The sequence below is a fragment of the Tyzzerella sp. An114 genome, from assembly GCF_002161055.1.
Taxonomy (GTDB): Bacteria; Bacillota; Clostridia; order Lachnospirales; family Anaerotignaceae; genus Fimicola; species Fimicola cottocaccae.
Map to the genome: position 1 here is coordinate 1 of NZ_NFLT01000009.1, position 57,671 is coordinate 57,671.

General features: G+C 31.2%; 53 protein-coding genes, 1 pseudogene, 1 riboswitch and 1 other annotated feature (1 of these 56 running past the window's edge). Of the genes and pseudogenes, 32 read left to right on the plus strand and 22 right to left on the minus strand.

Annotated features, from left to right (window positions below; all coding sequences use genetic code 11):
* The 3 genes from B5E58_RS09150 to B5E58_RS09160 all read left to right on the plus strand — a co-directional run.
* The coding region (locus tag B5E58_RS09150; RefSeq protein ID WP_143597251.1) for an S-layer homology domain-containing protein at positions 1-1,224 on the plus strand (1,224 nt) is incomplete at its 5' end.
* A gap of 90 nt (positions 1,225-1,314) precedes the next feature.
* Complete coding sequence (locus B5E58_RS09155; RefSeq protein ID WP_088109430.1) at positions 1,315-1,665, plus strand: arsenate reductase family protein; 351 nt, start codon at positions 1,315-1,317, stop codon at positions 1,663-1,665.
* Between the two features lie 35 nt (positions 1,666-1,700).
* Positions 1,701-1,781: riboswitch (ZMP/ZTP riboswitch) on the plus strand.
* Between the two features lie 69 nt (positions 1,782-1,850).
* The gene (locus tag B5E58_RS09160) at positions 1,851-2,612 is read left to right on the plus strand and encodes a formate/nitrite transporter family protein (RefSeq protein ID WP_088109370.1); all 762 of its coding nucleotides are present in this window, start codon (positions 1,851-1,853) and stop codon (positions 2,610-2,612) included.
* 86 nt (positions 2,613-2,698) lie between these two features.
* On the opposite strand, the pseudogene B5E58_RS09165 reads toward B5E58_RS09160, so the two are convergent.
* From B5E58_RS09165 to B5E58_RS09175, 3 genes and pseudogenes are all read right to left on the minus strand, one after another.
* Positions 2,699-4,589, minus strand: a pseudogene (locus B5E58_RS09165) (PTS fructose transporter subunit IIABC).
* Between the two features lie 17 nt (positions 4,590-4,606).
* Positions 4,607-5,509: a 1-phosphofructokinase gene (pfkB, locus tag B5E58_RS09170; protein ID WP_088109371.1), complete on the minus strand. Its 903-nt coding sequence runs from the start codon at positions 5,507-5,509 to the stop codon at positions 4,607-4,609.
* 1 nt (position 5,510) lies between these two features.
* Entirely contained in the window at positions 5,511-6,257 is a 747-nt protein-coding gene (locus B5E58_RS09175) for a DeoR/GlpR family DNA-binding transcription regulator (RefSeq protein WP_088109372.1), read from the minus strand.
* Positions 6,258-6,567: 310 nt separating this feature from the next.
* Between B5E58_RS09175 and B5E58_RS09180 the strand changes: the two genes are divergently transcribed.
* From B5E58_RS09180 to B5E58_RS09195, 4 genes are all read left to right on the plus strand, one after another.
* Complete coding sequence (locus B5E58_RS09180) at positions 6,568-9,111, plus strand: heavy metal translocating P-type ATPase (RefSeq protein WP_088109373.1); 2,544 nt, start codon at positions 6,568-6,570, stop codon at positions 9,109-9,111.
* 15 nt (positions 9,112-9,126) lie between these two features.
* A complete protein-coding gene (locus tag B5E58_RS09185) occupies positions 9,127-9,390 on the plus strand; it encodes a metal-sensing transcriptional repressor (RefSeq protein WP_088109374.1) in 264 nt (87 codons plus the stop codon).
* A gap of 95 nt (positions 9,391-9,485) precedes the next feature.
* Positions 9,486-10,262, plus strand: a complete 777-nt coding sequence (locus tag B5E58_RS09190; RefSeq protein ID WP_088109375.1) for a sirohydrochlorin cobaltochelatase — start codon at positions 9,486-9,488, stop codon at positions 10,260-10,262.
* Positions 10,263-10,481: 219 nt separating this feature from the next.
* Positions 10,482-11,684 (plus strand): ATP-binding protein, encoded by a 1,203-nt coding sequence (locus B5E58_RS09195; protein WP_088109376.1) that lies wholly within the window; start codon positions 10,482-10,484, stop codon positions 11,682-11,684.
* 581 nt (positions 11,685-12,265) lie between these two features.
* On the opposite strand, the gene B5E58_RS09200 is transcribed toward B5E58_RS09195, so the two are convergent.
* Positions 12,266-13,258, minus strand: coding sequence for a stalk domain-containing protein (locus B5E58_RS09200; protein ID WP_088109377.1), 993 nt, complete (start codon positions 13,256-13,258; stop codon positions 12,266-12,268).
* A 227-nt stretch (positions 13,259-13,485) separates the two neighbouring features.
* Here B5E58_RS09200 and B5E58_RS09205 point away from each other — a divergent pair, with 227 nt between their 5' ends.
* The 6 genes from B5E58_RS09205 (at position 13,486) to B5E58_RS09230 (ending at position 20,593) form a co-directional block, all read left to right on the plus strand.
* Entirely contained in the window at positions 13,486-15,894 is a 2,409-nt protein-coding gene (locus B5E58_RS09205) for a cache domain-containing protein (protein ID WP_088109378.1), read from the plus strand.
* A 24-nt stretch (positions 15,895-15,918) separates the two neighbouring features.
* On the plus strand, positions 15,919-16,812 hold the full coding sequence (locus tag B5E58_RS09210; protein WP_088109379.1) for a LysR family transcriptional regulator: 894 nt from the start codon (positions 15,919-15,921) through the stop codon (positions 16,810-16,812).
* Between the two features lie 112 nt (positions 16,813-16,924).
* Positions 16,925-18,304, plus strand: a complete 1,380-nt coding sequence (locus B5E58_RS09215; RefSeq protein ID WP_088109380.1) for a sodium-dependent transporter — start codon at positions 16,925-16,927, stop codon at positions 18,302-18,304.
* Between the two features lie 181 nt (positions 18,305-18,485).
* Complete coding sequence (gene sdaAB, locus B5E58_RS09220) at positions 18,486-19,148, plus strand: L-serine ammonia-lyase, iron-sulfur-dependent subunit beta (RefSeq protein ID WP_088109381.1); 663 nt, start codon at positions 18,486-18,488, stop codon at positions 19,146-19,148.
* A gap of 24 nt (positions 19,149-19,172) precedes the next feature.
* Positions 19,173-20,048 (plus strand): L-serine ammonia-lyase, iron-sulfur-dependent, subunit alpha, encoded by an 876-nt coding sequence (gene sdaAA, locus B5E58_RS09225; protein WP_088109382.1) that lies wholly within the window; start codon positions 19,173-19,175, stop codon positions 20,046-20,048.
* Positions 20,049-20,053: 5 nt separating this feature from the next.
* Positions 20,054-20,593, plus strand: a complete 540-nt coding sequence (locus B5E58_RS09230; protein WP_088109383.1) for an RNA 2'-phosphotransferase — start codon at positions 20,054-20,056, stop codon at positions 20,591-20,593.
* Between the two features lie 17 nt (positions 20,594-20,610).
* Here the strand turns inward: B5E58_RS09230 and B5E58_RS09235 are convergent, their stop codons facing one another.
* Both B5E58_RS09235 and B5E58_RS09240 read right to left on the minus strand, forming a co-directional pair.
* Positions 20,611-20,820, minus strand: a complete 210-nt coding sequence (locus tag B5E58_RS09235; protein ID WP_088109384.1) for a DUF896 domain-containing protein — start codon at positions 20,818-20,820, stop codon at positions 20,611-20,613.
* A gap of 124 nt (positions 20,821-20,944) precedes the next feature.
* Positions 20,945-21,547 carry a cytidylate kinase-like family protein gene (locus B5E58_RS09240; RefSeq protein WP_088109385.1) on the minus strand — a complete coding sequence of 201 codons (603 nt, stop codon included), beginning with the start codon at positions 21,545-21,547 and terminating at the stop codon, positions 20,945-20,947.
* Between the two features lie 337 nt (positions 21,548-21,884).
* On the opposite strand from B5E58_RS09240, the gene B5E58_RS09245 reads away from it, so the two are divergent.
* Positions 21,885-23,237, plus strand: coding sequence for a DUF1576 domain-containing protein (locus tag B5E58_RS09245; RefSeq protein ID WP_088109386.1), 1,353 nt, complete (start codon positions 21,885-21,887; stop codon positions 23,235-23,237).
* A 72-nt stretch (positions 23,238-23,309) separates the two neighbouring features.
* The gene (locus tag B5E58_RS09250; protein WP_158097721.1) at positions 23,310-25,220 is read left to right on the plus strand and encodes a sigma-54 interaction domain-containing protein; all 1,911 of its coding nucleotides are present in this window, start codon (positions 23,310-23,312) and stop codon (positions 25,218-25,220) included.
* A gap of 41 nt (positions 25,221-25,261) precedes the next feature.
* On the opposite strand, the gene leuB is transcribed toward B5E58_RS09250, so the two are convergent.
* The 7 genes from leuB to B5E58_RS09285 form a co-directional block, all read right to left on the minus strand.
* Entirely contained in the window at positions 25,262-26,341 is a 1,080-nt protein-coding gene (gene leuB / locus B5E58_RS09255; RefSeq protein ID WP_088109388.1) for a 3-isopropylmalate dehydrogenase, read from the minus strand.
* Between the two features lie 19 nt (positions 26,342-26,360).
* A complete protein-coding gene (gene leuD / locus B5E58_RS09260) occupies positions 26,361-26,855 on the minus strand; it encodes a 3-isopropylmalate dehydratase small subunit (protein WP_088109389.1) in 495 nt (164 codons plus the stop codon).
* Positions 26,855-28,126: a 3-isopropylmalate dehydratase large subunit gene (leuC, locus tag B5E58_RS09265; RefSeq protein WP_088109390.1), complete on the minus strand. Its 1,272-nt coding sequence runs from the start codon at positions 28,124-28,126 to the stop codon at positions 26,855-26,857. The genes leuD and leuC overlap by 1 nt, the downstream gene beginning before the upstream one ends.
* Positions 28,127-28,129: 3 nt before the next feature.
* Complete coding sequence (gene leuA / locus B5E58_RS09270) at positions 28,130-29,815, minus strand: 2-isopropylmalate synthase (RefSeq protein WP_088109391.1); 1,686 nt, start codon at positions 29,813-29,815, stop codon at positions 28,130-28,132.
* A gap of 120 nt (positions 29,816-29,935) precedes the next feature.
* Positions 29,936-30,187 (minus strand) — a binding site (T-box leader).
* A 132-nt stretch (positions 30,188-30,319) separates the two neighbouring features.
* A complete protein-coding gene (locus B5E58_RS09275; protein ID WP_088109392.1) occupies positions 30,320-31,096 on the minus strand; it encodes a hypothetical protein in 777 nt (258 codons plus the stop codon).
* The gene (locus B5E58_RS09280) at positions 31,096-31,791 is read right to left on the minus strand and encodes an ABC transporter ATP-binding protein (protein WP_088109393.1); all 696 of its coding nucleotides are present in this window, start codon (positions 31,789-31,791) and stop codon (positions 31,096-31,098) included. The genes B5E58_RS09275 and B5E58_RS09280 overlap by 1 nt, the downstream gene beginning before the upstream one ends.
* A 1-nt stretch (position 31,792) precedes the next feature.
* A complete protein-coding gene (locus tag B5E58_RS09285; RefSeq protein ID WP_088109394.1) occupies positions 31,793-32,161 on the minus strand; it encodes a GntR family transcriptional regulator in 369 nt (122 codons plus the stop codon).
* A gap of 212 nt (positions 32,162-32,373) precedes the next feature.
* Between B5E58_RS09285 and B5E58_RS09290 the strand changes: the two genes are divergently transcribed.
* From B5E58_RS09290 to B5E58_RS09300, 3 genes are all read left to right on the plus strand, one after another.
* Positions 32,374-33,717 carry an MATE family efflux transporter gene (locus tag B5E58_RS09290; RefSeq protein WP_088109395.1) on the plus strand — a complete coding sequence of 448 codons (1,344 nt, stop codon included), beginning with the start codon at positions 32,374-32,376 and terminating at the stop codon, positions 33,715-33,717.
* A gap of 248 nt (positions 33,718-33,965) precedes the next feature.
* The gene (locus tag B5E58_RS09295) at positions 33,966-35,174 is read left to right on the plus strand and encodes a bacterial transcriptional activator domain-containing protein (RefSeq protein ID WP_088109396.1); all 1,209 of its coding nucleotides are present in this window, start codon (positions 33,966-33,968) and stop codon (positions 35,172-35,174) included.
* A gap of 20 nt (positions 35,175-35,194) precedes the next feature.
* Positions 35,195-35,647 (plus strand): hypothetical protein, encoded by a 453-nt coding sequence (locus B5E58_RS09300; protein ID WP_088109397.1) that lies wholly within the window; start codon positions 35,195-35,197, stop codon positions 35,645-35,647.
* A gap of 32 nt (positions 35,648-35,679) precedes the next feature.
* Here B5E58_RS09300 and B5E58_RS09305 read toward each other — a convergent pair whose 3' ends face one another.
* From B5E58_RS09305 to B5E58_RS09335, 7 genes are read right to left on the minus strand one after another with little or no spacing between them, the layout of a single operon-like run.
* A complete protein-coding gene (locus B5E58_RS09305; RefSeq protein WP_088109398.1) occupies positions 35,680-36,750 on the minus strand; it encodes a type IV pilus twitching motility protein PilT in 1,071 nt (356 codons plus the stop codon).
* A 19-nt stretch (positions 36,751-36,769) separates the two neighbouring features.
* Complete coding sequence (locus B5E58_RS09310; RefSeq protein WP_088109399.1) at positions 36,770-37,231, minus strand: hypothetical protein; 462 nt, start codon at positions 37,229-37,231, stop codon at positions 36,770-36,772.
* A 16-nt stretch (positions 37,232-37,247) separates the two neighbouring features.
* Positions 37,248-37,658 carry a hypothetical protein gene (locus tag B5E58_RS09315; RefSeq protein WP_088109400.1) on the minus strand — a complete coding sequence of 137 codons (411 nt, stop codon included), beginning with the start codon at positions 37,656-37,658 and terminating at the stop codon, positions 37,248-37,250.
* Positions 37,659-38,144: a DUF4860 domain-containing protein gene (locus B5E58_RS09320; protein WP_088109401.1), complete on the minus strand. Its 486-nt coding sequence runs from the start codon at positions 38,142-38,144 to the stop codon at positions 37,659-37,661.
* 2 nt (positions 38,145-38,146) lie between these two features.
* Positions 38,147-38,467, minus strand: a complete 321-nt coding sequence (locus B5E58_RS09325) for a hypothetical protein (RefSeq protein WP_088109402.1) — start codon at positions 38,465-38,467, stop codon at positions 38,147-38,149.
* Between the two features lie 13 nt (positions 38,468-38,480).
* Complete coding sequence (locus B5E58_RS09330) at positions 38,481-39,527, minus strand: type II secretion system F family protein (RefSeq protein ID WP_088109403.1); 1,047 nt, start codon at positions 39,525-39,527, stop codon at positions 38,481-38,483.
* A gap of 41 nt (positions 39,528-39,568) precedes the next feature.
* Positions 39,569-40,477 (minus strand): transglutaminase-like domain-containing protein, encoded by a 909-nt coding sequence (locus tag B5E58_RS09335; protein ID WP_088109404.1) that lies wholly within the window; start codon positions 40,475-40,477, stop codon positions 39,569-39,571.
* 244 nt (positions 40,478-40,721) lie between these two features.
* On the opposite strand from B5E58_RS09335, the gene B5E58_RS09340 reads away from it, so the two are divergent.
* The 5 genes from B5E58_RS09340 (at position 40,722) to B5E58_RS09360 (ending at position 45,559) form a co-directional block, all read left to right on the plus strand.
* Positions 40,722-41,666, plus strand: coding sequence for an AEC family transporter (locus tag B5E58_RS09340; RefSeq protein WP_088109405.1), 945 nt, complete (start codon positions 40,722-40,724; stop codon positions 41,664-41,666).
* Positions 41,667-41,782: 116 nt separating this feature from the next.
* A complete protein-coding gene (locus B5E58_RS09345; protein ID WP_088109406.1) occupies positions 41,783-42,097 on the plus strand; it encodes a PadR family transcriptional regulator in 315 nt (104 codons plus the stop codon).
* A gap of 15 nt (positions 42,098-42,112) precedes the next feature.
* Entirely contained in the window at positions 42,113-43,411 is a 1,299-nt protein-coding gene (locus B5E58_RS09350) for a DUF2812 domain-containing protein (protein ID WP_088109407.1), read from the plus strand.
* Positions 43,412-43,424: 13 nt separating this feature from the next.
* On the plus strand, positions 43,425-44,693 hold the full coding sequence (locus B5E58_RS09355; protein ID WP_088109408.1) for a DUF2812 domain-containing protein: 1,269 nt from the start codon (positions 43,425-43,427) through the stop codon (positions 44,691-44,693).
* A gap of 50 nt (positions 44,694-44,743) precedes the next feature.
* The gene (locus tag B5E58_RS09360) at positions 44,744-45,559 is read left to right on the plus strand and encodes a divergent polysaccharide deacetylase family protein (protein WP_088109409.1); all 816 of its coding nucleotides are present in this window, start codon (positions 44,744-44,746) and stop codon (positions 45,557-45,559) included.
* Between the two features lie 325 nt (positions 45,560-45,884).
* On the opposite strand, the gene B5E58_RS09365 is transcribed toward B5E58_RS09360, so the two are convergent.
* Complete coding sequence (locus B5E58_RS09365) at positions 45,885-46,415, minus strand: Holliday junction resolvase RecU (RefSeq protein ID WP_088109410.1); 531 nt, start codon at positions 46,413-46,415, stop codon at positions 45,885-45,887.
* Positions 46,416-46,586: 171 nt separating this feature from the next.
* On the opposite strand from B5E58_RS09365, the gene B5E58_RS09370 reads away from it, so the two are divergent.
* From B5E58_RS09370 to B5E58_RS09380, 3 genes are read left to right on the plus strand one after another with little or no spacing between them, the layout of a single operon-like run.
* Positions 46,587-47,975, plus strand: coding sequence for a TldD/PmbA family protein (locus B5E58_RS09370; RefSeq protein ID WP_088109411.1), 1,389 nt, complete (start codon positions 46,587-46,589; stop codon positions 47,973-47,975).
* Between the two features lie 3 nt (positions 47,976-47,978).
* Positions 47,979-49,331, plus strand: coding sequence for a TldD/PmbA family protein (locus tag B5E58_RS09375; RefSeq protein ID WP_088109412.1), 1,353 nt, complete (start codon positions 47,979-47,981; stop codon positions 49,329-49,331).
* A gap of 20 nt (positions 49,332-49,351) precedes the next feature.
* Positions 49,352-49,819: a methylated-DNA--[protein]-cysteine S-methyltransferase gene (locus B5E58_RS09380; RefSeq protein WP_088109413.1), complete on the plus strand. Its 468-nt coding sequence runs from the start codon at positions 49,352-49,354 to the stop codon at positions 49,817-49,819.
* Positions 49,820-49,849: 30 nt separating this feature from the next.
* Here B5E58_RS09380 and B5E58_RS09385 read toward each other — a convergent pair whose 3' ends face one another.
* Positions 49,850-51,613, minus strand: a complete 1,764-nt coding sequence (locus B5E58_RS09385) for a M3 family oligoendopeptidase (RefSeq protein ID WP_088109414.1) — start codon at positions 51,611-51,613, stop codon at positions 49,850-49,852.
* 303 nt (positions 51,614-51,916) lie between these two features.
* On the opposite strand from B5E58_RS09385, the gene B5E58_RS09390 reads away from it, so the two are divergent.
* The 6 genes from B5E58_RS09390 to yqfD all read left to right on the plus strand — a co-directional run.
* Positions 51,917-53,197 (plus strand): O-acetylhomoserine aminocarboxypropyltransferase/cysteine synthase family protein, encoded by a 1,281-nt coding sequence (locus tag B5E58_RS09390; RefSeq protein ID WP_162607355.1) that lies wholly within the window; start codon positions 51,917-51,919, stop codon positions 53,195-53,197.
* 44 nt (positions 53,198-53,241) lie between these two features.
* The gene (gene glgB / locus B5E58_RS09395; RefSeq protein ID WP_330395634.1) at positions 53,242-55,506 is read left to right on the plus strand and encodes a 1,4-alpha-glucan branching protein GlgB; all 2,265 of its coding nucleotides are present in this window, start codon (positions 53,242-53,244) and stop codon (positions 55,504-55,506) included.
* Positions 55,507-55,642: 136 nt separating this feature from the next.
* Complete coding sequence (gene rpsU, locus B5E58_RS09400) at positions 55,643-55,819, plus strand: 30S ribosomal protein S21 (RefSeq protein ID WP_088109416.1); 177 nt, start codon at positions 55,643-55,645, stop codon at positions 55,817-55,819.
* 17 nt (positions 55,820-55,836) lie between these two features.
* On the plus strand, positions 55,837-56,292 hold the full coding sequence (locus tag B5E58_RS09405) for a GatB/YqeY domain-containing protein (protein WP_330395635.1): 456 nt from the start codon (positions 55,837-55,839) through the stop codon (positions 56,290-56,292).
* Positions 56,293-56,411: 119 nt separating this feature from the next.
* Complete coding sequence (gene yqfC, locus B5E58_RS09410; protein WP_242956642.1) at positions 56,412-56,681, plus strand: sporulation protein YqfC; 270 nt, start codon at positions 56,412-56,414, stop codon at positions 56,679-56,681.
* Positions 56,682-56,697: 16 nt separating this feature from the next.
* On the plus strand, positions 56,698-57,671 hold the 5' portion of the coding sequence (gene yqfD, locus B5E58_RS09415; protein WP_088109419.1) for a sporulation protein YqfD. The gene runs 229 nt beyond the window's last position; the window shows 974 of its 1,203 coding nt (coding positions 1-974); it begins with the start codon at positions 56,698-56,700; its stop codon lies off the right edge, out of view.

Sequence of the window (57,671 nt, forward strand, 5' to 3'; positions counted from 1 at the left end):
AGAGTATTAGAAGTAGTGACAACACCAGAAGATGAAAACTGGGTATATGATACAACAATCTATAACTTCACAGTAAAAGACGGAAAAGCGTCAGTACAGGCTGGAATAAACTTTGTAAACAAACTTAAAGATGATTCACCTGTTATTGGTGGAGATATTAAAGTTGTATTTAATAAAGGTAATGCTGGAAATATTGAAAACTTCCCAGATGGTTCTGTTGCAGTAGTTGTTGATAAAGGAACAAAACTTGAAACAAAAGATGTACCTAATATTATACCTGATACAAATTATAGATTTGTAGGTTGGAAAGATGATGCAACAGGTACAATTTACACATCAGAAAATATACTTGAAATAGTTGTTGAAAATAATATGTCATTTACTGCACAGTATGAATATACTGGAGGTTCAAGTTCCGGTGGCGGTGGAGGTGGCTCTGGAAGTGGAAGAACTATCGAAGATGAAGATGTTCCATTAGCAAACCTTAACCTTGAAGACCACTTTGGATACGTTGTAGGTTATCCTGACGGAACAGTTAGACCAAATGACTATATTACACGTGAAGAAGTTGCTACAATATTCTTCCGTCTTATAGATGACTATTCAAGAGAAGAATATTGGTCAACAACAAATAGTTATACTGATACAGTTCCAACAGATTGGTCAAACAATGCTATATCAACTCTTGAAAAATCAAATATTATTTCTGGATATCCTGATGGAACATTCAGAGGTGACAATTATATTACAAGAGCTGAATTTGCTGTAATATCAGCAAGATTTGATGAAACACCTTATGTTGGTGACGACTTATTTACAGATATATCCGGTCATTGGGCACAGGAATATATAAACAGAGCAGGTAATAGAGGTTGGTTACATGGTTATTCCGACGGAACATTTGCTCCAAATAAGTATATTACAAGAGCAGAAGCATTCACTCTTATAAATGCAGTTCTTGGACGTACACCAAATGATGAAAGTCTCTGTGATGGAATGGTAACATTTAGCGATAATCCAAAAGGTACATGGTATTACGCTCAAATTCAGGAAGCTACAAACTCACATAATGTTGCAGAACCTGTTGAAGGTGAAACAAATGAAGTTTGGACAGAAGTAATTCCTATGAGAGATTGGAAAGCTATTGAACAGCCTTCAAACAAAACTTTCATTCCAGACCCATATGCACCAGAAATTCCTGATTTATCAGAAGTTACTGAATAATAAAAATTTGATATAATTTTTTGGGACGGCTTAAAAGCCGTCCTTTTTTTGTGTTATAATGTTTGAAAAAAAGGAGGAGTTAAAGTGGCAATAAACTTTATATGTTATTCTAAATGTAGCACTTGTAAAAAGGCTAAAAAATGGCTTATTGAAAATGGAATTGAATTTGATGAAAGAGATATAGTTATAAACAAACCCACAGCAGATGAGTTAAAGTTGTGGATAGAAAAGAGTAATTTGTCTATAAAGAAATTTTTTAATACAAGTGGAGTTCTTTATAGAGAAATGGGACTTAAAGATAAAATAAATGATATGTCCTTTGATGAGCAAATAGAAATTCTTTCTAGTGACGGTAAAATGGTAAAAAGACCTATTTTAATTACAGATAATAATGTTCTTGTAGGTTTTAAAGAAAAAGAATGGGAAGAAGTTTTTAAATAAATTGTTGACATAAACTATAAAAAATGGTATTTTAAAAATGGTTATACGACTGACGGAAGTGGAATAAACCACATGAAGTATAGCATAGTAATAGGCCGACCGTCTGGGCAAAAAGTCCGGACTGTCGCCTTTTTTTGTGGGACAAACGGGCTTTTCCGATTATTTTTGGAAAGGACTGATTTTTTATGTATTATGATGATTTTAAAAAGGTTTCTGATGGAGCTTCTAAAAAAGTTGATTTTATGAATAAGTCAATTTTAGGCTATGGTGTAAGTTCTATTTTAGCAGGAATATATATAGGTCTTGCTGTTATACTTGTAAATACCATAGGTGGTGCACTTCCTTCAGGTGCTGCAAAAATACTTATGGGAGCTGGCTTTTCTCTTGGTCTTTGTCTCGTTGTCATAGGTGGGGCAGAACTTTTTACAGGTAATGTTTTTTCAATGACATCAGGTATTTTAGATAATACAATTAATGCTTTTAATGGTATAAAACTTCTTGTTATATGTTATATTGGAAATTTTGTAGGTTCAATTATTACAGCTTTATTATTTTATGCAGGTGGAGGGCTTAAAAGCGAAAATATAGCTCTTTTTATAAATAATTCTTCTTTATCAAAAATGTCTATGTCTAGTACAGATATATTTTTTAAAGCTATACTCTGTAATATGCTTGTGTGTTTAGCTGTATGGTGTGCTACAAGATGTAAAAGTGAGTCTGGTAAAATAATGATGATATTTTTATGTATATTCGCCTTTGTAGTTTCAGGCTTTGAGCATTGTATAGCTAATATGACTCTTATGACAGCTTCAATGCTTTCACCTTTTGCAGAGGGTGTTACATTGTCAGGATTTTTACATAATATTATATTTTCAACATTGGGAAATATAGTGGGAGGCAGTGTTTTTGTTGCTTTACCTTATTTTATAATTTCAAAATATAGATAATAAAAAAGCGTGTTTTTACGGAACACGCTTTTTTCAGGTAATTTACAAAGGTATATTGTAGAAAGGGGATTGCATTATAATATTAATTATTTTGTTACTTTTTTCTTTAAAATTCCTAAAAGTATCATTCCTACTATTGAACCAACAACAAGAGATATAAGATATCCACCGCTGTTTCCAATAACAGGTACTACGAATATTCCACCATGAGGTGCTCTTAATGTACATCCAAAGAACATTGAAAGTCCGCCGGCTACTGCTGCATGCTGCACCTATTGCACATGAAGGAATTACTCTTAATGGGTCTGAAGCTGCAAATGGAATTGCACCTTCTGTTATAAATGAAAGTCCCATAATATAGTTTACAGGGCCTGATTTTCTTTCTGCTTCTGTAAATTTGTTTTTAAAGAATGTTGTTGCAAGAGCTATTGCAAGAGGTGGAACCATACCACCAATCATAACTGCTGCCATAATATCATACTGTCCACTTGCTATTGATGCATTACCAAAAACATAAGCTGCTTTGTTTATAGGACCACCCATGTCTATTGCCATCATACCGCCAAGTATTACACCAAGAAGAACTTTACTTCCTGAACCCATAGCGTTTAATGTATCAAAAAGCATTGTGTTTATAGCACCAACAGGTGGATTTATTATAAATATAATTATTGCTCCTATAAGGAATACACCGAATAAAGGATAAAGAAGTACAGGTTTTAATCCGTCAAGGCTGTGTGGAAGTTTGTCAAATACTTTTTTGAGTAATAACATAAGATAACCAGCAATGAAACCTGCTATAAGTGCTCCTAAAAATCCGCTGCCGCCCTGATTTGCAAGATGACCACCAACAAAACCTACTGCTAAAGCTGGTCTGTCTGCAATACTCATTGCTATAAATCCTGCAAGTACAGGAAGCATAAATGAGAATGCACCATCACCTACTGATTTTAAAAATGCAGCAAATGGTGTGTTACTTCCGAAATTACTTGGGTCTATTGTGAAATCGTCAAAGAGGAAAGCTAAAGCTATAAGTATACCGCCTCCAATAACGAATGGTAACATATGTGATACACCGTTCATAAGATGCATATATATTTGATGTCCAATGCTTCCGCCAGCTTTTTCACTGCTGTCATCTTCACTGTGGTCAGCATGGAATATTGGTGCATCCTCTGCCATAGCACGTTTTAAAAGTTCTTCACCTTTATGAATACCGTCTGCAACTTTTGTCACTATTACTTTCTTTCCGTCAAAACGGTTCATTTCAACTTTTTTATCTGCTGCAACAATTATACATTTTGCGTGTTCAATTTCTTCTTTTGTAAGTACATTTTTTGCTCCGCCAGAACCGTTTGTCTCAACTTTTATGCTGATACCCATTTCTTCCCCTTTTTTCATAAGGTTTTCAGCAGCCATAAATGTATGAGCAATACCTGTTGGACAAGCTGTTACTGCAAGAACATCATAAAATTCATTTGTTTTTGCTGGAGTTTCCTCTGCATATTCTTCACTGAATTTTTTTCTTTCAGCTTTATCTATTACATCAAGATATTCTTCTGCTGTTTTGGAGTTCATAAGATTTTTTCTGAAATCTTCGTCCATTAAAAGCATTGAAAGACGCTGTAAAACTTCTATATGAAGGTCTGCACCTTCTGCTGGTGCTGCAATCATAAAGAAAAGATTTGATACTTCTCCGTCAAGAGCCTCATAATCAACACCACTAGGAACTGTCATTGATGCAAGTCCAGGATTTTTAACAGCTGAAACTTTTGCATGAGGTATTGCTATACCGTCTCCAATACCTGTTGTTCCTGATGCTTCTCTTGCTAAAATTCCTTTTTTATAATCTTCTTTGCTTGAAAGATGTCCGCCTTTGTCCATAAGCTCAACAAGTGTGTTTATGGCATCATCTTTTGATGAAACAGAGGCGTTAAGCATTATTGATTCTTTTTTCAGCAATTCTGTTATCTTCAAAATAACTCCTCCTTGATTTATAATCTCTTTAAGATTTCTAAAACTTCTTCTTTTGTAGCTAAATATTTTGAAAAAGCACTGGCACTTCCAGTTGCAACACCTGTTTTGAATGCTTCTTCATAGCTTCCATTATTAAGATATCCTGCAATAAATCCTGCAACCATTGAATCTCCAGCACCTACTGAGTTTACAACTGTTCCTTTTGGTGCAGCACTTTTGTATATTTCGCCATTTTCTGTAATCATTATTGCACCGTCTCCGGCTCTTGATATAAGAACATTTCTTGCTCCCATATCCTGAAGTTTTTTTGCATACTCTATTATTTCTTCTTCTGTTTTGAGAACAACTCCAAACATTTCTCCTAACTCATGGTTGTTTGGTTTTATAACGAAAGGATTGTATTTAAGTACATTTAAAAGTAAATCCTTTGTGGCATCAACTGCTATTTTAATACCTTTATTTTGGAGCATTTCCATTATTTTTTCATATATATCCTGTGGAAGTGAAGGTGGAACACTTCCTGCAAGAACAAGAATGTCTCCCTCTTTAAGCTCTCTAAGTTTACTGTAAAGCATTTCAAGTTCATCAGCACTTATTGAAGGACCTGTGCAGTTTATTTCTGTTTCTTTATCTGCTTTTATTTTTACATTTATTCTTGATAAACCTTCTCTCAATTCTATAAAATCTGTGTTTATGCCAAATTCTTTTGCTCCATTTTCAATTTCTTTTCCTGTAAATCCAGCAATAAATCCAAGAGCGACATTTTCAAAACCAAGATTTTTAAGTACAGTGGACACGTTTATTCCTTTTCCACCGCTTAAAATCATTTCTGATGAACTTCTGTTTGTCTCACCCATTTTGAGATTTTCAACATTTATAATGTAGTCCAATGATGGATTAAAAGTAACAGTATAAATCATATCATATTACCTCCACTACTTCTGTTTCTTTTCTAATATCTTCGTCAGTCAGCTTATCTGTTATTATAATTGCCTCTGATAGTTTACCAAATGTTACTGATGATATTTTGCCAAATTTTGATGAGTCACAGAGTATATAGCTTTTTCGGCATTGGGCTATTGCTCCTTTTTTGGTTAATGCTTCTGTAACATCAGGTGTGCTTAAATTTGCTCTTTTTGAAACACCATTTGCTCCAAAAAATCCTTTTGTAAAGTTATATTTCTTGAGATTTTCAACTGTTTCATTTCCAATAAGAGCTTCTGTTGTATTCTTAAATTCTCCTCCAGTTACAAATACCTTAAAACCTCTATTTGAAAGTTTTACAGCATGAGTTATGGCGTTTGTTACAAAAACAGCACTTTTTTCTGTTATATAGTCAATCATAAATTCTGTTGTTGTGCCTGCGTCAATGTATATAAAATCATTTTCTTCTATCAAAGAGGCTGCATAAGCTCCGATTTTTTTCTTTTGTTCTTTGTTAAGGTCATATCTTACAGAGACCTCAAAATCTTTTGTATTATAGTCCATATCAATGGCAGTTGCTCCGCCATGTACTTTTATTAATTTTCCCAATTTATGAAGAGCATTAAGGTCTCTCCTTATTGTGGACTCTGAGGAGTTTAATAATTCAGTAAGTTCCTGTACAGTAACTGATTTCTTTTCGTCAATAATTTTTAAAATCTTATTGAATCTTTCTTCGGTTAACATGTTATCCTCTCCCTGTAATAATAATATACCACCAAAAACAATCAAAATCAATCACATTAATGCATATGAAACAATCAAAATCAATCATGTTTCTTATATAATATGACGACAGTTTTGGGTTTTTCAACGTTTGTAATAAAATTATATCATACTTTTAGTTGATTTTGACTGATTGAAAAATAAAACAGTCAAAATCCGTCAAAAATAAATGTGATAAAATTTATCGACATTTCTATATTGACATATTTGATTTAATATATATAATTAAATATATATACCACACCCCCCTGGGGTATAAAGGAGGCTTAAAATGAAACAGAAATTTGATGTAACAGGTATGACTTGCAGTGCTTGTTCTGCTCATGTTGAAAAAAGTGTATGTAAACTTCAAGGCATTGAAAATGTAAATGTAAATCTTTTGCAAAATTCAATGACTGTTGAGTATGATGATAATTTATGTAGCGATGATAAAATTATAAATGCTGTTATAGAAGGCGGATATGGTGCTTCTGTAAAGGGACAAAAGAGCAACAGTCAAAACTCTGAAGGTATAAAACCTATTGAGGAAGAAATGAAGAATATGAAAAAGAGATTGCAGTTATCATTTTTGTTTTTGATACCTCTTTTTTATATTTCAATGGGTCACATGATGGGCTTTCCTCTGCCTTCAATATTGACTGACCATGAAAATATAATGGTTTTTGCTTTGACACAGCTATTTTTGACACTTCCTATAATGTATATAAACAGAAAATATTTTGAAGTTGGATATAAAACTCTTTTTATGAGAGCTCCTAACATGGACTCTTTAATAGCTTTAGGTTCGACTGCTGCGGCTGTTTATAGTATATATGCTATTTTCCAGATGGGTTATCATATGGGACATGGTGAAATGGAAATTGCTCATACTTTCGCTATGGAGCTTTATTTTGAGTCTGCGGGAATGATACTTACACTTATTACTGTTGGAAAATATCTTGAAACTCGCTCAAAGGGTAAAACATCTGACGCAATAGCTAAACTTATTGACCTTGCTCCTAAAACTGCTATTGTTGAGAGGGATGGAAAAGAAATTGAAATATCAACTAATGATATAGTTTTAGGTGATATAATAATTGTAAAACCAGGAAAAAGTATACCGGCTGACGGTGTCATTATTGAGGGAAGTTCTGCTGTTGATGAGTCGGCTATAACAGGGGAGAGTATACCTGTTGAAAAAAATAAAGGTGATAAGGTAATTGGTGCTACTGTAAATAAATCAGGATATTTTAAATTTAAAGCAACAAAAGTTGGAGAAGATACAGCTTTATCACAGATTATAAAACTTGTTGAGGAGGCTTCCGGCTCAAAAGCTCCTATTGCAAAATTAGCTGATAAAGTTAGTGGTGTTTTTGTACCTGTTGTAATAACAATAGCAATTATATCTGCTGTTATTTGGCTTTTGGTAGGTCAAAGTTTTGCTTTTGCTCTCTCAATAGGAATTGCTGTTCTTGTAATATCTTGTCCATGTGCTTTAGGTCTTGCAACACCTACTGCTATAATGGTTGGAACAGGAAAGGGAGCTGAAAACGGTATACTTATAAAGTCTGCTGAGAGCCTTGAAATTGCCCATGAGATAGATACTATAATACTTGACAAAACAGGAACTATAACAGAGGGTAAACCGAAAGTGACAGATGTTATACTTGCTCCTGGAGTTTTTGAAAATAAACTTTTAAGACCTGCCTATGCTATTGAAAAGGCTTCTGAACATCCTCTTGCTGATGCTGTCACAGAGTTTGCAAAATCAAAAAATATTGAAGTCGACAGTATAGAAAACTTTACAGCTGTTGCCGGTCAGGGAGTTTATGGATATTATAATGGTAAAAAAATATACTCTGGTAATATTAAAATGATGATTGAAAATAATATTGATACAAAAGGTCTTGAGATTGATGGAGAGAGACTTTCAAAAGAGGGAAAGACACCTTTATATTTTGCTGAGGAAGGAAAAATACTTGGTATAATAGCCGCTGCTGATGTTATAAAATCTACAAGTGAAAAGGCTGTACAAGAATTTATAAATATGGGTATTGATGTTTATATGCTTACAGGTGATAATAAAAATACAGCTGAAGCTATAAGAAAACAAGCGGGAATACCTCATGTTGTGGCAGAGGTTTTGCCACAGGATAAAGAGAGAGAAGTAAGACGTATACAGGAAAGTGGAAAAAAAGTTGCCATGATAGGTGACGGTATAAATGACGCTCCTGCATTGGCAAGGGCTGATGTTGGTATTGCCATAGGTGCCGGAACTGATGTTGCAATAGAGTCTGCTGATATTGTTCTTATGAAAAGTGACTTGCTTGACGCAGTTTCTGCTATACAGCTTAGTAAAGCTGTAATAAAGAATATAAAAGAAAATTTATTCTGGGCGTTTTTCTATAATACAATAGGAATACCCCTTGCTGCTGGAGTATTTTTCAGTAGCTTTGGTATAAAATTAAATCCTATGTTTGGAGCTGCTGCAATGAGTTTAAGTTCATTTTTCGTTGTGTCTAATGCTTTAAGACTTAAACTTTTTAAGCCTTCTTTCAAAAAAGGTGAAAATGTTTATAATGATAAAGAAATTGAAAATAATAAAACAGATGAAAAGGAGATAGTTATTATGGAAAAAACAATGATTATTGAAGGTATGATGTGTAACCACTGTACAGGTAGAGTTGATAAAGCTTTAAATGATATTGAGGGAGTTACTGCAAAAGTAAGCCTTGATGATAAAGCCGCATACTGTACACTTTCAAAAGATGTTGATGATGAAGTTCTCGTTCAGGCTGTTACTGATGCAGGATATAAAGTAATTGATATAAAATAATTTTTGGAGGTTTTTATGCAAGCAGACAAAAACCAAATTAAAAGACTTTTAAAAACTGCTTCCGGTCAGTTGGAAGGCATTATGAAAATGGTGGATGATGACAGATATTGTATAGATATTTCAAATCAAATATTGGCAACAGAGGCTGTTTTAAGACGTGCTAATAAAGAGATATTAAAAGCACATATGAAGTCTTGTGTTAAAAATGCCATTGCTGAAGGTGGCGGAGATGACAAAATAAATGAAGTCATTGATATACTTGATAAGATTTCAAAATAAATATTTTAAAGAAAATCAGATATAAATCTGATTTTCTTTTTTTTGAAGTTTTTTTCTGATATAATCTTAAATAAAAATTTATTAAAGGTGATAATATGAATACAGCTATACTTGTTGTTAGCTTTGGAACAAGCTACAAAGACACTTTAAAGAAAAATATTGAAGCCCTTGAAAAAGATATACAGAAAAATTTCCCAGAGTATGAAGTAAGACGTGCTTTTACAAGTGGTTTTATAATAAAAAAACTTAAAGAAACCATGAATATTGAAATTGATAATGTTGAAATTGCCCTTGATAAACTTAAAAATGATGGATATGAAAAAGTTGTGTGTCAGCCAACTCATATTATGAATGGTTTTGAATATGAAAAATTTAAAACTATGGCAGAGAGCAAAAAACATATGTTTAAAGAGATTGTTATTGGAGAGCCTTTACTTTATGGTACAGAAGATAATCAAAAAATTGTTGATTGTTTGAAATGTGAATTTGAAAATAGTAATGATAATAATGCTATTGTATTTATGGGACATGGAACAGGTCACCCAGCAAACAGTATATATGCTGCTATTGATTATATGATGAAAGACAGAGGATTTAAAAATGGATTTATGGGAACTGTTGAAGGTTATCCGGAAGTGGAGTCTGTTATAAGTGCATTAAAGAGAGAAAGTTATAAAGATGTAATATTAACTCCTTTTATGCTTGTGGCTGGGGACCATGCTGTCAATGATATGGCAGGAGATGAGGAGGACTCATGGAAAAATATATTTGAAAAAGAAGGTTTTAATGTTAATTGCATAATAAAAGGTTTAGGAGAGTATAATTCTATAAGAAAATTGTATATAGATAAGGTAAAAAATATTTTAAATTGATGTATTATAAATATTTACATAGTTCCAATTTAAGGATATAATATTTTTTATAGTTGTTAGGATTTTTTATCTTAGCAATACTCCATCACACCAATAAAGCAACCCTACTGCTCCTCACAGTAGGGTTGTTTTATTTTAAATACTTTAATTGACGGTTAAAAATCATTATAATATAAATATACAGAATACAGTTTTAATTAATATTATGGGGGAATTGTTATGGAGAAAGCAGAAAAAATTAAAAGTGCTATATATTCTATGGTTATATTCAGAAATTTATTAAAAGACCCTGTTATAAATAAATTTATTGATATGACAGAAAATATGGATAAAGATGTTTCAGAAGCTGTTAGAGCTTATTCTGAGTTTGTATCAAAACTTTTTGAGAGTAATATTAATTTTAGTGATTATATACTTAATATTGTTCTTGAGGACGAAAATATATATATGCTTAAAAAATCTCAAAATAATGATGTTGATACAATACTTGAAGATTGCCTTTTAAATGAACTTAAAATACTTGAAAATTTAAGTAAAGTTACAAGTGCTGAAATAAAATCAGAAATACCATACAGTGGATTTTTTGCTGATTGGAGAACATCAGATTATGACTTTGTAAAAATTTATAAAGATAGAATAAAAAATATACATTCTCATGGATACGGTATATTTGCAAAATATCATACATTTATGCTTAAAGAAACTCCAGAGGGAACAAGTATTGTTCCTGTTAAAAATCCAGATAAAACAAGACTTTCTGATTTAGGTGGATATGAAAGAGAGAGAAAAGCTGTTATTGATAATACAATAGCACTTATAGAGGGAAAACCAGCTGCAAATGTTTTGCTTTATGGTGATAGTGGAACTGGAAAATCTTCAAGTGTTAAGGCTATTGCTAATGAGTTTATAGATAGAGGTTTAAGACTTATAGAACTTAGAAAAAATCAGCTCAGACTTATGCCTGACCTTTTAGATACATTAAGTTTAAATCCTTTAAAATTTATACTTTTTATAGATGACCTTTCTTTTACTCAAAATGATGATGATTTTGCTGCTTTAAAAGCTATATTGGAAGGCTCTGTTTCTGCTAAGGCGGGAAATCTTGCTATATATGCTACAAGTAACAGAAGACATCTTATAAAAGAAAGCTTTGGAGATAGAGATGGTGACGACCTTCATGTTAATGATACAATACAGGAACTTGTATCATTAAGTGAACGTTTTGGCCTTACTGTAACATTCCAAAAACCAGATAAAGAAAAATTTATTGAGGTTGTAAATGGTCTTGCTGACAATTATGGAATAAAAATGGATAGAGATGAGCTTGCTTTTAAAGCTGAAAGTTATGCTGTAAGAAGAAATGGACGTTCTCCACGTATAGCAAAACAGTTTATAGAGATGATAAAATCTGAAGAAGAATAAAATCCGTATAAAATTATATAATTAAGTATACACCTTATTGTATACAATAAATAATGGGTTTTTATAAAGTTAAAAAATGTAAAAAAATATGTGTGTTTTAAATTTATTTTTTATATATTTTATATGTTGACTAAAAGTGTTAAATGGTGCAATATATAAACATAAATTAAATAAGTAAAAAGACAATGGCGTCAGATAAAATACATTTGAAATGTATTTTGTTTGATGCCTTTTTTATTTGATTTATATTGATTTGAATAATTTTTGGTAATATGTAGAATGAATAAAATTCTGCTTATTATATAAAAAAAGAACCTCCAATCTTTTTTTAGCCTGAAGTCATTACTGTACCCTTTATGGCTGTTTTATATCATTTTTTTCTCCTACAAATGATTTGCCCGAAAAGACAGTCAAAGAAGTAATGATTTAGTTATATATTTATTCCCATATATAACTTTATAAAAGCCTTAATTCCCCGATTAAGGCTTTTTATATTGCAAAAGACACCCTTTTTTTAAAAGGGTGTCTTTTGATTGTTGTGTGATGTATGTTTAATTAGGTTTTGGGGACTATTTAATCAATTATTTTAAAAATTCAGATATTTCTGATGAAACTACCATGCTACCGTTTTCAAGAGCAACTGGTAATGTAAATGTTTTTGCTTCACCATTTACTGTGTAAGCTGTGCTTCCAAGTGTAACAGATATTGATACACCATCTTTTTCAAGTACAACAGGAGCTTCATTTGATGTCCATTTTACTTCAAAACCAGCTTCAACAGCTGTATCTCTTAATGCAACAGCAGTAGCAGCAGGTGTTTCAATAGCTTTTGTATCAACATTTGTAGTATTGTCAACAGCAGGTGTTTCTATTGCTGGAAGTAAAACTACTTTGATAGGTGTTGTCTGTGCTGGAATACTTCTTGTTGATGCTCCATAAATTACAAGAGCGTCGCTTCCTTTAATATCTTCTGCTGTAAGAATATTTTTTGTTCCTGTGATTGATACTATTGATGTATCTTCTGCAATGTTAAGTTTAAGTGTGTTGTCTTCATTTACAAGTTCATCGTTGAATTTTCCTGTCATTACAGTTGTTCCTTCAGCATTCATAACAAATCCAACTGCTGATGGTGTCATTGGAGGAATACTCATTGTCATTATTGAGTTTGAAGGAAGTACAGCTGTTATTTCCATACCTTCTGTAAGGTCTTTAACAGTTTTGATGCTTCCGTCTTTTGCATCATAAACAACTGTTGCTGTTGATGTTGTAAATACCATTCCCATATCTTCGTTTTCAATTGTTATTGTAGCAAATTCGCCATCTTCTTTTGTTTCTGTTGTTATAGTTGTGATTTTTCCAGCTTCTGTTGTGTATGCTTTCTGTACTTCAACTGGTTTATCAGTAGCTGTTTCGTTTATAAGCATAATTCCGTCTTCAGCAGCTTTCTCAGCTGTCTCAGCAGATACAGGGTCACCGTAACCAACTACTGTTGAGTCTTCAGCAAAAGCTGTCATTGAAAGTACAGAAACTGCCGCCATTGTTGTTAATATAAATCTTCCTAAATTCTTTTTCATAGTAAATTCTCCTTTTTATATAAATAATTAAATCTAGTTTTTCAATGTTTACATTAATACAGACGGGACATATTTTATTTTGTTCCACATTTTTAAAAAATTTTTTTATTTTTTTTAAAAATATTATTTTAATGCAATTAATTCTTTGGCTTTATGGAAAAATATACTTATTTATGATATATTTTAAGTTACATAAAATCTTTTTTAATTTAGAAAGAGGGTAATTTATGAAAATACGAAGCAAAATGTTTGCTGTTATAATAATATTTTCTGTTCTTCCTGTTATTTTGGTTTCCTTTATAATAAATCATACATATAACAAAAATACAGAAGATGAAATACTTGAGAGTCTTAGTTCCTCTGTGCATATATATGAGAGTACAGTGGAATCATTTTTTGACCAAAAAAAGTTAACACTTGATACAATATCAAATATTACAGAAGTAAAAGATTATATTTTAAATACAAATGAAAATTTGAATTATTATAACCATGAAAGTTATGTTCATATTAAAGATGTAATAAATTCATGTGTTGATAATGGTGATTATATAATTGCAATTGATATAGTAAGTAGTAATAATCAAGTTGTTTTTTCAAGCAAAGATAGACATGAAAAAAATATTTCAAAATTTGAAAAGGCTAATAAAATGAAAAGCACAGAATATAAAGGTGTTGTTTATTCTGATGCAAATATTGAGAGTGATACAGGAAAAACAATTTTTTCAATAGGTGTTCCAATATATTATGCTAATGAATATATTGGATATTCTACAATGAGTATAGACTTGGAATATCTTATAAGACTTTCTGACCAATCAGAATTTTATAAAACAGGTTATATATCTGTTATAGATTCTCAAAATTTTTCTGTTGCTTCAAAAGGTCCTTATGTAGGAAATTATATAAATGAGATTTCTTCAGATGCAAAAAATACTTTTCCTAAAGAATGGAATGCAGTAACTGAAAAGGGTGAGGATGAAGGATTTTTCTCCTATTACATTGATGGCATTAAAAAAATAGCCTTTTATAGTAATATAAATAAAACTGGTTGGTATGTTGTGGGTAATGTAAATATAGATGAAGTTTTTGCCCCTCTTAATGTGACAAGTAAAGTTGTTGTAATGTTTGTTTTTGTAATACTTATTTTTGATGCAATAGCATTTTTTATTTATATGAGAAGTATAACTATACCTATGAAAAAAATGACCATAGCCACAGAGGGTGTATATAAAGGTGATTATAGTATACGAATGGAATATGATGAAGACAATGAGTTGGGACTTATAGCAAAAACATTTAATAATCTTATGGATAACATACAGCTAAATACAAACAAACTTAAAAATCTAAACAATGATTTTAGTATACTTACATCTAATATTCCAGGAGGAATGATAAGATGTACCGTTGATGAGTTCTGTGAACTTTATTTTGTAAGTGAAAGTTTTCTTAAATTAATGAAGTGTTCAAGAGGAGACTTGGAATACGCTTATGACGGAAGATATATGGAAATGATACATCCTGATGATGTAGATTATGTTAGAGATATAGTTTTGGACATTAAAGAAGATGGTGATATTGAAGATATTGAATATAGAATAGTTCGTCCTGATTCTTCAATAATATGGGTTAAAGATAGAAGTAGAGTTGTAAGTGACGGAAATGGTAAGAGATGGATGTATACAATTCTTATAGATATAACCGTTGATAAAATGTATCAGGAAGAGTTTAAAAAGAGCGAAGAAAGATTTTCTAAGATTGTAAACTGGTCTGATAATATTATTTTTGAATGGGATAGCAATAGAGGAAATATTGGTGTTTCTGATAATGTTAGATTTAAAATAGGTTATAATCCTTTAAGACTTTCATCAGATGGAAAATCAATAGAAGTTGATGGCATATTCCCAGAAGATAAAGAAAAATTCTGTAATATGTTTGACCGAATATTTAAAGGAGAGCTGGGAATAGAGGAAGATGTAAGATTTAAAAAGAAACCTGAAAATACTTATGCATGGTTTAAAGTTAAAGTTGGAGCTTTGCGTACTGATGGTAACAAAATATATAAAGTCATAGGTATAATTTATAACATAGATAATATAAAAAATCATGAAAATATAATAAAGGGACGACGTGACAGTTTTACAGGATTTTATACAAGAGAAGGTATGCAACTTGTTGTTGATGATGACATAACAGAGAGTCTTGAGGTTGTAAAAAAAGCAGTAATAATATTTGATATAAGAGGATTTAACCACCTTAAAGAAGTTATGGGTATAAAATTTTCAGAAGCTGTAATAAGCGATATTGCTGGTAAATTATCTAGTGCCTATGATAAAAGTGATGTTATAGCTAGAATAAGTGAGAGTAGATTTGCTGTATTTACGAAATTTGCCGCATCAAAAAGTATGCTTATTGTCAATATAAATGAGGTTATGGATACATTAAAAAGTATATACAGGAATAGTGAATTAGAATGTTCAATACAAGTATGTGTAGGTGTCAGTCGATACCCTAAAGACGGAGAAACATTTGAAGCTCTTTATCAGAAAGCAGAAACAGCTCTTTTTGAGGCAATAGAAAAGGGAAATGGTAAATATGTTATATATGAAGAAAATGAAAAGCAAATGGATTGATAATAAATTTTTAGAGGTGATAAAATGATTGACCAAAGATTTATAACATTCCTTGAGCTTTGTAATACTATGAATTATACAAAAACTGCAAAAAATCTTCATATGATACAGCCTGCTGTAACTCATCATATACACTATATAGAAAGTCTTTATAATATAAAACTTTTTACATATACAGGTAAAAACCTTAATATTACAGAACAAGGCAAAGTTTTGAGAGAACTTTTAAGAAGTTTATATAATGATAGTGTAAAAATTGAAGAAAAAATAAAAGAATTTCCCTTTATAGGCAAAAAAATAAATTTTGGTGCTACATTAACTATTGGGGAGTATGTAATGCCTATACCTTTAAGAAATTATATTATAAAAAATCCTGATGCTAAAATTATAATGCAAGTTGATAATACAGAGATGCTTATAAATATGATTAAAGAGGGAAAAATAGATTTTGCCATAATAGAGGGAAAGTTTGATAAAAATGATTATGATTACAGGCTCTTTTCAGTGGAGGAGTTTATAGGTGTTGTATCTCCAAAACATAGATTTGCTAAAAAAGAGATTGAGTTTTCAGATATTTTTAAAGAAAGATTTATAGCAAGAGAACCAGGTTCAGGTACAAGAAGTATTTTTGAGGATTATCTAATAGAACAAAACAGAAGTATTAACAGTTTTGAAAGTTATATGGAGATAGGTAATCTTAATACAATAAAAAATCTTGTTAAAGATAATATGGGAATAACATTTCTTTATAAAGCTGCGGCAAAGTCGGAAATTGAGAGGGGAGAACTTTGCCAATTGAATATAAAAAATTATTCTATAAAAAGGGAATTTAATTTTGTAGCTTTAAAAAATTCTATGTTTATACAGGAATATACAGAATTTTTTGATTTCTGTAAAAAAATATACACTGATTTGTGATTTTGTATTTACAAAAAAACATAAACAATATATTATTTAAAGGATGGCTTTTAAAATGTATTTATATACAAAAAATATTTTAAAAGCCTTAAAAATAAAGGGGGAATAAATTTTGGAAAAAAGAGAAAACTTTGCCTCAAGGCTCGGTTTCCTGCTTATTTCTGCAGGCTGTGCCATAGGTATAGGAAATGTTTGGAGGTTTCCTTACATAACAGGTCTTTATGGTGGTGCAACATTCGTACTTATCTATTTATTTTTCTTACTTGTACTTGGTTTACCTATTATGGTAATGGAATTTTCCGTTGGTAGAGCAAGTAGAAAAAGTGCTGCACTTTCATTTAATGTTCTTGAACCAAAGGGCACAAAATGGCATGTATACCGTTATTTCGGTATGTTAGGAAACTATGTACTTATGATGTTCTACACAACAGTAGCTGGCTGGATGCTTTATTATTTCTATAAAATGGCAACAGGCGGATTTGTTGGACTTGATACAGATGGCGTAAGTAATATGTTTGGAAACATGCTTTCACAGCCTGGAACAATGACATTTTGGATGATTATTGCTGTATTAATCGGTATGGGCGTTTGTGGAATGGGACTTCAGAATGGTGTTGAAAAGATTACAAAGACAATGATGACTTGTCTTCTTTTCATAATGATAATACTTGTTGTTCGTTCTGTAACACTTCCAGGAGCTTCAGAAGGTCTTAAATTTTATCTTATACCAAGTCTTAATAAAATAATGGAGCATGGTGTTAAAGAAGTTGTATTTGCTGCTATGGGACAGGCTTTCTTTACATTAAGCCTTGGTATTGGTGCTATGGCTATATTTGGAAGCTATATTGATAAAAGCCACAGACTTACAGGTGAAGCTATAAATGTTACAATACTTGATACATTTGTTGCATTCACATCAGGTCTTATAATATTCCCAGCTTGTTTCGCTTTTGGTCTTAACCCAACAGAAGGCCCAAAACTTATATTTGTGGTTCTTCCTAATATATTTAACTCAATGGCTGGCGGAAGATTTTGGGGAGCTTTATTCTTTGTATTTATGTCATTTGCAGCTCTTTCAACTGTAATTGCTGTTTTTGAGAATATAATTTCTTTTGCAATAGACCTTTGGGGTTGGACAAGAAAAAAAGCTGTTATTATAAATCTTTTTATTATAATAATAGTTTCAATACCTTGTGTACTTGGATATAATTTATGGTCATCATTCCAGCCTTTAGGAGAGGGAAGTGCAATACTTGACCTTGAGGACTTTGTTGTAAGTAACTGTTTACTTCCACTTGGTTCTCTTGTATATCTTGCTTTCTGTACATCAAGATATGGCTGGGGTTGGGAAAACTTCACAAAAGAGGCTGATGAGGGTATTGGTATAAAATTCCCTAAAGGCACAAGATTTTATGTTACATGGATACTTCCACTTATAGTTCTTATAATATTCTTTGTAGGACTTTTCCAGAAACTCAGTTTCTTAATGTGATATTATTAAGGCATACCAAAAAAATTGGTATGCCTTATTTATTTGTCATAAAAAAGGGGTAATATATTTTATATACTGTACAATTGATTTATATTCATTTGATGTATATAATCAAATTAAAGACAATTTTAATTTTTTGTGCGTTGTATAAAGACAAATTTATTTTAATGGAGGTATGTACATGAATATAAGTATATTTGATGTAACAGGTCCTGTTATGATAGGCCCTTCAAGTTCTCATACAGCAGGTGCTGCAAAGTTGGGAAGAATTGCAAGACTTATTGCCGAAAGACCTTTTAAAAAAGTGTCTTTTGGTCTTCATGGTTCTTTTGCAGATACTTATAAAGGACATGGAACAGATATTGCTCTTGTTGCTGGTGCTCTTGGAATGTTTGAGTACGATGAGAGATTGGCTGATGCCTTTGAAATAGCTAAAAAAGAGGGTATTGAGTATGATTTTTATACAACAGAGCTTGATGATATGCATGAAAATTCTGTAAAGATAACATTTACATTTGATGACGGAAAAGAGTGCAATGTTTGGGGTTCTTCAATAGGAGGAGGACAGATAAAAATAGTTAGAATAAATGAGTTTGACACAGAGTTTAATGCCACAGCCCCAACATTAATTATAAATCAGTATGATAAAAAAGGTGTTATAAGTAATATATCAAAGGTACTTTTTAATCACAATATAAATATTGCTGTTATGAAACTTAGTAGAACAGCAAGGGGAAAAAATGCTTGTACTGTAATAGAAACTGATGGTGAAATACCAGAATGTGTTGTAAATGCTTTAAGAGAAATTGAAAATATTATAAGTGTTCAGGCAATAAATGTATAATTTTGTGATTAAGGAGGTTTTTTGATGAGTTATAATAATATAAGTGAACTTTTTAATATGGCAGAGGAAAGAGATGTTCCTCTTTCACAGATAATTCTTGAAACTGAATCAGCTTTAACAGAGTGTTCCTATGATGATATATATAAAGAAATGGAACGAAGATATGAAGTTATGAAAAGCTCTGCAAAAAATGCTCTTTTTGAGGCTAGAAAAACAGCAGGAGGTCTTATTGAGGGTATAACAAAAACTCATTATGATTACACAGTTAAAGGTGACACATTAAGTGGTGATTTTATAAATAAAGTAATGGCTAGAGCTCTTTCTTGTAGCGAGGTCAACGCATCTATGGGTAAAATATGTGCTGTACCAACAGCCGGCTCTTGCGGTATAATACCGGCAGTTATAATATCTCTTGAGGAAGCCTTAAATCTTTCAAAAAAAGATGTTCTTGATGGTCTTTTATGTGCTTCTGGAATTGGTGCTGTAATAACAAGAAATGCTACTGTTTCCGGTGCTGAAGGTGGTTGTCAAGCTGAATGTGGCGTTGCTGCTGCTATGGCTGCCGCTGCTGCTGTTCAGATGAAAGGGGGAACAAGAAGTCAGTGTGTTGAGGCTGTTTCAATAGCTTTAATGAATGTTATGGGACTTGTTTGTGACCCTGTTGCTGGACTTGTTCAAGTTCCTTGTGCTCAGAGAAATGCCTCACAGGCTGTAAATGCCATTATAAGTGCTGATATGGCGTTAGCTGGAATGAAAAGTATTATACCTGTTGACCAGATTATAGAGGCTATGTATAAAGTAGGTAAAATGCTTCCAATGGAATTGAAAGAGACTGCAAAAGGTGGTATTGCCCATACTCCCGCAGGTAAAGCCATATTTAGAGAAATTTTTGGGAAGTGATTTTTTTGGCTAGAAATAAATTAAACAAAAAAAGTAAATTTTTAAGTCTTATACTTAGACATAAACCGGATTTGGTAAATATAACTCTTGACAAAAAAGGATATGCACCTGTTAAAGATATTTTGGAAAGTCTTTCTTTGACAGCTTTGGAGCTTGATGAAATTGTTGAAACTGATGAAAAGGGAAGATATAGCTATAATGATGATAAAACAAAAATAAGAGCAAATCAGGGACACAGTATAGATGTTGAAATGGATTTTAAAGAGGATATTCCTCCAGATGTGCTTTTTCATGGAACAGCTACAAAATCATTAGATAATATATATAAAAGAGGTATAATGAAAATGGGAAGACAGTATGTGCATCTTTCTAAGGATTATGATACAGCTGTAAAAGTTGGAAAACGCCATGGAAATCCAATAGTTTTAAAAATAGATACTAAATCAATGCATAATGACGGAATTTTGTTTTATATATCTGAAAATGGTATATGGCTTACAGAGCATGTTCCTCCAAAATATATAACAATAGCAAAAGCGGACTAAATAAAGTCCGCTTTTTTTTATTTATTTTTCTTTTGAAGTTTTCTTTTGTTTCCCTGTTCGTCCATTATATATGTTTTTTCAAGAATTTGTTCTATGAAATTTTTTCTAAAATTTTCAAGATATTTTTGTCTTAAAACTTCTCTTTCTTCAAATTCTTCTGGTGTAAGACCTTCTGTCTTTGCTTTTTTTGCAAGCTCATTTATTCTTTCAAGTACGCTTTCTCCCATTTTAATCCTCCTAAAAAATAAAGCGAAACACTTTTTAAAATACTTAAAATAATATACATAAAATCAGTGAAAAAATCAAGTAAAAAGCGGAAAGGAAAACCTTTCCGCTGTAATAAGCTATATTTTATTCTGCTTCTTTTAATTTTATAAAATCAATTAAAAGGTCAACAGTTTTATCTATTCCCAAAAATCCGCTGTCTATTGTAAGGTCATAATTTTCAAGACTTCCCCATTTTTTGCTGGAGTAGAAATTATAGTAGCTTGCTCTTTTCTTGTCTGTTTTTAAAACATTTTCTTCAGCCTTTACAGTGTCAATTCCGTACTGTTCAATAGCACGTTTAACTCTTATATTAATATCAGCGTGAATAAATATATTTATAATGTTAGGATAATCCTCAAGAGCATAGTCAGCACATCTTCCTATAATTACACAAGGTCCTTTGTCAGCAATACTTCTTATAGCATCGAACTGTGCCAAAAAGAGTTTATGGTTAAAAGGAAGGTTATCACTGCCATAGTTACCCATTACAAGAGAATATAATAAGCTGCTTGTAGGCTTTTCATCATTATGTTCAAATAATTCTTCACATATACCGCTTTTTTTTGCAGCTACATTTAGTAACTCTTTGTCATAGAAAGGTACTCCAAGTTTTTCGGCAAGTTTTCTTCCTATTTCACGACCACCACTGCCGTACTGTCTTCCTATAGTGATAATAGATTTTGTCATAAAAATCCCTCCAGTACAAATATAATATCCAATATTTTTAAAGGAATATTATATTTTAAAGTTTATAGATTAAGTCTTAATATTCAAAAATATTATAACATATTCACAGCAGATTGTAAAATTTTTTAGTAGTATTAACACAAATACACAAAATTTATTTTTTATTTATATTAAACTTTAATTTTATCATTTTTTTAAAAAACTTTCGTATATGTTTAAATTTAAAATAATGTGTATATTTTTAAATGCAATTTTATATATTTTAGCTAATAATTGAAAAATATATTATAAGGTGATATACTGATTTTATAAAAAACTGACGGAAAGGAACTGCTAAATGAACAAAACTTCAGATAACGGGTATAAGTTTGCTTTTATATATGCAATTTTTTTTGCTGTAATAGGATTGATATTAGCTACACCAAAGGAAATATTTGATGGATTTGTAAAAATTATGTTAGCAAACGACATTCTTATAACAGATTATTTCTATCTGGCAGGGGTAGGCCCTGCTCTTATGAATGTTAGTGTTGTAACTCTTGTTACTGTACTTATAATGTATTTTAACAAGGTGCCTTTAAATGGAGGGGGAATACTGACAATAGGACTTATGTCAGGTTTCTCATTTTTTGGTAAAAATATTTTTAACATGTGGTTTATTATACTTGGTACATATATTTTTTGTTTGGTAAATAAAGAGAAATTTTCAAAGTATGTTATAATAAGCCTTCTTTCAACAGCTCTTGCACCTCTTATAAGTACAACATTTTTTTATGGTGGAGATGCCACTTTTAAACATATTATTACATCTGTTATATGTGGAATTATAATTGGTTTTGTTATGCCTCTTCTTGCTGCCCATACAGATAAACTTCTTCATGGACTTAGCCTTTATAATGGTGGATTTGCCATAGGTCTTTTGGCCCTTATAATGGTTCCTATTTTAAAGTCTTATGGTTATGAATTTTCAACTACACTTAAATGGAGTGAAGGTTATAATATAGAGATATCAGCTATTTTGTATTCTATCTCCATATTGTTTGTAATAAGCGGTATAATGAGAGATAGAAAAAATGCATGGAATAATTATAAAAATATACTTAAACGTCCTGGAAGTCCTACTCATGATTTTACTGTTCTTGATGGAATGGACGCTGTTTTGATTAATATGGGTATAAATGGTATTATATCAACAACTTATATACTTTTGATAGGTGGAGACCTTAATGGTCCTACGATAGGTGGTATACTTACTGTAATAGGATTTGGTGCTAAAGGAAAACACGCAAAAAATATAATTCCTATAATGCTTGGAATAGCTCTTGGAGGAATAACAAAACAGTGGAACCCTAATTTACCTTCTGCCCAGTTAGCAGCTCTTTTCGGAACTACATTGGCACCTGTTGCTGGTACTTATGGTTTTATCGCTGGAGTTTTTGCTGGATTTATACATTCATCAGTAACACTTCATGCAGGTCTTGGATATTCTGGTGTAAATTTATATAATAATGGTTTTGCTGGAGGAATTGTTTCTATTGTAATGTTCCCTATACTTTCAAAATACATAAAACCTAATGTATATTCAGACCCTTCACCTAGTATGATGATGTCAAAACTTAAGGATATTGATAAAATTTCAGATATGGAGAAAAGGCTTTCAGATATGGAAAAGGAACTTTCCAATCTTTGATAATTATTTTAAAAAAACATTAAGAGGGAAGGAGCTTTTGTTTTCCCTTGGTTAATGGAGGTAAAATTTAAAATGGATATTTATAAACAAAAAATACTTGATAAGGCATATAAAAGATGCGAGGAGCGAAATCTTGAGCCTGAAAGAAGAATTGACCGAACAACAATGGGCGAAAAAGAATTTGAAGAACTTCTGGAAAAGAAAGAGTTTCTTCTTGGAAGTGCAAGACCTTTCATGGAAAAAATATATAAATTCATGGAAGATAAAAGTTTCCTTGTTTCTTTAGCTGATGAAAATGCAAGAGTTATAGAGGTTGTTGGTGAGACTGATATTAAAAATACTTGTGTAAGAAAAGGAATAGATTGGTCTGAGTCAAATGCAGGAGTTAATGCTATATCTCTTGCTTTAAATGAGGCTAGGGCTGTTCAGGTTACAGGAAATGAGCATTACTGTAATGAACTTAAAATATGGGGTTGTTCAGCCTGTCCTATATGGCTTAATGGTGTTGTTATAGGTGTTATAAGTATTACAGGACCAAAAGAAAAAATTTATCCTCATACATTGGGAATGGTTGTTGCTGTGTCTTATGCTATTGAAAATATATTATATGTAAAAGAGAAAAATAATCAGCTTATAGTAAAACAAAATTTTCAAGATGCCATTGTTGAAGCTGTTAATGACGGAATGATAATAATTGATAAAAATGGTGTTATAACATACATGAACAGCGAGGCGGCAGACATACTTTATGTAAATAGAAATACTTCTATTGGAAAACATATTTCTGATATTGTGAATTTCAATCCTATGATACTTGAAGTTTTAAAAACTGGTGTGGGATATGTTGAGAAAGAGCTTATTGTGAGAAATCCGACTGGTGCAATAATGCATCTTCAGAAAACGGCTTATCCTATAAAAGACGAAGAAGGAAATGTTGCCGGAGTTGTTGACACTTTCAGAAGAATAAAGAAAGTTAAAAAAATGGTAAATGACATGGTTGGAAGCTATGCCAAATTTACCTTTGAAGATATTATAGGTAATGATAACAATGAAAAATTTATTGAGACATTAAAAATGGCAAGAATTGCTTCTCAAAGTACATCAAATGTCCTTATACAAGGAGAGAGCGGAACTGGTAAAGAGCTTTTTGCTAATGCTATACACAATGCATCAACAAGAGCTGGACAGCCTTTTGTAACATTAAATTGTTCTGGAATACCAAGACAGCTTTTGGAAGGAGAGCTTTTTGGTGTTGAAAGAAAATATGGAACAGAAAACTTTATAGAAGGTCGTCCAGGAAAATTTGAACTTGCCAATGGTGGAACACTTTTTATAAATGAAGTCAGTGAACTTCCTCTTGATTTACAAGTTAAACTTATGAAGGCTATACAGGACAAACGTATAAGCCGTATGGGTGGGGAAAATGTATTTGATGTAAACGTAAGACTTATATGTGCCACAAATAAAGACTTGTCAGAGCTTTGTAGAGATGGCAGCTTTAGACAGGATTTATATTATAGACTTGATGTTTTAGGTATAAAAACAACTCCTTTAAGAGAGCAGAAAGACAGTCTTGACAAACTTGTTAAACATATAATAGCTATGATGAGTAAAAAACTTGGAAAAGATGTTCTCTCAATAGATGAAAGTGCTATGAATATATTGAGACAGTATGACTGGCCGGGAAATGTGAGAGAGCTTGAAAATGCCCTTGAGAGAGCTGTCAATGTGTGTGAAGGTACAAGAATTATGCAACAACATATACCTTCATATATAAACATGACTATAAAAGACGGTGATGGTACAGATAAATCCGGTTCATCAGCTGTAAATAATTATGAAACCCTTGAAAATCTTGAGAAAAAACATATTATAACTGTTACAAGATATACTAAGGGTAATATATCAAAGGCGGCTGATATTTTGGGAGTTAGCAGAAATACACTTTATAATAAACTTAAAAAATATGAAATTGAAATTTAATTAAAAAAAGGACGCATTAATGTGTCCTTTTTATTTTTTATTTATTTCATTACTGTTTCAGCGATTATATCGCCCATTTCTTTTGTGCCTACTGCTTTCATGCCTTCGCTCATAATATCTGGTGTTCTATAACCTGCTTCAAGAACTTCTGTTACAGCATTTTCAATAGCTTCAGCCTCTTTATCCATTTTAAATGAATATTTAAGCATCATTGCAGCTGAAAGTATTGCAGCAATAGGGTTTGCTTTGTTCTGTCCTGCAATATCAGGAGCAGAGCCATGTATAGGTTCATACATTCCAAGACGTCCTTCTCCTATGCTGGCTGAAGGAAGAAGACCTATTGAACCTGTTATCATACTTGCTTCATCAGAAAGTATATCTCCAAACATATTTGATGTTACTATTACATCAAACTGTTTTGGATTTCTTACAAGCTGCATTGCTGCATTATCAACATACATATGAGAAAGTTTAACTTCTGGATATTCTTTTGCAACTTCCTCAATAGTTTTTCTCCAAAGTCTTGAACTTTCAAGAACATTTGCTTTATCTACACTTACAACATTTTTATTTCTCTGCATTGCTACATCGAAAGCATTTTTTGCAATACGTTTTACTTCTTTTTCGCTGTATGCTTCTGTGTCATAAGCTTCTTCTCCGTATCTTCCCTGTCTGTATCCTCTGTCACCAAAGTATATACCGCCTGTAAGCTCTCTTACTATCATTATATCAAGACCGCCTTCAACGATTTCAGGTTTTAAAGGACAGGCATCAGCAAGAGCCTTGTGCATTGTAGCAGGTCTTAAGTTTGTAAAGAGACCAAGTCCCTCACGAAGTCCTAAAAGAGCTTTTTCAGGACGGTTTGAGCCTTCTACATTATCCCATTTTGGACCACCAACAGCACCAAGCATTACAGAGTCAGATTTTTTACATATTTCAAGAGTTTCTTCAGGAAGGCATTTTCCAAACTCATCAATAGCACAGCCTCCAGCCTTAACATATGTAAAATTGAATGTATGATTAAATTTTTCGCCTATTTTTTCAAGTACCTTGACAGCTTCCCCTGTAACTTCAGGGCCTATACCGTCTCCAGCAACAACAGCTATATTAAATTCTGCCATTTATTACACCTCTTTTTTGTCAGTCGTTTATTTTTCTCTTTGTGTATTCAACAAGACCATCATTCTCCATTATTTTCTGTATAAATGGAGGGAATGCCTGTGCCTGATATGTTTTGTTTTTTGTTATGTTTGTTATTATACCTGTATTGAAATCAATTGAAACTTCATTTCCTTCTTCAATATCTTTTGCAGCTTCATCACATTCAAGTATTGGAAGACCAATATTTATAGCGTTTCTGTAAAATATTCTTGCAAATGTTGAAGCTATTACACAGCTAACTCCTGCACATTTTATTGCAAGAGGTGCGTGTTCACGAGATGAACCACAGCCAAAGTTTTTGTTTGCAACAATAATATCGCCTTTCTGAACTTTATTAACAAAGTCTGCATCTATATCAATCATACAGTATTTTGCAAGCTCCTCACCGCTAGAAACATTAAGGTATCTTGCTGGTATTATAACGTCTGTATCAACATTGTCTCCGTATTTAAAAACTCTTCCTTTTGCTTCCATTATTCAATTACCTCCAATTTATCAGGGTCTGTTATTTTTCCTGTTATTGCAGAGGCTGCTGCAACAGCAGGGCTTGCAAGATAAACTTCACTTTCAACATGTCCCATACGTCCAACAAAGTTTCTGTTTGTTGTTGAAACACATCTTTCACCTTTTGCAAGTATTCCCATGTGTCCACCAAGGCAAGGGCCACAAGTTGGTGTTGAGAATATTGCTCCAGCTTTGATTATATCTTCAACATATCCAGCTTTTATACAGTCAAGATAAATTTGCTGTGTTGCAGGAATAACTATTGTTCTTACACCTTTTGCAACGTGTCTTCCTCTTAAAATATCAGCTGCAATTTTCATATCTTCAAAACGTCCATTTGTACAAGAACCGATTACAACCTGGTCAATTTTTACATCTCCAGCTTCATCAACTGTCTTTGTGTTTTCTGGAAGGTGAGGGAATGCAACAGTAGGTCTTAATGTACTTAAATCTATTGTATATTCTGCCTCATACTCTGCATCTTCATCAGCTTCAAAAACTTTATATTCTTTGTTTGAATGTTCTTTTACATATTCTATTGTAAGGTCATCAACAGGGAATATACCGTTTTTTGCACCGGCTTCAATAGCCATATTTGCTATTGTAAATCTTCCGTCCATTGATATTTCTTTAATTCCTTCACCAACAAATTCCATTGATTTGTATAATGCACCGTCAACACCTATAAGACCTATAATGTGGAGTATAACGTCTTTACCACTTACATTCTTAGGCATTTTTCCAACAATATTAAATTTTATTGCAGAAGGTACTTTAAACCATGCTTCACCTGTTGCCATACCTATTGCCATGTCTGTACTTCCTATACCTGTTGAGAAAGCACCTAAAGCACCATATGTACAAGTGTGAGAGTCAGCACCGATAATTACATCTCCTGGTACAACAATACCTTTTTCAGGGAGAAGGGCGTGTTCAATACCCATTTCACCAACGTCAAAGAAATTTTTGATTTCTTTATCAAAGGCAAATTCACGGCTACATTTACACTGTTCAGCAGCTTTAATATCTTTGTTTGGTGTAAAGTGGTCAAGTACAATTACAACTTTGTCTTTATCAAAAACATTTTTTGCACCTGTTTTTTTAAATTCAGGTATTGCAACAGCTGTTGTTATATCATTTCCCATTACTATGTCAAGTTTTGCCTGTATAAGCTCTCCAGCTTTAACACTTTCAAGACCTGCCGCATGAGCAAGTATTTTTTGTGTCATTGTCATTCCCATTTTTTATTCCTCCTCTGTCTTTTCCATGTCTCTAAGCATTTTATTTACTGTACTTACAACGGCACGAAGTGAAGATTTGCTTACACTGCTTGATGTACCTGCTCCGTAATATCTCTTACCATTTTCTCCTCTTGTCTCAATGTATGAAATAGCTCTAGCTTTTGTACCAAGCTCCATTGAGTGACCACGATAGTCTATAATATCAATATGTATATTAAGGAAATCTTCAATAGCACGACAGAATGCAGAAACAACACCGTTTCCTTCTCCTGTTATAAAGTGTTTCTCACCCTTATAAAGTATTTCTGCCTCTATGTTTACTATATCCCAATCACTGTCAACTGTTGTTGAACGATGTGTTGTAAGCTGGAATGGTGTTCTTATATCAACATATTCCTGTTTGAATATTTCATAAATCTTTTCTGGACTTACTTCAGACTGTAATTCATCTGAAACATGAGTTACAACTGCTCCAACGTCTTTCTGGAAAGATTTTGGCATATGGAGACCATAGTTCTGTTCAAGTATGAATGTAACTCCACCTTTTCCAGACTGGCTGTTTATACGGATAATTGGGTCATATGTTCTTCCAACATCAACAGGGTCAATAGGGAGATATGGAACTTCCCATCTGTCTGGATGTTTTTTCATAGCTTCCATACCTTTTCTTATAGCATCCTGATGTGAGCCAGAGAATGCTGTATATACAAGTTCACCAGCATAAGGATGTCTTGGGTGCACGTTCATTCTTGTTGAGCTTTCATAAATTTCTATAAGATCATTTATGTTACTAAAATCAAGTCCAGGGTCAATTCCCTGTGTAAAAAGGTTCATACCAACATTCATAATGTCACAGTTTCCTGTTCTCTCACCATTTCCAAAGAGTGTTCCCTCAACTCTGTCAGCTCCTGCCATCATAGCAAGTTCTGTTGCTGCTACGGCTGTTCCTCTGTCATTATGAGCATGAAGGCTTATTATAACGTTTTCTCTGTTTTTAAGGTTTCTTCCCATATATTCAATTTGGTCTGCATAGAGGTTTGGTGTTCCCATTTCAACAGTTGAAGGAAGATTTATTATAACTTTCTTCTCTGGTGTTGGTTCCCATACATCTATTACAGCGTTACATATTTCAGCAGCAAAATCCATTTCTGTTCCTGTAAAACTTTCAGGTGAATATTCAAATGTGAAATCTGTTTCAGGATATTTTGCAGCCATTTCTTTAACAAGTTTTGCACCGTATACAGCAAGGTCTATTGTCTGTTCTTTGCTGTTTCCAAAAACAACATCTCTCTGAAGTGTTGATGTTGAGTTGTAAAGATGAACAACAGCTTTTTTAACTCCTCTTAAAGCCTTAAAAGTTCTTTCTATAATATGTCCTCTTGACTGTGTAAGAACCTGTACTGTTACATCATCAGGTATAAGTCTGTTTTCTATAAGTTCTCTTGTAAATTCGTATTCTGTATCTGAAGCGGCAGGGAAGCCTATTTCTATTTCTTTAAATCCTGTTTTTACAAGGAAGTTGAAAAAGTTCAGCTTTTGATTAAGTCCCATTGGAGTTTCAAGGGCCTGATTTCCATCTCTAAGGTCAACACTACACCATATAGGAGCTTTTTCGATTTTTTTGTTAGGCCAAGTTCTGTCTTTTAAATCAACTGTTTCATAAGGTCTGTATTTCTGATAATTTTTCATATTAAAAAATCTTCCTTTCCACTCTTAATTTCCCCAAAATCAAAGTTAAAGTTTAAAAAAATTTAATTTCCCCCAAAATTAAATGTTCTTTAAATCAAAAAAACCTTTCATCTCTATTATATTAGAGATGAAAGGTTATATAACACTTCCACGGTACCACTCTTATTTACTCCCAGTTGGAGTACACTCGTCAGATACTTGAAAAAAATCGTATATCCTGTTCTTTTAACGGTGAACCTCCGGCACAGCCTATAATTTCTTTCAGTGTGCCACTCCAAGGCGAGTTCAAAACATTTTGGAATACTGTCTTTCACCAACCGACAGCTCTCTGAATTCCTCCATGAATTTACTATTCCTTTTCATAGTGTTTATCTTGATTTTTATATGAGATAATTTATCACAATTTAATGACGGTGTCAATAAAATCAATACAATTTTTTTGTATATTCTGTATAATTTACACTAATATAAAAGTATATTGATTTAGTAAACCGTTGTACTTATTCATTTTACATAAAGTTTTTTGTTTATAACTGTTACAGATATAAAATACCATATTATACCCATAACAATACAATATATAATAGAAGCTATATTATACATATTAAATGATGATAATAATTCACTTGCCTGTGTCAGCTCTGTTAAGTTATCAAAATTATAAAGTATATTTCCGAATGAAAATTCTATGAAAAGACTTTCAAGCTGCATTATTATAAAGTATAAAACAATGCCAAATATAACTCTAAATCTGTCAAATATACTTATATGGGCTATTGATATTACAGCATAAATTTTTATTATTTCAACTATTGTTGCTAATACACACATAAATCCAAAAAGTAATAATGATAAAAATATATTATATCCGTAATAATTAAATAAATATATTATGTCCGATATATGTATGTTTACACTCATAAAAAATATAAATATACATAATATACCACATAAAAGTGTCAATATTCCCATTATAATGGCTGAAACTATTTTTGATAAAACTATTTCCCAAGGTTTGACAGGAAGTGTATTTAATAAATAACCTTCGTTACCATAAATACTTTTGCTATATCTTTTTAATATAGTATAAAAATATACAACTATTGCACCTATTATTATAAATGATGTAGTCATACCAAGTATTCCAAGTATAATATCGTTTTTAAATCTTGTATTTGCTGTTCCAAGAGTTAAACCACAAGCTAAAATCATAACAATATCTATTATTAGTATTGATTTATATATTGATTTTAAATCATATTTTAAAAGTTTGAAAAACATTATTTATACACCTCCCTGAAAAGTTCGTCAATAGACATTCCTTTGTCTTCTCTTATAATGTCAACATATTCATTTAAAACAATAGTTCCATTTTTTATAAAAAGAGCTTTGTCAAATATTCTTTCAACATCATGTATAAGATGTGTTGAAAGTAAAATTGAGCTTTTTTCATTATAGTTTTTTATTATTGTGTCAAGTATATAATCCCTTGATGCTGGGTCAACTCCTCCAAGGGGTTCATCAAGCATATAAAGTTTTGCGTCTCTTGACATAACCATTATAAGCTGTAATTTTTCTTGCATGCCCTTTGACATTGTTCCTATTTTTTGTGTTTCTGAAAGTGAAAGGTCTATCAACATATTTCTTGCCTTTTCTTCATTGAAATCAGCATAAAAATCTTTAAATATTGATATTGCATTTTTTGCTGTCATGTTTTTGTCGAAATATGTTTTCTCAGGAAGATATGAAATTACTGATTTTGTATGTATACCTATATTTTCATTGTCTATTTTTAAGTCTCCTGAGTATTCCTTTAAAAGTCCTGCCATTGTCTTTAAAAGTGTTGTTTTTCCGCTGCCGTTAGGTCCAAAAAGTCCTACAATTTGACCTTCTGCTATTGTAAAACTTATATCTTTTAAAACAGATTTTTTTCCATAGCTTTTTGAAAGATTTTTAATTTCAACTATATTTGCCATACTATTTTTCACTCCTGCTCATATTTTTAATTTTTTCAATGACTTCATCTTCTGTACAGCCTATTTTTTTCATATACTCCATAAATTTTTCAAGCTCTTTTTCAGCTAATATATTTCTAAGCTCCACAATAACCCCTCCATCATTTGTTATAAATCTTCCAGAAGTTCTCTCTGCAAAAACAAGATTTTCACGCTCAAGCTCTGAAAATGCTCTCTGCATTGTATTTGGATTTACACCAAATTCTTGTGCCATATCCCTTACAGATGGTAATTTGTCTCCTGCTTTTAGATTTCCAGAAGCTATCATTATTTTTATTTCATCTATTATCTGTATGTATATAGGAAGATTGTTATCGAAATCTTTTTTCAATAGTATCACGCTCCTTGTATTATTGTATTAACCTCTTAATACAATAATACAAGGATTATGTTTAGTTGTCAATAGTCTTAAGAATTTTGAAATAATTTATATTATTGTATTTTTATAAAAACATTTTTTAGTTTTATTGACATATATATACAGTGAAATATAATGATAATTTGTGTTTAAAAAATAATAAAAATGGGGTGTGTAAATAAGAAATGACAGATTATGAAAAAATAAATCAAAAAGGTTATCTTCAAAAGATGATTTGGCCTATATTTATAGAGCTTATACTTCAGATGCTTGTTGGAAATGTTGACCAGATAATGGTTGGAAAATATTCTGCAAATGCTGTTGGAGCAATAGCAAATGCCAATCAGATTATGAACCTTCTTATAATTATATTTAGTGTTATATGTACAGCTACTACAATAATAATTTCATTGTATCTTGGAGCAGGGGATAAAAAGAAGGTTGAACAGACATATACATTATCAATTTTTGTAAACTTTATATTCAGTCTTATAATAAGTTTTGTTTTTCTTGTTTTTGGAAGACAAATTTTAGAGTGGTTAAAAGTACCTTATGATATTATAGGAGAAACTGAAAGTTATATTAAAATAATAGGAAGTTTTATATTTTTACAATCAATATATTTAACTTTTGGTGCAATACTTAGAAGTAATACATTTATGAAATATAGTATGATTGTTTCTTTCATTGTAAATGCAATAAATATAGGAGGAAACTTTATACTTATAAATGGTTTTGGAAATATACCAGCAATGGGAGTTGCTGGAGCGGCTGTTTCAAGTAATATAAGCCGTTTTATAGGTGTAATTGTTATATACATAATATTTAGAAAGAAAACAGGAGCAAAACTTAGACTTTCTCATATATATCCTTTCCCTTTTGGAGAATTCAAAAAACTTATGGGCATAGGTATACCTTCTGGTGGAGAGTCTCTTTCTTATAATTTATCACAGATTGCAATTCAAAGAATGATAAATACTTTTGGTTCCGCCATAATATCAACAAAAGCATATGCAAGTATATTTGCAAATTTTTCTTATGTTTATGGTGCAGCTGTTTCTCAGGCTGGTCAAATAATGGTTGGATATCTTATAGGAGCTGGAGATGTTGAAAATACAGAAAAAAGAGTTTGGAAAACATTAAGAATTGCAATGATTACAGCCTTTGTAATATCTGTTGTTATATTTTTTATAAGTGATTATTGCTTTGGATTTTTTACAGATAATAGGGAAGTAATAGAGCTTGGAAAGAAAATAATGTTTATAGATATATTTCTTGAATTGGGGCGTTCATGCAATATGATATTTGTAAGAGCATTAAGTGCTGCGGGAGACATAAAATTTCCAATCACATTGGGAATAATAAATGTTTGGCTTGTAGCTGTTCTTGGAGGATTTATACTTTCAGAAGTTTTTGGTTTGGGACTTGTAGGAATATGGATTGCCATGACTGCTGATGAATGTATACGAGGAATTGTATTTATATTCCGTTGGAAAAGTGGAGTTTGGAAAAATAAGAAAATAATATAAATTATTATTAAATGGGTTAAAATATAAGTAAATATATTTTATATTTATGGAACAAATTTTCACAACAAATTTTGTTTATTATTTTATACAAAACTGTTATTATATATAATATAACAGCTTTTTTAGTTACAAAGTTCTAATTTTATGCAAAAGTGACTTATTTTGTTGACATTCTTTACCTGTTCAAAGTATAATTATAATTGATAATTTCTAATTGACATAACGTTTAACGGAGGTGGCACGAGTTTATGACCACAAATAAAGTCATTGACATTACGTTACTTGGGGAGTTTAGTCTTAACAATGCCAGTGAGGACTTTAATAAATTTATTAATCACAGTAAAAAAATGAGAATGTTTATCGAGTATCTTATTTTAAACAGAGAAAGACCAGTTCCTTTTGCAGAGCTTATAGAAAATTTATGGGGAAAAGAAAAAACTGATAAATCTTCTGGAGCTTTAAAAACAATGCTCTGCCGTTTTAGAAATTCTGTTGAAACAAATGAAATAGAAGAACTTGAAGACATAATCATAACAAAGAGAGGTTGCTATCAGCTTAATCCAGAGCTTTTATATAATATAGATGCTGAAAATTTTGAAATGCTCTGTGTTGATGCTGAAAGATATTTTGATGAGCCTGAAAAATGTCTTGAGATATATAAAAAGGCTGCTGAAATATATAAAGGAAACCTTTTGCCGAAGTCTGCTGATGCAAATTGGGTTATTCCAAAAAGAAATTATTATAGCAATATATTTTTAACAGCAATGAGAAATGCAGTTTTTCTTCTTAAAGAGAAAAATGACCATGAAACTGTTGTTGAAATATGTAAAAAAGTTCTTGATATTGATATGTATGACCAGTATTTTAATTACGAGATAATAAACACATATCTTGAACTTGGAAGAAATGATGAGGCTTTGAAACATTATAATTATATAACAAAGCTTTATTATTCAAAACTTGGAGTACAGATTGATGAGGAGATAAGAAATCTCTATGGTAAAATAGTAAGTCTCCAGAAAAAGAAAGAAACAGATATAGACATAATACAGAAAAGTCTTGAGGCTGAAAGTGCTGAGAAGGGTGCTTTTATATGTGAATTTGGTGTATTTAAAGAAATATATCATCTTGAAGCCAGATGTCTTGAGCGTTCAGGTGGTACAATGTTTATGGCTGTAATGAATATTGAGAGTACAGCCAGAAAAGCTATAAAACCTGAAAGACTTGATACAATAATGAAATGTGTAATAGATATATGTTGTAAGAGTTTAAGACGAGGAGATGTTATATCAAGATATAGCCCTAATCAGGTTGTTCTTTTACTTCCTATGGTTAATGTTGAAGATGGTAATCTTGTTATGGACAGAATTATTAAGACATACAAGAGAGAATACCCTAAAGTTAACATTGACATTACTTATGACATAAGAGCAGTAAATCCGGATACCACATCATAATTTAAGGAAGGTGAATTTTAATGCTTATATCTATGAGTACAGGGGTTCCATATGATATATCAATATATACAGTCTCTATTGACAGCTATATGAATAAAAGTCTCAGAGGAAGTTTTATAAATAATCATTATGGTGATGAGGTTAGTTTTAACTCAACTGTCGAAATGCTTTTTTCAATGGAACAAATAATGAATATGACAGGAAGTCCTAAAAAGTATGAGAAAGACAGAAGTTTTTATGATAATGAAGACGAAAACAATAAATTTTCCGATGAAGATAAAAATAGACTTGTAAAAATAAGTGATTTTAACGAGTATGATAAAAAAGGCGATATTGCCACATTTTATATAAAAATACGTTTCCGTCAGAATGCTTCTTGGCAGGGTAATATTACTTGGAGAGAAGGCGGAAAAACAGAGGACTTTAGAAGTGTTTTTGAACTTCTTAAAATAATAGACAGTGTATTCAAATAAATTAAAAAAACGGCTTTTTAAAGCCGTTTTTTTTATCTCATCATTTCTATTTTTTTAATCATCTGTACAGGATTTACACTGTGTTTTACTGCATTATCATATGATATTTTACCATCAGTATAAAGTTTTAATATACTTGTATCCATTGAAATCATATTTTCTTTTGCTGACGTCATTATAACATTGTCTATCTGATGTATCTTTGATTCACGAATAAGATTTCTTATTGCTGAATTTACAAACATAACTTCAAAGGCTGGTATAACTTTTCCATCAACAGTAGGGATAAGCTGCTGAGATATTACTGCACTTAATACCATTGAAAGCTGTACTCTTATTTGCTGTTGCTGGTCAACTGGAAAAGCATCTATTATACGGTCAATGCTGTTTGCTGCTCCAACAGTGTGGAGTGTTGATATTATCATATGACCTGTTTCTGCTGCTGTAACTGCTGTTCTTATAGTTTCAAAATCACGCATTTCTCCTACAAGTATTACATCAGGTGATTGTCTCATGGCTGCTCTTAAAGCTCCAACAAAACTTGCTGTGTCCATTTCAAGCTCTCTTTGGCTTACAATGCTATTTTTATGTCTGTGAAGATACTCAATAGGGTCTTCAAGAGTTATTATATGACTGTTGCGTTTTTCGTTTATTGCATCTATTATACATGCTAAAGTCATACTCTTTCCGCTGGCTGCTGGTCCTGTAACAAGTACAAAGCCTCCTGTTTTATCTGCTATACTCATTACATTTTCAGGTATGTTAAGTTTTTTATAGTCTGGAAGTTCAAAGCGTATTATTCTTATTACTGCTGCAAGAGAACCTCTCTGTTTGTATGTGTTTACTCTGAAACGTGAAAGACCTGTAATAGAGAATGAAAAGTCATCATCTCCTCTTTCTGTGAGAAGTTTTGGGTCTCTGTTTCCTGCTAATTCATACATTTGAAGTATAAGTTTTTCTGTATCGCTAGGAAGAAGCTTTTCTCCTTCACTGTGATTTATTGTATTATGTATCTTGAATGATACAGGAATTCCGGCCACTATAAAGACGTCAGCTGTTTCAAGCTCAACAGCTCTTTTTAATATTTCAACTATATCTTTCAAAATATTAATCCCCCTTTTTTTACTCTAATTCTGCATTTATATCAAAAAGCTCTAAATATCCACTGCCTTCATTTTCAGAAGCTTTTGAATAAGTAGTTCTCTCTTTCTCAATAAATCCTTTTGTATCATTATATAATAAAACTGTTTTTAAATCCATTGTATCATTTATAGGGACAGTTAATGTAAATGTTCCATTTTCTGTGTTTTCAATAGTACAATTATTTTCTTTTATAATGTTTTTGACATTTAAGTTTTCTATTGTATTTGATAATTTTATCTCAGAAACTATTTTTTCTGTTATTATATCAGCATCATTATATGATTTTATATAATCTCCTGTTTTAACTGAAAGATTGTAATCATTGTTTGCATGAACAAATGAAAGTACAGAAAATATTGATATACATATAACTATAAATATAGTTATAAGTGAAGTTATACCTATTGGTATTGAAGGAAGATTTTTTCTTTCATTATTCATATTTTTAAACCTCCTTTTAAATACCTGTTTTTATTGAGTATACAGGTTCTGTAATTTCATTTTCAAAAAAATTTATTGAAAAAACTGAAATATTATCCTCTTTATTTTCTGATATTTCAGCATGATATTTTGAAGTTTTATAATTGGAAGGATTTATATTTTCATTGAAATATAATATTAAGTTTCCATTTTCTTTTGAGACATTATAATACTGTGAAAGTATATCTGTATTGCCATCAGAATATTTTAAACATTGTATTATATTTTCACTTTCTATTGTAATTGCTGTATTTACAGAAGATTTCACTGATTTTTCGTAGGCGTTTGTAAATATATTTACAGATATTGCAGCACATATTGAAAATATGAGAACAACACCCATAAGCTCTGTAAGAAAAAGCAGTGAAGAGTTATTTTTTTTACTCATTTACTGTTCCTCCTTTATATTTACAATAAGTTTTCTTTTTCCTATATCTTCATATTCAGCTTCTATCTCCAAAAGCCCTTTATTTTTTTCACTTATAGTCAAATTTTTCATATCTGTTATATAAAGTCCACCGTCAAGAGGTATATCATTTCCTACATCTGTGAATATTTCTCTTAATTGACCATTATAACAATATATTCTTGTTTCATACATCTGTCCTTCTATTTCCTCAGGTATTACAAGCATATCAACTTTTTGATATGTATCCATATATATTGATGATTTATCAGCAGCTTTTATTTTATTTGATAAATATATAAGACCTGTTCTAAGACTGTAATTTTCATTTGTTTTTTCTGTTACACTTTTATAAACTTTTGTTCCATACATAAGAACTGATACCGATGATAATGCAAATACAAGGAAAAGAATAAGTATTACAAGGGTATGCAGTCTATGACCATGTTTTGAACTTCTTATTTCCATTGTCAATTCTTTCCTTTCCTTGAAACAAATATATCAGGTGGAATATTTCCGCCTCTACTTTGATAATCGGCTATGTATTTGTCAGTGTCAAAAAGTATTCCGTAGTTTTTTGTAAGATATTCCATGTCAGGAGGAAAACTTCCCTCAGCTGCATAACAGTGGAAAGCTGCTTTTTGTATTGCGTCTTCAATATATTTTTCTGTCTGTCCATCATTACTGTCTTGAGCTGAAATTGAAAAAAGATATATCATTCCTGAAAACAGTATAAAAAGAAATACTGTGATTTTTGAAAAATTTCTTTTTTTGTTTTTTGTAAATATCACAATAAATCACCTCTTAACCGATAGAAGACATTATACCCCAAACAGGCATCATTACTGACAAAAGAATTATTCCAACAAGTATTGAAAGAGCAATTACTATGGCAGGCTCTATTGATGATATAAGATTATTTATTTTATTTTCTGCCTCTGTTGTATATTTTTCGGATATTTCTTTCATAACTTCTTCTGATGAACCTGTCTGAAATCCTATTGATAACATTGAAGCGTGTATACTTTTTATAATTCCTGATGTTTCTAATGCTTCTGAAAAAGAGCTTCCGTTTTGTATAAGAATAACACAGGATTTTATTTTATCTTTTATTTTTGGATTATCTGAAAGTTCCATTCCAAGTTCAAGGGCGTCAAAAGTGTCATATCCAGCAGACATTGTTAAAGCAAGAGCTGAAGTAAGTCTTGATATGCCTATTGCTTCTGATGTTTTTGAATTCTTTGTAAGTGAATTTCTTATGGCTGAAAGCTTTGCAGCTCCTTTTTCGTTTTTTGACATTATAAATACTACTATTAAAAGTATTATAACAATAGCTGTTATATAGAGAGCTGCTCCTGAAAGAGCGTTGCCTATATTCATAATTGTTACTGCTGTTTTTGGCATTTCAGAGCCTAACTGTAAAAATACATTTTCAAATATAGGAAGAACTTTTGTTGTAAGTATAAAAAGTACAATGAGAAGTATACCTGTCATAATAAGAGGATATGTTAAGGCACTTTTTATTGTGTCTTTAAGCTCATCTTCTCTCTTGTAATATACATAAAGTTCATTTAATATTTTTTCTAAAGAACCTGTTCTCTCTCCAAGCATTACCATAGACACCATATAATCAGGAAAACTTTCTGTTTCTTTTAAGGCTTCACAGAAAGGTGTTCCCATATCAAGACTATGACATATGTTTTCAAGAATTTCTTTACCTTTTTTTGAGTTTTCTTCATTTAAAACTATTCTTATACCGTCAGCTATTGGCATACCTGACTTTAAAAGCATTGATACTTCCAAACAAAATGCAGATAATATGTCTGCGGGAAGTGTTTGTTTTGAACTCATTATTAATATTCGCTCCTTTCGAAGGCTTTTTATAAATACAATTAATAAGCATATTTTGCAGTGTAATTACTTCCGTCTCCTATATACTGCTGAATTCTAATACTGTTTTTACTTGATGAAGCAAATGTTGGGTCCATAAGCTCCCATGATTTTCCGTCAAAGTATACAGCTTTATCAATCCAGCCAACACCCTTTATATATACATTAATCCATGCATGGTAAAGACTTCCTGAGTATCCAACAACAAGTTTTGAAGGTATTCCCTGGCTTCTTAACATTGATGTCATAACAGCTGCATAATCAAAACATATACCTTTTTTGAGCTTTATTATCTCGTCAGGATTTGGAAGATAACCGCTTTGTACTGTTTGAGCCTTCTGTGTATCATATGAAATATTTCCTATTACGTAGTAATATATTTTTTTGAGTTTGTCAAGTTCCTCCGGTGTATCACTAACAAGTTTATCTGCAAGAGCAACAACATCAGAGTTTGAGTTAAAGTTTACATACTGGTTAGGATAGAGAAATGGTGAAAACTCATCTTTTATATTTACATTAAATGATGTGTTGTAAGCAGTTGAATATTTTGTGCCAGATATATTTTCATAAACTGTTACACTGTATTTTCCATTACCTTCTGCAAGAGGGAATGTCTCATAATTACCTTTGTTGTTTAAGTTGTATGTATAAGCTGCTCCACCTGATTTCTGTACAATACATTTTATTTTTTTATCTGTTCCACCTGTGTATTTTACCATTATATAACCTTCTGAAGCATTTGAAGCATCAACAGCAGCCTTTGAATTGTTGTATACTGTTGTTCCTGAAGCTACTGGCTGAGGTATAATTTTTGCACTGGCGTCTTCTCTATTTGCTACCCCGTTAAAAACTAAAATTCCTCCTAAAACTGCAACTGTTATTGCAGTATAAATTTTCTTTTTATTAATCATAAACCCACTTCCTTTTCCTTATTTCTATTTTATAAATACTATAATTTTACATTATTATGCTATATATTATATCATATAAAAGAATAAAATGGTAACAAAAATTAAAGAAAATTGTAAAAAACATCAAAAATGTTACTATTAATAATAAAATAACATTTTTAAAATAATTTTTTATTTAAAAATACCATAGTTTATATGATATAATTTTTTGAGTTAAAATAAAAGTAATTTGAGGTGTATTTTTATGGACAATTTTATATTCAGTCTTAATGCCACAGTACCTATATTTATAATAATATTACTTGGATATATTTTAAGACAAAAGAATTTAGTTAATGAAAATTTTGTAAATATAGGAAATAAAATTGGTTACATAATATTTCTTCCAGCATTATTATTTAAAGATATTTCGGGAGCGGATATAAAAGGGGAATTTAATGTAAAATTTCTTATTTTCTGTATGGGAGCAACAGTTATAAGCATAGCTGTTATATGGATTTTATCGGAAATATTTATAAAAGATAAAAAAATAATAGGAAGTTTTGTTCAGGGAAGTTTTAGGGGAAGTGCTGCTGTTTTAGGTATAGCTTTTGTTGAAAATATGTATGGAGACTCGGGAATGGCTCCTATGATGGTTCTTGGCGCAGTTCCTCTCTATAATGTTTTTTCTGTAATAATACTTACAATAAAATCTGAAAATAGTATTGGAAATGATAATCTTTTTAAGAAATCATTTATAAATATACTTAAAAATCCTATTATATGGGGAATTGTTGTTGGATTAACTTTTTCTGTATTAGAAATAAAATTACCTACAATGATTAATAAGGCTGTAAATAGTGTTGCATCTTTGGCAACTCCTTTTGCTCTCATAATATTAGGTGCAGGATTTGAAGGTAAAAAAGCTCTTGCTAAAATAAAACCTACAATCGTTGCAACAGCTCTTAAACTTTTTATTATACCAGCTGTTTTTATTCCTATTGCCATGTATATGGGCTTTAGAAATCAAGAAATGATTGCAATACTTATTATGCTTGGTGCTCCTTCAACTGTAAGTTGTTATGTTATGGCTAAAAATCTTGGTAATGATGATGTTTTAGCCTCAAGTATAGTTGTTGCTTCAACATTTTTATCTTCATTTAGTATTACAATGTGGATATTTATATTAAAAACTATGGGATATCTTTAAGAGCTGTAAAATTTACAGCTCTTTTTTTGTGCATATAGTGAATTGAAATTTTATGTAGTTATGTTATATTGATAGTAGATATATCGAGTATTGATATAGTTTGAGAGGTGGATTTTATGGCAAGAGAGCAGCTTCAAACTCTTTCGGAGCCAATGTATTATATACTTCTTTCTCTTACAGAACCTCGTCATGGCTATGATATTATGACAAGAGTTTCTGAATTATCTGGTGGGAGAGTTGCTGTTGGGGCAGGTACTTTATATACTTTGCTTTCACGTTTTGAGAAAGAAAAAATAATATATCTTTATGCTGAGGAAAAAAGAAGAAAAATTTATGCCCTTACCGAAAAAGGACTGGAAATTTTAAAGGAAGAATACAGAAGGCTTAAAACTATGGTTGATGATGGAAACTTTTTAGAAAATATTAAGTGATAAGAGGTGATATATATGAAAAAAATATATATGGGAAATTTTACACCGATGGAATATAAATTGCTTGAGTCTTATTTGAATAGTTTAAGTTTTGATGATGGACTTTGTATTGAAAGAGTGAAATTTGGCAGAGGGTATTTTTCAGAATGTGAAAAGGGAAAATATAGATACTGTACTGATATTATTCTTAACAATGTAAAGGATATAAAAGGATATAGAGATTTTTATTCTGAAATGGGTTGGGAGTTTGTCTGTGAAATTAATAATATACAGATTTTTAAAAGTGAGACAGAAAAAAATCTTCCTCCTATACATACAGATGAAAAAATAGAAAAAGAAACAATTAAAAAATATCTTAAATTTAATACTTTAAGTTATATTCCAATAGTTATACTTATATTTTTACAGTTTAAAAATTTTAAATACACATATTTAATCCAAAATACAACTTTTATATCTTTTTTATTCGCAATAGGTATTGTGTGTTACTTTATATATGAAAATATAAAATATTATGTTGATTATAAAAAAGTCTGTTATCTTATAGATAAAAAAGAAAATATAGTGAGAGAAAAAATTGAAAGGAAAATATTTATTAAAAAAATAAGAGGTATACTTTATTTAATTTTAGTTTGTCTTTTATTATTAACTGTGGTTTCTGAAGCCTTTTCTGGAAACGGTATTGTTATATTTATGATTTTGTTCTTTTTATATATGTTTTTAGGTGGAACTATTTTAGCTTATATAAAGGCTAAGGATAATGGTAAAATCACAAAGAAATTTATTATTTCATCTGTTGTGTTTGTTGTATTTTCAATGACTGCAATTCCAGCCCTTGTTTTTTCAGGTTTGTTTTTTAACAATTTGAATATTGATGAAACAGTTATGCCAGAGGGCGGAAAGTATGCTAAATGTAGTTATATATATCCTGATGCAACAGTAAAAGAAAGTATGTATAGGGAAAGGAGTAGTTTGTTTGTTCCTAAAAGTTTAGACTACTGGGAGATCTCAAAAGATAATGATGTTGCTTTATCTGTAAGAACAGAATACTTTAATTGTATTAATAACACTATATCAAAATTTATTTTTGATAGTTATATAGATGAATATAATGAATTAAATGAAGATAGATATTTTGATTTAAAATATAAACTTGAATATGTAGAACCTTCATTATTCGGTGTTGATGAAGCTGTTGTTGTTAATGATAAAAAAGCTATTTTATTGAAAGGCGATGAAATGTTTATTATAGAACTTGATACAGATATAACAACTCCTGAAAATATTGCTGTATGTAAGAGAGTTATACAGTAGAGGTGATTATAATATGGAAAATAAACGTATTAATATAAAGTGCTTTAATACAACTGAATATAAAATGCTTGAAGTGTTTTTAAATGGTCTGTATGATAAAGGACTTTATATAGAAAAAATAATTAATTATGAAATATATTTTTCAGAAAAACCAACTAAAAAATATATATATTCAACAGCTATAACAAATATAAAAGATGAAGATGAAATTTTTGAGTACATAGACTTTTGTGAGAGTGTAGGTTGGGAATATATGTATGAAGTTAATGGTATATATATTTTTAGAAGTGATGTGGAAAAAAATTTACCACCTATAAATACAGATGAAAGTATAGAAAATGAGATATTTGAAAATAAAAACAAAAAAGATAGAAAGAATTTTATTTATAATATTGTTATGGCATTTTTAACTTTTTTAGTGTTGATTTTATGCTTTAATTCAAAAGTTATTGCCCAAAATAAAAATTTATTTTTACTTATTTTAAATCCTATAATATTTATTACAGAAGCATGTTATTTGGTTAAAAATAAAATAGAATATAGAAAATTTATTGATATTGAAAGGGAAGAAGAACGTAAAGATTTTGTTTATAATGTTTTTAATGGGAGAAGTTATAAGACATTTATTATAAATACAATTTTATTTTTTATAATTTTACCTATAATTATATATTTCTTAATTAAAAAATATGTTTTTATTTTAGGTTATTTAATTGTTATTTTGTATGTTGTTATATCTATTATTTTTATGAAAAAGAATAGATATAAAGGTATAAATGGATTTTATAAAAAATTTAATCATGAGAAAGTTTCTTTAATATTTTCTGTTATTATTTTGATACTTGGCACTGGTATTGTGTTATCAAAAGATAAGCAATATAGTGTAATATTAAATGAAAATGTTTTAAAGTGTAATTACATAGAAAGTAATATGACATCGGATTATGGTTTTGTTTTAGAAGAAGGAAGTCCTTTTGTCCCTAAGGCTTATAAATATGTTGAAGGAAGCAGAGAGGGACTTATAGTTACAACAGAATATTATAAAGCTATAAACAGTATATTTGCTAAATCTGTGTATAATGGTTTTAAAATTAAACACAGAAAAAGTGATATTAATAAATTTGACGCTGATAAATTTAATGCTGATGAAGTTATTACTATTGATAAAAATATTGTTGTAATAAGAAAAGATTGTGAAGTAATAAGTTTTGGGATAGATGATACAGATAATATTGTGTCTGATGAAAATATAAAATTATTTAATAATATAATAAATGAATAGGGATAAGCCTTCCTGAAATATTATATATAAAAAGCAGGGAGGCATTTTTTATGTTTTTTGTTTTTAGTTTAAAAAGTTTTTTGAAAAAATCTGTAATTTACATAGTTTCGGGTATACTTATATATACAGCATTTAATTTTTTAGCAAAAAAAGATACAGAAACAGCTATGGCGGATAAAAAATATTATATTGCCATAATAATAGACGATTTTGGATATTCGGGAGAGGGTACAGATGAAATGATAAATCTACCTATAAAATTTACAGGTGCTGTTATGCCCTTTTCAAGTTCTTCTTCTGATGACTCTGAAAAACTTGTAAAAGCAGGAAAAGACACTATTGTTCATATGCCTATGGAAAGTCTTACAGGCAAAAAAAGTTGGGTTGGTGACAAGGGTGTTTTTACAAATATGAGTGATGAGGATATAAAATCAACAGTTAATGAAGCTTTTGGAATTGTTAATGGAGCTGTTGGACTTAATAATCATATGGGTTCTGCTATTATGGAGGATAAAAGAGCCTTGTCAGCTGTTCTTGATGTTGTGTCAGAAAAAGGACTTTTATTTGTTGATAGCATGACTACACCAAATTCAAAAGCTGAAGAACTTTGTAATGAAAAAAATATAAAACTTATAAAAAGAGATGTTTTTCTTGACAGTACAGATGATATAAATAAAGTTAAAGAAAATTTATTAAAGGCTGAAAAAGTAGCTCAAAACAAAGGATATGCTGTTGCAATAGGTCATGTTGGACCTGATGGTGGAATGGTTACTGTTAATGGTATAAAGGAGCTTTATTCCGATATGGAAAAGAGAGGAGTAGAGTTTGTTACAGTAAGTGAGCTTGGTGAAATTATTGGAAAATAGTAATTTTATAAATTTTTATATATAAAAACACAATTAAAAACAGTGTTTTGTATACGTAAAATGTACATCTGTATTTAAGTTATCAACATTATCCACGGATTTATCCACAGATAACAATATATTGTGTTTTTGATGAAACTTTGACAAAATACTGTATTTTAGGGAAATGTATAAAAATATAAAATATTTATCAACAATTATGTACATAGAATAATTATTTTGTATTTAATTTAAAAATATGCATTAAAAGCAAAAATAAAAAGGGGACGGCTCTGCCGTCCCCTTTTAAAACATAATAAGTAAATTCTAAAAATATATATTAAAATTAATTAAAAGACTTAAGATATAAATTAACAGCTTCAAGATAATTTATAGTTCCATTTTTCATATCAAGTTTATATTTTTGTTCAAAGGCATTATAAGGTATTGATTTTCTTCCGCCCTTTTGGGCTGCATCCCAATATTTTTTTAATGTCTCAAAAGGCAAAAAATATATCTCATTAATTTTAGAAAAGTTTACAAGAAGAAAGGCAACTCCTCTCTGTTTTATAAAGTCCTCCATAAATTCCATTTGGTGAGAGTGTATATTTTGTATAGGAAGATGTTTTTGTGCAGTCTCTTTGGCATCAAAACATAAAGGAATACCCTGTGCTGCACCTATATAGTCAACGGTACTTTGTTTATCAAAATATGCAAGGGTTATAGTATGTTTTTTATTGTCAACTTCTATGGGTGTTATGGGAGTAGGTATTTTTTGTATAAGTGCTATGTTTTTTTGTCTGTATATATCATTTGAAAAATTTATGAGTTCCTCAAATCCACTTCCTCTTAAGCCTCGTGAATTCCAATATCCCAAGACATTCACTCCTTTCAGATTTAAAGTATATCATAAAAATATGGTTTTAAATAACTTTTTATTGTTTATATACGTACTTTTATTTAAAAATATCTTTAATAGAGATTTTAAAGACATTGTGTATAATATTTGATATAATAACTCATATTCTGATATAAAGGAGGTTAAATTATGCTTAATAAATCAGTTGTTGAAAATACAATATCAGCAGCACTGTCAACAGGCGGTACTTTTGCTGAAATTTTTATGGAAGATACAAAAAGAAGTAGCATTTCTATGGTAAATGGAAAAGTTGAAAAGGCTTTTTCCGGTATAGATTATGGTGTTGGAATTAGAATTTTTAATGGTACAAATGCTGTATATGCCTTTACTAATGATACAAGTGAAAAAAGTCTTGTGGAGACTGCAAAAAATGCTGCTGTTGTTATAAAGAATGGAAAAGGCGATGGAAAGGTTATGGATTTCACTAAAAAGGAATTTGATAACCGAAACATTATAAAAATAATGCCTAATACAATAGATAAAAAGAGAAAAGCTGAAATTTTAAGAACAGCATCAAATGCGGCTTTTTCATATAGTGATGTTATATCTCAAACACGTTCTGGATATGCTGATGTTTGCCAAGATATATTTATAGCAAACTCAGAAGGTCTTTGGACAACAGATAGAAGGGTTAGAAGTCGTTTTACAATAGAGGCTGTTGCATCTTCTGAGACTGAAAAACAAAGTGGAAGATTTAGCCCTGGAGGTTCTTTGGGCTTTGAACTTTTTGACACAATAGATGTTGAAGAATTGGCAAGGGAAGCCGCTAAAACTGCTGTAACAATGCTTAATGCTAAAAATTGCCCTTCTGGTAAAATGCCCGTTGTTATAGATAACGGTTTTGGTGGTGTTATATTCCATGAGGCTTGCGGTCATGGTCTTGAGGCAACTGCTGTTGCAAGAAATGCTTCTGTTTTTGCAGGGAAATTAGGTCAAAAAATAGCCTCTGATGTTGTCACTGCCATAGATGACGGAACTATTCCAAATGGTTGGGGCTCTGCCAATATTGATGATGAAGGAAACTTTTGTCAAAGAAATGTTTTAATTGAAAATGGTGTTTTAAAATCATATCTTATAGATAAATTAAATGGTCTTAGAATGGGCATGTCGTCAACTGGCTCTGGAAGACGTGAAAGTTATCGTTTTGCTCCTACATCTCGTATGACAAATACATTTATTGCAGCTGGTAAAAGCACTCCTGATGAAATAATATCAAATACAGAGTATGGTCTCTATGCAAAACAAATGGGTGGTGGCTCTGTTGACCCTGCCACAGGTGCTTTTAATTTTGCTGTTCTTGAAGGTTATATAATAAGAAATGGAAAAATATGTGAGCCTGTTAGAGGTGCAACTCTTATAGGTAAAGGCTCTGATATACTTACAAAAATTGATATGGTTGGAAATAATGTTCTTCGTGCACAGGGTATGTGCGGAAGTATAAGTGGTTCTATACCTGCTGATGTAGGTCAACCTATGATAAGAGTAAGTGAGATTACAGTAGGCGGAAGAGGTGAATAAAAAATGGATTTTGTTACACTTAGAATAAAAGTTAAAGAGGAAGCTGAAAAACGTGGTTTTACAGATTGGGAGATAACTTTCTCAGGTTCTCAGGGTACTGACCTTATGGTTAGAAATGGACAGGTTGACCATTTTGAAAATAGCATACAACATGGTATTGCTTTTAGGGGAAATGTTAATGGAAAAACAGGTTATTCCTATTCTGAAAAAATAGATGATGATGCTATTTCTTATCTTATAAAAGAGGCCTTTGATAATGCCCAAATTATTGAGGAGGAAGCTGAAATATTCTTTGAGGGAAGTGAAAGCTATCCAGAAGTAAATAGTTATAATGATGACATTGAATGTATTACACCTGAAAAATTAATTGAAAATGCTGTTGATATGGAGAAATCTCTTTTAAATTCATCTGAATATATGAAAGCTGCTGACTATTGCCTTTGTGGAAAGTCTAGTGGTGAAAGTTTTATGGCTAACAGTAAAGGTCTTAATCTTCAGTTTAAACAGAATATGGCTGTGGGCTATATAAGTGGAATTGCCGAAAATGATGGAGATATAAAAACTGGCGGAGAATATTGGTATGGTTGTGATATTGAAAAATTTTCTCCAAAGGAATTGGGCGAAAAAGCTGGTAAAAAGATAGTTTCACATATGGGTGCAAAAAGTATTCCTTCAGCTGAAATGAATGTTGTTTTTGAAAATGAGGCTATGTCTGATATATTAGCTACATTTTCAGGTGTATTTTTTGCGGAAAATGCTCAAAAGGGATTTTCAATGCTTGAAGGTAAAAAGGGAACTTTAATAGGTTCTGAAATTCTTAATATAAAAGATGATGGAATATGTGAAAAAAGCGGTTATTCAATACCTTTTGACAGTGAGGGCGTTGCTGTTCAAAATAAATATGTTATTGAAAAGGGTGTTTTAAAAACTTTACTCTATAACCTTAAATCAGCCTCAAAGGATAATACAGTATCTACGGGAAATGGTTTTAAAGCCGGTTTAAAATCACCTGTTGTAACTACTTGTACAAACTTTTATATTGAAAAAGGAAATTGTACAAGAAATGATATTATAAAATCTGTTTGTGATGGTATTATAATTACAGATGTTACAGGTCTTCATGCTGGTGCTAACACAATTTCAGGAGATTTTTCACTTTCGGCAGAAGGGTTTTTAATAGAGAATGGAAATATAACATCTCCTGTTGAACAGATTACTGTTGCTGGAAACTTTTATGATATATTAAAAAATATTGAGAAAATAGCTGATGATGTCAAATTCAGTATGCCAAGTGGTATGGGCGTTTTTGGTTCTCCTACTGTTTTTGTTGGTAAAATGTCTGTTTCTGGTATGTAAATTAGGTGTGTGATTTATTTATGGATAAAGCTTATTATAAGTCGCCAATAGGGATTATTGAGGTTATTGGTGATGGTGAAAGTATAACAGAAATTCATTTTTGTGATTGTGAAATATCTGAAACATCTGAAATATATAAAATAAAAGATATACCCTTTTATATTGATGATTGTATAAAACAGCTTTCTGAATATTTTGATAAAAAAAGAAAAACTTTTGATTTAAAATTAAATCCAAAAGGTACAGAGTTTCAGAAAAAAGTTTGGAATGAGCTTTTGAAAATTCCTTATGGCGAAACAAGAAGTTATAAAGATATTGCCGAAAATATAGGAAATTCTAAGGCTGTTAGAGCTGTTGGCGGTGCTAATAATAAAAATCCCATAGCCATATGCATACCTTGTCATAGAGTTATAGGAAAAAGTGGAAAACTTGTGGGATATGCTGGCGGTATTGATAAAAAAGAATATCTCTTAAATATTGAAAAATAAAAAAATCGGGCTTTTGCCCGATTTTTATTTTTACATTGATATAAATTTTTCTATATCCCTTTTTAACATATCAAGGGAGGAATGCCAAAAATCAATATTTGTTATATCTATGCCAACACTTTTTGCAACAGTTTTGATATCTCCCTTTCCTGTGTTTCTCAAAAGCTCTTTATATATTTTAGGGAATTTTTCTCTGTCTTTTTCATATAAAGCATAAAGTCCCTTTGCAAAAAGAAGACCGAAGGCATAAGGGAAATTATAGTAGTTATATTCTGCGTCATAGTAATGAGGTTTGCATACCCACATATATTTATGCATATATTCAGAGTCAAGTCCTTTTCCATAGGATTGTTTTTGAGCCTCAATCATAATATTGCAAAGTTCATTTACAGAAAGTGGCCCATTTTTTCTTTCTTTAAATACTGTGTCCTCAAATATAAAACGACTTAATATGTCTATTATAACTTGTGAACTGTCTTGAAGGTCTGACTCAATTATCATTAGAGCTGTGTCCCTGTCAGCTTTTTCAAGAGCCGCATTTTTTACTATTATTTCACAAAATGTTGATGCTGTCTCTGCAATAGGCATAGGATAATCACTGTTTAAATAAGTTTCATTGTCAAGACATTGTCCATGGTAACCATGACCAAGTTCGTGGGCAAGAGTTATAACATCGCTAAAACTTCCTGTAAAGTTTGTAAGTATGCGGCTTTCTTTTATACTGTGGAGATTGTCACAGAATGCCCCTCCTCTTTTTCCCTCTTTTGGATATACATCAATCCAGCGGTTTTTATAGGCTTTTTCGGCATAGTCACCAAGTTCCTTTGAAAATTTTCTGAAATTTGTTATAACAAAATCCATTGCTTCCTCATAGGTGAATTTATAGTCTGTTTTTCCCACTGGAGCAAAAAGGTCATAGAAGGGTAATGAATTTTTGTGACCTAAAATTTCAGCTTTTTTGATAAAGTATTTTTCAAAGTATGGTATATATTCTTTCATGGCTGAAATCATAGAATTTAATGTTTCCATATCCATTCCCGAATTTTTTACAGTCATTTCAAGAGGCGAACTGTATCCTCTCATTTCACATTCTGTTATCACTTGTCCCTTTATACTGTTGAGACATGATGCTGAAACTTGTGATATTTTTTCGTAGGATTTAATTTCACTTTCATAGGCTGTTTTTCTTTTTTGGCTGTCACTTTCATAGGCAATATTTCTTGCCTCAGAAAGAGGTATTTCTTTTCCATCAATATTTACTGTATGATTTGATGTTATTGTATCCCAAAGTTTTTCAAAGGATAAAGAACCTGTTATTTTAAATTTTGATATAACTTCTTCCTCTTTATCTGAAAGTAAATATTTAGAGTTTTCTATTATATTTTTTAAAAAATATTTGTGTTCTGATATTATAGAAGATTTTTTGCACATTTCATCAGTATCTATATTTAGTGATGAAAACCATTTATTAAATTTTGTCTCTGGTAAAGATAACTCTGTAAGAATATTCTCTATTATGTCTAATGTTTTTAAGGCTTTCTCATCTGATGAGTTTGTTGATAAAGTAAGATTTGAAAAACTTGATAAACTTAAAGCTATATCTCCCAAAGTATTTTGAAGATTTATATATTTTTCTGTTTTTTTGATGTAATTATCATTTTCATTTAAAGAATTTTTTGAAAACTCTTTTATTTCATTTATTATGTTTTCAAGAGATTTCATGCTTTCTTTAAATTTATTACAGTTAAAATTATCATATAACTCTGAAAGACTCCAATTATATTTTTCATTCATAAAAAATCACTTCCTCTTGTATAATTATAAATAATATAAATTATAACAGTAATTTTAGAATTTTAAATGGTATTAAAATAATGGGTTTATTAACAAAATTACCATAATTATAAGTGTTTGATATGTTATATATTTTGTATTTGTTATAAAATTGGAATTAATTCATATTTTATCTATGTAAATTTTGTTAATAGTATACAGTATAAAGCCATAAACTGTTATAAACTATGTACTGGAAAAATTTATTTGTATAAAGTATAATAAAAACATAAAGTTTTTTAATAGGAAGAAGGTTACATGGCTATGAATAACAACTGGAATATAGAGACACAGGCAGTACAAGGAGCTTATGAGGCTGGAAATGCCCAGGCTCGTGTACTTCCTTTGTATCAGAGCACAACATATAGATATGATACCTGTGAGGAGCTTGCAAGTGTTTTTGACCTTGAACAAGATACTCCTATGTATACAAGACTTGCAAACCCTACAACAGACGCTTTTGAAAAGAAAATCGCTATGATGGAAGGGGGAGTTGGAGCTCTTGCTACATCAAGTGGTATGGCTGCAACATCAATTGCAATTCTTAATATTTTAAAGAGTGGTGACCATATTCTTGCTGCAAGCACAATATATGGCGGTTCTTTCACTCTCTTTACAACAACATTTAAAGACCTTGGAATAGAGGTTACTTTATTTGACCCTGATATTGAAAAAGAGGAAATATTAAAACTTGCTAAACCTAACACAAAACTTATATTTGGTGAGACTATTGGAAATCCTCTTGTAAATGTTCTTGATTTTGAGAAATTCTCAACCGTTGCTAAGGAGCTTGATATTCCTTTCATGGTTGATAATACATTTGCAACACCTTTCCTCTGTAAACCTCTTGAGCTTGGTGCTAATATTGTCCTTCACTCAACTTCAAAATATATTGATGGACATGCTTCATGCCTTGGAGGAATAATTGTAGATGGAGGAAACTTTAACTGGGATAATGGAAAATTCCCTTGTCTTGTTGAGCCTGATGAAAGCTATCATGGTGTAAGCTATGTTAAGAACTTTGGTGCTTCTGCTTTCATTGTAAAGGCTAGAGCTAATGTTATGAGAAACATGGGAATGACACCTAGTCCTTTCAATTCTTTCCTTACAAACTTAGGTGCTGAAACTCTCCACTTAAGAATGGAAAGACATTGTGAAAATGCTTTGAAAATGGCCGAATATCTTAAAAATCATGAGATGTGTTCATGGGTAAAATACCCAGGACTTGAGGGAGACAAGTATCATGACCTTGCTAAAAAATACCTTCCTAAGGGTGCTAGCGGTGTTCTTACATTTGGTGTAAAAGGCGGTCGTGATGCAGGCAGAAAATTTATAAATGCCTTAAAACTTGTTGCCTTAGTTACACATGTTTCTGATGTTAGAAGCTGCGTTCTTCAGCCAGCTAGTACAACTCATAGACAGCTTTCTGATGAGGAACTTATAAGCTGTGGCGTTTCTCCTGATATGATAAGATTTTCGGTAGGTATTGAGAACGTCGATGACCTCATTGCCGATTTTGAGCAGGCGTTCCAGTGTGCAAAATAAATAAATATACCTGTTTTGAGAAGGTGTAATATGAACAGAAAGGGGTGAAGCTGCTTTTTGCAGCAAAAGGTATGATTACAACTACAAGTGTAACTGAACTTTTAAAAATTGTTAATGTTGAACACAGTGACCCTCACCATGTACTTGGTATGCATGAAATTGATGAAGGTGAGAAAGGTGTGGTTATTGCTGTAAGACAGTTTATACCACAGGCAAAATCTATTACCGTTGTTGATGCGGAAGATGAGACAAAAAAATATGACATGATAAAAATCCATGAGGACGGATTTTTTGAAGTAATTATACCTGACAGAAGTCAGTGGTTCAAATACTACATTTCTGTTGTAGATTTTGAAGGCAATGAATGGGAAACTTATGACACATATAGCTTTGCTCCTACTATGAGCGAGTATGACAGATATCTTTTCAATGCTGGAAATCATTATAAGATTTATGAAAAGCTTGGTGCTCATATAAGAGAAGTTGACGGTGTAAAAGGTGTATCTTTTGCAGTTTGGGCTCCTAATGCTAAAAGTGTAAGTGTTATAGGTGACTTTAACAGTTGGGACGAAAGAAGAAATCAGATGAGAATTCTCGGTGAGTCTGGTATCTGGGAAATGTTCGTTCCTGGTCTTCAGGAGGGAGATAAATATAAATATTATATAAAATCTCAGAATAATGACACTTGCCTTAAATCTGACCCTTATGGTTTTTACAGTGAATTAAGACCTAACACAGCTTCAATTGTTTTTGACATAAATAACTATGAATGGGATGATAAAGAGTGGATTGATAGACGTGAATTTATTGATGTTTATAATAATCCTATGAATATATATGAAGTTCATCTTGGCTCTTGGATGAGAGTTCCAGAGGAAGAAAACCGTTCTCTCACATATCTTGAAGCAGCTGACAGACTTGTTAAGTATGTAAAAGAAATGGGATATACTCATATTGAGCTTCTTCCTATTGAGGAGCACCCATTTGACGGAAGCTGGGGATATCAGGTTACAGGATATTATGCACCAACAAGCAGATACGGAAATCCTAGAGAGTTTAAAGCCTTTGTTGACGCTTGTCATAAAAACGGTATAGGTGTATTTCTTGACTGGGTTCCTGCTCATTTCCCTAAAGACGCTCATGGTCTTGCTAAATTTGACGGAACAGCTTTATATGAACATGCTGACCCTAGAAAAGGCGAGCACCCAGAATGGGGAACACTTATATTTAACTATGGAAGAAATGAAGTAAGAAACTTCCTTATAGCAAATGCTATTTATTGGATTGAAGAATATCACCTTGATGGTCTCCGTGTTGACGCTGTTGCTTCTATGCTTTACCTTGACTATGGTAAGAGTGGCGGACAGTGGATACCTAACGAGAGAGGTGGTAGAGAGAACCTCGAAGCTGAAGAATTCCTCAAACATATGAACTCTGTTATAACAGGAGCTCACCCTGGTGTTATGATGATTGCTGAGGAAAGTACATCATGGGCTGGTGTAACAACACCTGCACAGTATGGCGGACTTGGCTTTACAATGAAATGGAACATGGGTTGGATGAACGACTATTTAACATATCTTAAAAAAGATTGTATTTATAGAAAATATCATCAGAATAATCTTACATTCAGCCTTGTTTATGCATATACAGAAAACTTTGTACTTGTTCTTTCTCATGACGAAGTTGTTCATATGAAAGGTTCTATGGCTACAAAGATGCCTGGAGACCTTTGGCAGAAATTTGCAAACCTTAGAGTTGCTTATGGATATATGTATGGACACCCAGGAAAGATGCTTAACTTTATGGGTAATGAATTTGGTCAGTTCTCAGAGTGGAGCGAAGCTAGAAGCCTTGACTGGCACCTTCTTGAATATGACCACCATAAACAGATGCAGGACTATATCAAAGACCTTAATAAACTTTATATTGATAATCCTGCTATGTGGGAAAAAGATTTTGATTACACAGGATTTGAATGGATTGAATGTGATGACGCAGATAGAAGCGTTGTTTCATTTGTCAGAAAAGGCAGCAAACCTGAAGATGAGCTTCTCTTTATATGTAACTTTACACCTGAAACATACTTTGATTTCAGAGTTGGTGTTACAATTTCAGGAACATATAAAGAAATATTTAACAGTGATGAAGAAAAATATGGTGGAAGTGGCGTTGTAAACAGAAAAGAAATCAACAGTGATAGAATTGATTGGAACAGACGTCAGAACAGTATAAGCATAAAAGTTCCACCTCTTGGAGTTGCTGTTTTCAAGAGAACTCAGAAAGACAATATGCGTGACTATAATTAAAAGTTTTATGTTCTAGGGGATTTTATTATTGACGTGAATTGTTTTTTTGTGTATAATTCTATAATGTGTGGTGAGAAGGAATATACAAAAATCCTCTTTCCGCCAACGAATCTCGCACCTGGAGGGAGGGAAATTCATGTCAGAGGTAAAAGTAAAAGAAAATGAATCCTTAGATAGTGCTCTTCGCCGCTTTAAAAGAAGCTGTGCAAAAGATGGTATTATGGGAGAAGTTCGCAAAAGAGAACATTACGATAAACCTAGCGTAAAACGCAAAAAGAAATCAGAAGCTGCAAGAAAACGTAAATTCAGATAATTTATAATTTGCAGGAGATGACCATTATGTCTTTAAAAGAAAGACTTTTGCAGGATATGAAAGACGCTATGAAAGCTAAGGATACTGTTAGAAAAAATACGGTGCAACTTGTGCGTTCAGGCGTACTTCAGATTGAAAAAGACAAAAAAATTGAATTAGATGACGAAGGTGTTCTTGACGTTATAGCTAAAGAGCTTAAAAAACGTCGTGATTCTTTACCTGAGTTTGAAAAAAGCGGACGAACTGATTTAATAGAAAATCTCAACAAAGAAATAGAAGTACTGTTGGGATACCTTCCAGAGCAGTTAACTGAAGAAGAAATTCAAGTTATTGTTGATGAAACTATAAAAGAAGTCCAAGCGGAATCCATGAAAGACATGGGTAAGGTTATGGCGGCGGTTACTCCTAAAGTTAAGGGCCGTGCTGATAACAAAATCGTAAGCAATTACGTAAAAAAATTATTACAGAAATAAAAATTTTTAGGGTACAGATTTTATCTGTACCCTTTTTTTATGCCTAAAATTTGTAATCATTATATGTTTTAAAAAAGCATAATATTTTATATAAAATGTATTTTATGGAGGTTACAGCCTTGGGCATTGATATAAAAAGAAATTTTGTTGACTCTCTAAAACTTCCCAGAGAAGTTATATTGGACCTTCCTTTACTGTCTATGACTGGTAGAGAGGAGATTATAATAGAAAATTTTAAAGGTATACTTGAATATAGCAGCGATAAAATAAGAATAAACACAAAATGCGGAATATTAAAAATAACAGGTAAATCCCTTGTTCTTGGACAGGTGACTTCTGAATGTCTCAGTATAACAGGTGTTGTGTCTTCTGTTGAGTTTATTTCATAAAAAGGCGGGATAATTTATGTTTTTAGCGTTGTGGAATTATTTACAGGGATATGTTATTATAAGAGTATCGGGTTTTTCTACTGAAAGGTTTGTAAATATGGCTTCTTATAGGGGCATTTATATGTGGGATATGGATATGCAGGAGGGCTTTGTATATTTAAAAGTTTCCATATCCGGCTTTAAAATGCTTAAAGAATGTGCAAAAAAAACAGGTTGCCATTTTGAAATAATTGAGAGGCGAGGCTTACCTTTTCTAATTCATAGATATAGAAAAAGAAAAATACTTACAGTAGGTATTTTTGCTTTTGTTATTTTTATATATGTTTTATCGTCTTTTGTATGGAAAATAAATGTTGAAGGAAATGAAAGAATTTCCGATGAAGCTGTCATTGAAGCTCTTGATAAGGAGGGTATTTCTCCAGGAACTCTTAAATTTAAAATAGATACAAAATATGCTTCTAAAAAACTTATTGAGGAGTTTTCCGATATTTCTTGGGTTTCTGTCACTGTAAAAGGTACTGACCTTTTTGTAAAAATAGCAGAGACAATAGAAAAAAGTGATATAAAGGATAATAGCCCTTGTGATATTGTTGCTAAAAAAGATGCAATAATAGAAAGTATAGCTGTTTCTTCTGGTACACCTCTTGTAAAACAAGGTGATGTTATATATAAGGGTGATGTTCTTGTAAGTGGTGAGCTTATACTTAAAGACGGTGAGGAGGAAGTGGGCAGAGAATACACTGCTTCTGAAGCTTGTGTTTTCGGAAAAATATGGTATGAGTTTTATAATCAGGTGCCTTTAAGTTATACTGAAAAAGTTTATACGGGTAACAATAAAACAGATACATATATATCTTTAGGTGATGTTATACTTAATATTATTAGTCCTGATATAAAATATGAAAATTTTGATACAGAAAAAGTCTATGAAAAAAATATTTCAATAGGTGATTATAAACTGCCTATTTCTATTGTAAAAAACGTATATAG

Bases quoted from the DNA above. Each gene is read 5' to 3' on its own strand.
- leuD (WP_088109389.1), bottom strand. From the start codon at position 26,855: ATGGAAGCAAAAGGAAGAGTTTTTAAATACGGAGACAATGTTGATACA.
- B5E58_RS09160 (WP_088109370.1), top strand. From the start codon at position 1,851: ATGTATTATGATGATTTTAAAAAGGTTTCTGATGGAGCTTCTAAAAAA.
- B5E58_RS09185 (WP_088109374.1), top strand. From the start codon at position 9,127: ATGCAAGCAGACAAAAACCAAATTAAAAGACTTTTAAAAACTGCTTCC.
- B5E58_RS09340 (WP_088109405.1), top strand. From the start codon at position 40,722: ATGGACAATTTTATATTCAGTCTTAATGCCACAGTACCTATATTTATA.
- B5E58_RS09235 (WP_088109384.1), bottom strand. From the start codon at position 20,820: ATGGGAGAAAGCGTACTTGAAAGAATAAATGAGCTTGCAAAAAAAGCA.
- sdaAA (WP_088109382.1), top strand. From the start codon at position 19,173: ATGAGTTATAATAATATAAGTGAACTTTTTAATATGGCAGAGGAAAGA.
- B5E58_RS09250 (WP_158097721.1), top strand. From the start codon at position 23,310: ATGGATATTTATAAACAAAAAATACTTGATAAGGCATATAAAAGATGC.
- B5E58_RS09310 (WP_088109399.1), bottom strand. From the start codon at position 37,231: ATGAATAATGAAAGAAAAAATCTTCCTTCAATACCAATAGGTATAACT.
- sdaAB (WP_088109381.1), top strand. From the start codon at position 18,486: ATGAATATAAGTATATTTGATGTAACAGGTCCTGTTATGATAGGCCCT.
- B5E58_RS09390 (WP_162607355.1), top strand. From the start codon at position 51,917: ATGAATAACAACTGGAATATAGAGACACAGGCAGTACAAGGAGCTTAT.
- B5E58_RS09385 (WP_088109414.1), bottom strand. From the start codon at position 51,613: ATGAATGAAAAATATAATTGGAGTCTTTCAGAGTTATATGATAATTTT.
- B5E58_RS09275 (WP_088109392.1), bottom strand. From the start codon at position 31,096: ATGTTTTTCAAACTTTTAAAATATGATTTAAAATCAATATATAAATCA.
- pfkB (WP_088109371.1), bottom strand. From the start codon at position 5,509: ATGATTTATACTGTTACTTTTAATCCATCATTGGACTACATTATAAAT.
- B5E58_RS09350 (WP_088109407.1), top strand. From the start codon at position 42,113: ATGAAAAAAATATATATGGGAAATTTTACACCGATGGAATATAAATTG.
- B5E58_RS09290 (WP_088109395.1), top strand. From the start codon at position 32,374: ATGACAGATTATGAAAAAATAAATCAAAAAGGTTATCTTCAAAAGATG.
- B5E58_RS09175 (WP_088109372.1), bottom strand. From the start codon at position 6,257: ATGTTAACCGAAGAAAGATTCAATAAGATTTTAAAAATTATTGACGAA.
- B5E58_RS09300 (WP_088109397.1), top strand. From the start codon at position 35,195: ATGCTTATATCTATGAGTACAGGGGTTCCATATGATATATCAATATAT.
- B5E58_RS09240 (WP_088109385.1), bottom strand. From the start codon at position 21,547: ATGACAAAATCTATTATCACTATAGGAAGACAGTACGGCAGTGGTGGT.
- B5E58_RS09370 (WP_088109411.1), top strand. From the start codon at position 46,587: ATGCTTAATAAATCAGTTGTTGAAAATACAATATCAGCAGCACTGTCA.
- rpsU (WP_088109416.1), top strand. From the start codon at position 55,643: ATGTCAGAGGTAAAAGTAAAAGAAAATGAATCCTTAGATAGTGCTCTT.
- leuC (WP_088109390.1), bottom strand. From the start codon at position 28,126: ATGGGAATGACAATGACACAAAAAATACTTGCTCATGCGGCAGGTCTT.
- B5E58_RS09380 (WP_088109413.1), top strand. From the start codon at position 49,352: ATGGATAAAGCTTATTATAAGTCGCCAATAGGGATTATTGAGGTTATT.
- B5E58_RS09200 (WP_088109377.1), bottom strand. From the start codon at position 13,258: ATGAAAAAGAATTTAGGAAGATTTATATTAACAACAATGGCGGCAGTT.
- B5E58_RS09315 (WP_088109400.1), bottom strand. From the start codon at position 37,658: ATGAGTAAAAAAAATAACTCTTCACTGCTTTTTCTTACAGAGCTTATG.
- B5E58_RS09190 (WP_088109375.1), top strand. From the start codon at position 9,486: ATGAATACAGCTATACTTGTTGTTAGCTTTGGAACAAGCTACAAAGAC.
- leuA (WP_088109391.1), bottom strand. From the start codon at position 29,815: ATGAAAAATTATCAGAAATACAGACCTTATGAAACAGTTGATTTAAAA.
- B5E58_RS09355 (WP_088109408.1), top strand. From the start codon at position 43,425: ATGGAAAATAAACGTATTAATATAAAGTGCTTTAATACAACTGAATAT.
- B5E58_RS09320 (WP_088109401.1), bottom strand. From the start codon at position 38,144: ATGGAAATAAGAAGTTCAAAACATGGTCATAGACTGCATACCCTTGTA.
- B5E58_RS09345 (WP_088109406.1), top strand. From the start codon at position 41,783: ATGGCAAGAGAGCAGCTTCAAACTCTTTCGGAGCCAATGTATTATATA.
- B5E58_RS09335 (WP_088109404.1), bottom strand. From the start codon at position 40,477: ATGATTAATAAAAAGAAAATTTATACTGCAATAACAGTTGCAGTTTTA.
- B5E58_RS09210 (WP_088109379.1), top strand. From the start codon at position 15,919: ATGATTGACCAAAGATTTATAACATTCCTTGAGCTTTGTAATACTATG.
- B5E58_RS09295 (WP_088109396.1), top strand. From the start codon at position 33,966: ATGACCACAAATAAAGTCATTGACATTACGTTACTTGGGGAGTTTAGT.
- B5E58_RS09195 (WP_088109376.1), top strand. From the start codon at position 10,482: ATGGAGAAAGCAGAAAAAATTAAAAGTGCTATATATTCTATGGTTATA.
- B5E58_RS09405 (WP_330395635.1), top strand. From the start codon at position 55,837: ATGACCATTATGTCTTTAAAAGAAAGACTTTTGCAGGATATGAAAGAC.
- leuB (WP_088109388.1), bottom strand. From the start codon at position 26,341: ATGGCAGAATTTAATATAGCTGTTGTTGCTGGAGACGGTATAGGCCCT.
- B5E58_RS09280 (WP_088109393.1), bottom strand. From the start codon at position 31,791: ATGGCAAATATAGTTGAAATTAAAAATCTTTCAAAAAGCTATGGAAAA.
- B5E58_RS09205 (WP_088109378.1), top strand. From the start codon at position 13,486: ATGAAAATACGAAGCAAAATGTTTGCTGTTATAATAATATTTTCTGTT.
- B5E58_RS09330 (WP_088109403.1), bottom strand. From the start codon at position 39,527: ATGAGTTCAAAACAAACACTTCCCGCAGACATATTATCTGCATTTTGT.
- B5E58_RS09180 (WP_088109373.1), top strand. From the start codon at position 6,568: ATGAAACAGAAATTTGATGTAACAGGTATGACTTGCAGTGCTTGTTCT.
- B5E58_RS09360 (WP_088109409.1), top strand. From the start codon at position 44,744: ATGTTTTTTGTTTTTAGTTTAAAAAGTTTTTTGAAAAAATCTGTAATT.
- B5E58_RS09245 (WP_088109386.1), top strand. From the start codon at position 21,885: ATGAACAAAACTTCAGATAACGGGTATAAGTTTGCTTTTATATATGCA.
- B5E58_RS09375 (WP_088109412.1), top strand. From the start codon at position 47,979: ATGGATTTTGTTACACTTAGAATAAAAGTTAAAGAGGAAGCTGAAAAA.